This is a genomic window from Streptomyces sp. NPDC056503, assembly GCF_042794995.1.
Taxonomy (GTDB): Bacteria; Actinomycetota; Actinomycetes; order Streptomycetales; family Streptomycetaceae; genus Streptomyces.
This window is the reverse complement of record NZ_JBHTST010000064.1, coordinates 1-42549: the sequence shown is the minus strand read 5'-3', so window position 1 is coordinate 42549 and position 42549 is coordinate 1. Positions and strand designations below refer to the sequence as shown.

Genomic DNA, 42549 nt, shown 5'->3' with positions numbered 1-42549 from the left:
ACCCCCTCGCGGGGTGCGGCCACCGGCGCTTGCGCCGGGTGGAGCGGTCCCGGGACCGGCCCGGCGGGAGCGCTCCGGGGACCGGACCCCCGCCTCGAAGATCAGAGAACGTCCGGACGGGAGCGCGCCGTACGGCCCGCCGGTTCCCCCTCCACGGCCGCTCCCGGACCGGGAGCGGGGACCGGCGCCGCTCCCCGTCCTCGCAGCCGGGCGGCCGCCCCGTACAGCAGCAGCCCCGCGACGAGTCCCGCGCCCGCCCCGAAACAGGCGGTCGGGATGATGTCGAGCGGGTTCTCGATCCGGTCCCAGCCCCAGTACGCCGCCCAGCGCAGCACCCGGTGCGCGATCCCGGCCAGGACGCACGCCCCGATCAGCAGCAGCGCCGCCCGCCGCTCCCGCCGCCCCGGCACCGGGCCGGGCGGCTCCGTCCCGACCGGCACGGACCGCAGCGTCCGGGCCGTGAACCAGCCCAGCAGACCCAGCGCCAGCGCCGAACCGCCGTACTGCGCGTACTGGTAGACCGGGAAGCCGGCCACCACCTCCTCCAGGAACGGCACCGCCCGCGTCCCCCACCGGTCGAGGTGGGTGAAGCCGTCCCAGACGACGTGCGTGACCGCGCCGAGCGCCGCCGAGACGGCGAACCACGCCGCCAGCCCGGCCGGCCGCCGCTCCCGCCACGGCCGGCCGCGCACCACCCCGTACACCCGGCCGCGCCACCGCCCGGGCAGCAGCCCCACCAGCGGCTCACGGACCGTCAGCCACAGCCCCACCAGGGCGGCGGCGATCAGCACGTCGACGGTGACGATCCCGACGGGGGAGTGGGTCACGTCCCCGAAGGCCATCGCCTCCGGCACCGCGGTCGCCGCGAAGTAGGTGAGGTCGGGGGAGAAGCTGCCGGCGACGAGGGCCGAGGTGACGAGCGGGCCGCGCGCCTTTCCGTCCCGCCGCAGCCCCGGCAGGACGGCGGCGGCGTGACTCAGGGTGAAGGGCACGGAGGGAACCTCCCGGTCGTACGGATGATCGGCCGAGTGCGCGACCCGATGGCAAGAGGTACCGCACCACCGGGACGGTTCCCGGCAGGCCCGCGCCCCGGAGGCCCGGACTCCGGAGTGCGGACCTCCGTGTCCGGCGGCCGGGAGGCCAAGGGGTGACGAAAGCGTGAAACACGGTCAGGCCGTGGTGTCCTGTGGTACGGACATCGCATAGGGTCGCCTGAGGCCACACGCGGGGAGCGTGCGGCCGCAGTCGAATGGGGAGGGAGCACCGGTATGGCAGCGCAATTCGGCCGCCGACTGCGCAGGGGGGCCACGAGCGGTGCGATCGTGGCCGCCGCGGTCGCGGCGCTGGCCGCCTCGCAGGGCCCGGGGGCGCTCCCGCCGCCGACCGACAGCCTCGGCGGCGACACCGCCATCGGCGCCGGCGACGCCACCGCCCCTCACGGCGGGGACGCCGGCTCGGCGACCGGCGACTCGCCCTACTACACCGACCTGCCCCCGCTGAACCCGCCGAAGGTGCCCGGAGTGGCGCCCACCGGACCGCAGGTGCCGATCGTCACCGGCCCCGCCGAGGCCGGCATACCCGCGACCGTCCTCGCCGCCTACCGCCGTGCCGAGGCGTCGGTCCGCTCCTCCGACCCCTCCTGCAACCTGCCGTGGCAACTCCTCGCCGGCATAGGCAAGGTCGAGTCCGGCCAGGCCCGCGGCGGCCGGGTCGACGGCAACGGCACCACCCTCGCCCCGATCCTCGGCCCGGCCCTCGACGGCAACGGCTTCGCCCTCATCCAGGACACCGACGACGGTGCCTTCGACGGCGACACCACCCACGACCGCGCCGTCGGTCCCATGCAGTTCATCCCGTCCACCTGGGCCGTCTGGGGCCAGGACGCCAACGGCGACGGGAAGAAGGACCCCAACAACATCTACGACGCCGCCCAGGCCGCGGGCATGTACCTGTGCGCCGGCGGCCGGAACCTGGCGATCAAGGCCGACCTCGACCGGGCGATCCTCAGCTACAACCGCTCCACGGAGTACCTGACCACCGTCCTCACCTGGTTCGAGTACTACGGGCGCGGCGCCCACACCGTCCCGGACGGCACGGGCCGGCTCCCGGTCGACCGCAGCGACCGGCCCGGCCCCGGCCGGTCCCCGTTCCCGACGCGGCCCACCTCCCCGGCCTCCCCGTCGCCGAGCCCCAGCCCGTCGCAGGACCGGCCGTCGCCGAAGCCCACCGACCCGGCCCCGACCTCGCCCTCGAAGCCGGCGGACCCGACGCGGCCGCCGACCACGGACCCGAGCCGGCCGCCCGTCGCCAAGCCCGTCGAGGTCCCGCCGACCCTCAGGGTCTCGCGCCTCAAGGCCGGCACGGCGACGCTGACCGCGGTCACCGGGAGCACCTTCGCCCAGGCCGCGTCCGTCACCGCCCTGGACGCCTCCGGTCGCCCGGTCGCCGGCGTCAGCGTCCGCTTCGAGCTCCCCGGCACCACCGACGCCCGCTTCCCCGCCGGCGCCACCACGGTGACCGTCACCTCGGACGCGCGGGGCGTCGCCAAGGCCCCCGCCCTGCGCGCGGGCGAGAAGGCCGAGCCCTTCGTCCTCCGCGCCACCGTCCCCGGCCGCTCCTCCCTGCCGGCCGCCGAGCTGAAGGCGACCGTCGAGGTGCGCAAGGCCGACGCCCTCGCCCGGGTCGGCGCCACCGACCTGACCGCGGCGACCGGAGCCGACTACGCCGACGTCACGGTCGAGGCCCGCCTCGGCGGCGCCCTCGCCCCCGGCGTGACCGTCACCGCGGTCGTGACCGACTCGAAGGACTCCACCGAGCAGAGCGCCGACGGCCCGTCCTTCGGCAAGGACGCCGCCGGCAACCCGATCCGCACCAGGATCCTGAAGACCGACGGCCAGGGCCGTCTGTCGGTCGAGGACCTCGTGGCGGGCGAGAAGGCCGGCAGCTACGTCCTGCTGCTCACCGCTCCCGGCGGCGGCACCGTGACGGTCACGCTCACCGTCACCGCCCCGGCCACCACGCCGCCCGCCTCGCCGGACCCGAGCGAGGAGCCGACGGTGGACCCCGCGCCGACCGCTTCCACGTCCCCGTCGGCCTCCACGTCTCCGTCGGCCTCCCCGTCCGCCTCGGCCTCGTCCTCCGCCTGACCCGCGCCTCCTCTCTCCGCGCCGCCCCCGCCGTCCCCTCCCGGGACGCCGGGGGCGGCGCGCGTTTCGGTTCGGCCCGCCACGAGCTGTTCTCATCTCACGGTCGCGTTGCTACGGTGCCCCCGCCCTGACGACCCATCAGATCACTTGCCGGGAGGCCGACATGCGTGCCCTCGTCGCCGCGGCGATCGGACTCGTGCCCGTCCTGCTCTTCGTCCTGCTCGTCTCCCTGGTCGATCTGCCGCCCGACGGCCCCACCTCGCCCAGACCCCTGCTCACCGCCGACCCCGGCCCCAAGAAGTAGGGAGCCCCCTGTGCGCCGCCGAGCCAGCCTCGTCCTCCTCTCCTTCGCCGTCCTCTTCGCGGCCATGGCGCCCACCCTGCGCTGGTACGCCTTCCCCCGGCTGGCCAAGATCCCGCCGAACCAGTACCAGGAGGTGGTCCTGGAGGCCCGCCCCGCGACCCTCCTCGACTACGGCACCCTCAAGTCCCGCGAGGTCGAGAAGATCACGATCGTCCAGACCCTCAAGGGCAACGTGGAGGAGTCGAAGCGGATCGAGGCCGGCACCGACCGCGACGTCGTGGTCTGGGACTCCCTCTCCTACGTCATGGGGCCCGACGGAAAGATGGTGTCCAAGATCCCCGAGCGGTACGTCTTCGACGCCCACAGCCAGGACCCCGTGAACGTGCCCGGGGAGATGGTCGACGGCGACCCGGTCAAGCGCGAGGGCATCGAGTTCAAATGGCCCTTCCTCACCGAGAAGCGCGACTACCTCTACTTCGACGCCCAGACCCGCACCTCCGCCCCCATCCACTACGCGGGCACCCGCACCTTCCGCGGCCTGGAGGTCTACTACTACGAGCAGACCATCCCCTGGACCCGGGTCCCGATGCCCAAGGCCATGCCGGTCGAGGGCATCACCCCCGAGCTCATCGCCTCCACCGGCCTCACCCGCTGGTACACCACGAAGCGGATGTTCTGGGTCGAGCCCGTCACCGGAGCCCCCGTCAACGGCGAGGAGATCCACAAGGAGGAGCTCCGCGGCGCCAAGGCCCTCATGGGCACCGACACCCTCACCGTCTTCGAAGGCCACGTGAAGATGCGCGAGGACTACGTCGCCGACACCGTCGAGCTGGTCTCCGCCAACCGCACCACCGTCCTCCTCCTCGTCTCCCGGCTCCCCTGGACCTTCACCGTCCTCGCCCTCCTCCTGTTCGGCCTCGCGCTCTGGCTGGAGCACCGCTCCCGGCGTCCCGCCCACGGCGCCGCCCCGAAGGCGGCTCCGCGGGCCGCCTCCGAGCCGGTCACCCCTCCCGTCTGAGCCGCGCGCTCGTGTGCCGGGTCGGCGCCGCGGCGGAGGGATCCTCCGGCCACGGGTGCTTCGGGTACCGCCCCCGCAGCTCCGCCCGCACCGCCCGGTAGCCGTCCCGCCAGAAAGAGGCCAGGTCGGCGGTGACGGCCGCCGGCCGCCCGGCGGGGGAGAGCAGGTGCACCAGCACCGGCACCCCCGCCACCCGAGGCGTCTCGGCGAGACCGAACATCTCCTGGAGCTTCACCGCCAGGACCGGCCGCCCCTCGCCGTACGCCACCCGGATCCGCGAACCGCTCGGCACCTCGATCCGCTCCGGCGCCAGCTCGTCCAGCCGCCCCGCCTCGCCCGAGGCCCACGGCAGCAGCCGCCGCAGCGCCTCCCCGGCGTCGATCCGCCCCAGATCCGCCCGCCGCGCCGCCCGCGACAGCTCCGGCTCCAGCCACTCCTCGGCCCGCTCCACCAGCGCCTCCTCCGCCACGTCCGGCCACGCCCCGCCGACCGCCCCGCGCAGGAACGCCAACCGCTCCCGCAGCTCCACCGCCTCCCGCCCCCACCGCAGCAGCCCCGTCCCCTCCCGCCGCAGGCCGTCGAGGAGCGCCTCCCGCACCAGCGCCGGATCCGCCCCCGCCCCCAGCGGACGCACGGTCAGCTCCACCGCCCCCAGGCGCTCCACCGACCGCGCCACCACATCGCCGTCCTCCCAGCGCACCTCCTCGCCCGTCCGGAGCAGATGCCCCGCCGCCCGCCGGGCCACGGTCTCGTCCACCACCGCGGCCAGCCGCACCCGCGCCGTCGCGTCCCGGGCCGTCCGGTCCGCCACCGCGACCGCCAGCCACGGCGCCGACCGCAGCCCCGAACCCTCCGAGAGCCGCGCCCCGCTCCCGGACACCATCAGATGGCCGCCCTGCTCCCGCAGCCGCGCCACCCGCTCCGGAAACGCCAGAGCCGTCACCACCCCGGCCACCGCGTCCTCCCCGGCCCCGCCCCGGGCCCCGGCCCCGCCCTCCTCCTCGGAAGCCGCAGCCCGCTCCAGCCGCCGCACCTCCGCCCGCCACCGCGCCCCGTACGCGTCCCCGCCCCGTCGGGCCTCCCGCCAGGCCGCCGCCAGATCGTCCCCGTACTCCCGGGGAGGCTCCTCGCTCAGCAGCGCCACCACCTCGGCCGCCCGCCGCGCGCCCACCTCCGCCGCCCCGTCGAGCAGCGCCCGCCCGAGCCGCGGATGCACCCCGAGCCGGGCCATCCGCACCCCGCGCCCGGTCGCCTTCCCCGACTCGTCCACCGCCCCGATCGCCGCCAGCACCGACCGGGCCGCCGCCAGCGCCCCGGCCGGCGGCGCGTCGAGCAGCGCCAGCCCCTCCGCCGTCGGATCGCCCCAGCAGGCCGCCCGCAGCGCGAAGCCGGCCAGGTCGGCGATCCGGATCTCCGGCGCCGGGAACCGCGCCCGGCCGCTTTCCTCCGCCTCCGCCCAGCACCGGTACACCGTCCCCGGCGCCTCACGCCCCGAGCGCCCCGCCCGCTGCGTCGCCGCCGCGGCCGACACCGGCACCGTCGCCAGCGACCCCAGGCCGCGCGCGTGGTCCATCCGCGGCTCCCGGGCCAGTCCCGCGTCCACCACGACCCGCACCCCCGGCACCGTGAGGCTCGACTCCGCCACCGACGTCGACAGCACCACCCGCCGCCGTCCGCCGGGCCCCGCGCCCCGCAGCACCGCGTCCTGCACCGCGGCCGGCGCCCGCCCGTGCAGCTGGAGCACCTCGGCGTCCACCCCGCCGAGCAGCCCGGCCGTGCGCGCGATCTCCCCGGTGCCGGGCAGGAAACAGAGGACATCGCCCTCGTGGCGCGCCAGCGCCTCCCGGACCGTCGCCGCCACGTGCCGCAGCAGTGCCGGGTCCACCCAGGTGCCGTGCGCCGGCCGGATCCCCGCGGGCGGCGGCGCATGGAGCACCGAGAAGCCGTGCCCCTCGCCCTCGCTGCGGACCACCGGCGCGGGTCCGCCGCCCTCCTGGACGGTCAGCAGCCGGGCCCACGCCTCCGCGTCACTGGTCGCCGAGGCCGCGACGACCCCCAGCTCCGGCCGCAGCGCGGCCCGTACGTCCACCAGGAACGCGAGGGCCGTGTCGGCGTCCAGATGCCGCTCGTGGCACTCGTCGAGCAGCACCACGTCCACCCCCGCGAGCTCCGGGTCCCGCTGGAGCCGCTGGAGCAGCAGACCCGTCGTCACCACCTCGACCCGCGTCGAAGGCCCGGCCCGCCGCTCCCCGCGCACCGCGAAGCCGACCGTGCCGCCGACGTCCTCGCCCAGCGACCAGGCCATCCGCCCGGCCGCCGCCCGCACCGCCATCCGGCGCGGCTCGGCCACCAGCACCCGCCGCTCCGGCCCGTCCCCTATAAGCCCCGCGAGCGCCAGCGGCACCAGCGTGGTCTTGCCGGTGCCGGGCGGCGCGTGCAGCACCGCCGTGCCGCGCCCGTCGAGCGCGGCCAGCAGCCGGGGAACGGCATGCCGGACGGGAAGGAGATCGAGTACGTCGTTTCGGATCACGCACTCAGTCTCGTACGCGGAAGAAAAAAGGCGGGCCCGGTTGTCCACAGGCCCGCCTATAAGTACGACTGTCCGACTCTTCCGCTCGGATTCGCCGCTCGTCGGATCCGTAGGCCGGCCGGCGCGCGCCCGGATCCGACGCCCGGGTCCGACGCCCGGATCCGTCAGTCCTCGCGCTCGCACACGAAGATCGCCGTCCCCGGGATCAGATTGCCCCGCAGCGGGGACCAGCCGCCCCACTCCTGGCTGTTCCACTCCGGCCACTCCGGCTCGACCAGGTCCACCAGCCGGAAGCCGCCCGCCACCACGTCCCGCACCCGGTCGCCGAGCGTCCGGTGGTGCTCCACGTACACCGCCCGCCCCGCCTCGTCCTGCTCGACGTAGGGCGTGCGGTCGAAATAGGAGGCGGCGACCGACAGGCCCTCCGGCCCCGGCTCGTCCGGGAACGCCCAGCGGATCGGGTGGGTCACCGAGAACACCCAGCGCCCGCCCGGCCGCAGCACCCGGCGCACCTCGCGGAAGACCCGCACCGGATCGGCCACGAACGGCACCGCCCCGTACGCCGAGCACGCCAGGTCGAAGGAGCCGTCACGGAAGGGCAGCGCCCCCGCGTCCGCCTCCACCAGCGGGACCTCCCCGCCGATCCGCAGGGCGTGCTGGAGCTGCCGGTGCGACAGGTCGAGCGCCACCGGCCTGGCCCCCCGCGCCGCCAGCCAGCGCGAGCACTGCGCGGCGCCGGCGCCGATCTCCAGGACGTCGAGCCCCTTCAGTCCCTCCGCAGGCCCGAGCAGTCCGGCCTCGGCCTCGTCCAGCCCCTCCGGGCCCCACACGAACCGGTCGTCGCCGAGGAAGGCGCCGTGGTCGTTCTGGTACTCGTCGGCGTTCCGGTCCCACCAGCCCCGGCTGGCCCGGCTGCTCTCCGCGTCGCCCGTGTCACGCCGGGTCGCCACCGCCTCGTCGTCGTCCGTCTCGAAGCGGTCGTCCTGTCCGTACTCTTGGTTCATCTCGCCCGTCGATGTAGTTTGCGCTCAGTGCCGCGGAACGGCGGAGGCTTGCTGATGGCCTGTGGACGGACACGAATCGTGCCGGATTCGCGCACTTCTGTCCCGGCTGCGCGCTTCGCGCATTGACCCTGTCCGGCCGTCCCCGTATGCTAAAGGTTGCGCTGCGGGCCTGCGCGCCTCAGACGGAGCAGGCCGCGCTCGCACCTGTTGCAGTCCCCTCGGTTTTCGAGGCGCCCCCGGTCTCCGGATGGCGCTTCATCAGCTGTCTGGCTTCTTCAGTGCGATACGGGCTCTCGGCGTAGCAGTACCTACGACTTTCTGTCCGTAACCGGAGCCCTTTCCCACATGACGAGCAGCACCGAGACCACCGCCACCAGCACCACCCCGCAGGTTGCGGTCAACGACATCGGTAACGAGGAAGCCTTCCTCGCCGCGATCGACGAGACGATCAAGTACTTCAACGACGGCGACATCGTCGACGGCGTCATCGTGAAGGTCGACCGGGACGAGGTCCTGCTCGACATCGGTTACAAGACCGAAGGTGTCATCCCGAGCCGCGAGCTCTCGATCAAGCACGACGTCGACCCCAACGAGGTCGTCAAGGTCGGCGACGAGATCGAGGCCCTGGTTCTCCAGAAGGAGGACAAGGAAGGCCGCCTGATCCTCTCGAAGAAGCGCGCCCAGTACGAGCGCGCCTGGGGCACCATCGAGAAGATCAAGGAAGAGGACGGCATCGTCACCGGTACCGTCATCGAGGTCGTCAAGGGTGGTCTCATCCTCGACATCGGCCTCCGCGGCTTCCTCCCGGCCTCCCTGGTCGAGATGCGTCGCGTCCGCGACCTCCAGCCCTACGTGGGCAAGGAGCTCGAGGCGAAGATCATCGAGCTGGACAAGAACCGCAACAACGTGGTCCTGTCCCGCCGCGCCTGGCTCGAGCAGACCCAGTCCGAGGTCCGCCAGACCTTCCTCACGACCCTCCAGAAGGGTCAGGTCCGCTCCGGCGTCGTGTCCTCGATCGTCAACTTCGGTGCCTTCGTGGACCTGGGTGGCGTCGACGGTCTCGTTCACGTCTCCGAGCTGTCCTGGAAGCACATCGACCACCCGTCCGAGGTTGTCGAGGTCGGCCAGGAGGTCACCGTCGAGGTTCTCGACGTGGACATGGACCGCGAGCGTGTCTCCCTGTCGCTGAAGGCGACGCAGGAGGACCCGTGGCAGCAGTTCGCCCGGACGCACCAGATCGGCCAGGTCGTTCCCGGCAAGGTCACCAAGCTGGTTCCGTTCGGTGCGTTCGTCCGCGTGGACGAGGGCATCGAGGGTCTGGTCCACATCTCCGAGCTGGCCGAGCGCCACGTGGAGATCCCGGAGCAGGTCGTCCAGGTCAACGACGAGATCTTCGTCAAGGTCATCGACATCGACCTGGAGCGTCGCCGGATCTCGCTGTCCCTGAAGCAGGCCAACGAGTCCTTCGGTGCCGACCCGGCGTCGGTCGAGTTCGACCCGACCCTGTACGGCATGGCCGCGTCCTACGACGACCAGGGCAACTACATCTACCCCGAGGGCTTCGACCCCGAGACCAACGACTGGCTCGAGGGCTACGAGACCCAGCGCGAGGCCTGGGAGGCGCAGTACGCCGAGGCGCAGGCGCGCTTCGAGCAGCACCAGGCCCAGGTCATCAAGTCCCGCGAGGCCGACGAGGCCGCCGCTGCCGAGGGTGCTGCCGCCCCGGCCGCCGGCAACGCCGGTGCGGGCATCTCGGGCGGTTCCTACTCCTCGGAGTCGGACGACAGCGCCGGCGCCCTGGCGTCGGACGAGGCTCTCGCCGCCCTGCGCGAGAAGCTGGCCGGCGGCCAGAGCTGAACAGGCTCACCGCTGAGCAGCGCTAGCCGCTAGCACCACACCGGGGCCCGCTCCCTCCCGGGGGAGCGGGCCCCGGTCGTTTTTCCGCCACATGTGCCCGAACGGGCCCCGGCGGGAATGACCTTGCGCCCCGGGGTGTTCTTCCGGGAGACGCGAGGAGGAGCGGTAACCGTGCTTGATCCCCAGGATTTGTACGAATGGGACGCCAAGGGCCTGGCCGTGGTCGACGTGGCCCTTGCACAGGAGTCGACCGGGCTGGTCATGCTCTACCACTTCGACGGCTACATCGACGCGGGAGAGGCCGGCGAGCAGATCGTTGAGCGGGTGCTCGAAGCCCTGCCCAACCAGGTGGTCGCCCGCTTCGACCACGACCGGCTGGTGGACTACCGGGCCCGCCGCCCCCTGCTGACCTTCCGGCGCGACCGCTGGGCCGGGTACGAGACGCCGGCCATCGAGGTCCGCCTCGTCCAGGACGCCACCGGCGCCCCCTTCCTCGTCCTCTCCGGCCCCGAGCCGGACGTCGAGTGGGAGCGCTTCGCCGCCGCCGTCGCCCAGATCGTCGAACGGCTCGGCGTACGGCTCGCGGTCAACTTCCACGGCATCCCCATGGGCGTGCCCCACACCCGGCCCGTCGGCCTCACCCCGCACGGCAACCGCACCGACCTCATGCCCGGCCACCGCAGCCCCTTCGACGAGGCCCAGGTGCCCGGCAGCGCCGAGTCCCTGATCGAGTTCCGGCTCTCCGAGGCCGGTTTCGACACCCTCGGCGTGGCCGCCCACGTACCGCACTACGTGGCCCGCTCCCCCTACCCGGACGCGGCGCTCACCGTCCTGGAGGCCGTCACCGCCGCCACCGGCCTCGTCCTTCCCGGCGTCGCCCACGGGCTGCGCACCGAGGCCCGCCGCACCCAGACCGAGATCGACCGCCAGATCGGCGCCGGCGACGAGGAACTGGTCGCCCTGGTCCAGGGGCTGGAGCACCAGTACGACGCGATGGCCGGCGCGGAGACCCGCGGCAGCCTGGTCGCCGAGCCCGTCGACCTGCCCTCGGCCGACGAACTGGGCCGGGAGTTCGAGCGCTTCCTCGCCGAACGGGAGGGCGACTCCTAGCCCTCCCCGACCCGGTCCGGGAAGCACGGCCTAAGCTGCCGACCATGCTGAAGATTGGCCTGACCGGCGGCATCGGCGCCGGCAAGAGTGAGGTGTCGCGGCTGCTCGTCTCGTACGGGGCCGTGCTGATCGACGCGGACCGGATCGCCCGCGAGGTCGTCGAACCGGGCACCGAGGGGCTCGCGGCGGTCGTGGCCGCCTTCGGGGAGGACGTCCTCACCGGGGACGGCACCCTCGACCGGCCGAGACTCGGCTCCATCGTCTTCGCCGACCCCGAGCGGCTGGCCACGCTCAACGCCATCGTGCACCCGCTCGTCGGCGCCCGGTCGGCCGAGCTGGAGAGCGCGGCCGGCCCCGGGGACGTGGTGATCCACGACGTGCCCCTGCTCACCGAGAACGGCCTCGCGCCCCTCTACGACCTCGTGGTCGTCGTCGACGCCTCGCCCGAAACCCAGCTCGACCGGCTGGTACGGCTCCGGGGCATGGCCGAGGAGGAGGCGAAGGCCCGTATGGCAGCCCAGGCCACGCGGGCGGCACGACTGGAGATCGCGGACCTCGTGATCGACAACGACGGCCCGCTGGACGCGCTGGAACCGCAGGTGCGGAAGGTGTGGGAAGAGCTGGAGCGCCGAGCGGCCGAGACCGTCTAGAACACCGTGACCCCTCGTCCGGTGTCCGGCACCCGGATCGTGGGAAGGATGCAGTTCATGGCCGAGAGAAATCCGGAGACGCACGTCATCGACTTCCGTGCCGCCGAGCAGCTGCTGGCCGCACGGGACCCGCGTGGTGCCGTGAAACTGCTGGACTCGGTCATCGCCGAGCACCCGGAGAACACGGCGGCCCGGCTGCTGCGGGCGCGGGCCTTCTTCGCCGCCGCCCAGCTGCGACCCGCGCAGCTGGAGTTCGAGCTGGTGCTGGAGCGCGAGCCGGACAACGCCTTCGCCCACTTCGCGCTCGCCCGCACCCTCCAGCGCTCCGGGCAGGACGCCCAGGCCACCCGGCACTTCCGGCTGGCCGCCGCGCTCGACCCCAGGCCCGAGTACGTACGGGCCGCCGGATTCGACGCCGGGGACTGACCGGCCCCGTCCGCCGGGGCCTCAGCGGTCGTCGCGGTCCCGGCCGGCGTCGTCCCGGTTCCGGGGCCGGCCGTCGCCGTGATCCGGTTCGTACGGCGGGATGTCGCGGCCCGGCTGCCAGTGCGGGCCCTGCCGGAGATGGCGCAGGACCATCGACATGTCGGCCGCGACCACCAGGAGCAGCGCCCCGCAGGCCGCCGCCCAGCCGGGGCGGCCCACCAGCACGAAGACGACCGTGCCGAAGACCGCCCACACCATTCCCCAGGCACTCAGCCAGAACCGCAGCCGCAGCGCGCTGCGCGCGGTGACCGGCTCGCTTCCGGTACGCATGACGGCGCCCTCTTCCGTCGGATCCCTGTGGGCACTTCCAGCATGTACCCGCCCGGGGACGAAGGGAACGGCGCCGGCCCGCGGCTCAGTGCACCAGGGAGTAGCTGCGCCAGGGCAGGGTGCCCGGCACGATGGAGTCGGTGCTGTTGGTGGGCAGGTAGATCGGCTCCTCGCCCCGGCAGTGCGGGGTCCGGTAGAGGATCAGGTCGATCAGGGTGCCGTTCTCCACCCGGGTCGCGCCCAGCGGGAGCCGGTGGCAGCCCTTCACCGGCGGACTCATCACCCGCACGACCTTCTCCCCGCGCGTCTCGTACGTGACGGGGCCGACGGCGGTGCGGCCGAGGCCCGAGCAGCCCGCGACCGTGAGCGTGAGCAGCACGGCCCCGGTGGCGGTCGTGAGACGCCGGCGAACGGACATGGCGGATCCCCTTCGATCGGGCGGGCGAGGCGGTCGGCGGCAGCCCCGGGGGCGAAAAGCCCTGGTCGACGCCACCCTCCCGCTCCCGGGCGCCGCTGTCACCCGGTGTTGGGCCGGTCGGGGGACGCGCGCCCGCGACCGTTGTCAGACCCCGCCCGTAAGGTCGGGGGTACCGACGCGGAAGCTCCCCGTCGGCCCGGTGGACCCCGGGGGGAGAAGGGCGGCAGATGACGGAGCGCTGGACGGCCCGTGCCGCCGTCTTCCTGCCGGCCGCGCTGCCGCGCGACGGCCGGATCGCCCTCTGGGCTCCCGACGGCGCCGCCCTGCCCGCGCCCGACGGCCTCGCCGGCGCGGAGCCCACCCGGATCACCGTCGTCCGTCGGCACGGCGCCGGTACGCGCCGCCGGGAGGTCCCCGCCGTCACCCTGCCCGTGGCCACCGCGCTCCCGCTCCTCGTCGCCGCCCGGCACCGTCCCGCCGCCCATCCCGCCACCGCCTGCTGGGGCGCGGCGGCCCTGCACGCCCTGCACCTCGTCGCCCGTGGCCGGCTGCTGCCCGGACTGACCGCGGACGACCTGGACGCCTGGCGGGCGGGCCCGCTCGACGCCGAGGACATCGCCCATCTGCGGGCCGTCGCCGCCGCCATGCCGTACGAGGCGCACGCGGTGCCCGTCGCGGGATCCGGCCCGCTCGGACTGCCCGATCCGGAGGCCCTGGTGCGGGCCTTCCTCGACGCGGTCGCCGACACCCTGCCCCGCACGCCCGCCGCCGTGCACGCGGTCGGCGCGCCCTTCGCCGCCGCCGCGCCGCAGCACCTCCCCGGGGCCCGGGCCTGGGCCGCCGAGGCCGCCGCGGGCATGGACGCCGGGGTGCGGATCTCGCTCCGCCTCGACCTCTCCGCCGCCGAACTCTTCGACGGCGCCGACGAGGCCGAGGGCGGCCCCGACCGGCAGACGGCGGCCGCCGTCCTCCAGGTGCACAGCCTCGCCGACCCGACCCTCGTCATCGACGCCGCCGCCCTCTGGGCGGGGGAGGGCGAGCACTTCGGCCCCCGCGCCCGGATCGACGCCCTCCTCGCCCTGCGCCGCGCCGCCCGGATCTGGCCCCCGCTCGGCCGGCTCCTGGAGCGGGACGCGCCCGACGTCCTCGCCGTCGGCGAGGCCGAGCTGTACGAGCTGCTCGGTCCCGCCGCGGCCCGGCTCGCCGACGCCGGGGTCGCCCTGCACTGGCCGCGCGACCTGGCCCGCTCGCTCAGCGCCTCCGCCGTCGTCCGCCCCGCCCGCTCCGCGCCCGGCTCCGCCACCGACGGCACCAGCTTCTTCGACTCCACCGAACTGCTCCGCTTCGACTGGCAGCTCGCCCTCGACGGAGATCCGCTCACCCAGGGCGAGATGGACCACCTCGCCGAGGCCCACCGTCCCGTGGTACGGCTCCGAGACCGCTGGGTCGTCGTCGACCCCGACCTCGTCCGCAAGGCCCGCAAGCGCGAACTGGGCCTGCTCGAACCGGTCGACGCCCTCGCCGCCGCCCTCACCGGCAGCGCGGAGGTCGACGGCGAGACCGTCCCCGCCGTGCCCGTCGGCGCGCTCGCCGTCCTCCGCGACCGGCTCCTCGCCGGACCCGAGCCGGCCGAGCCACCGGCCGGACTCACCGCGACGCTGCGGGACTACCAGCTCCGCGGCCTCGCCTGGCTCGACCTGATGACCTCGCTCGGCCTCGGCGGCTGCCTCGCCGACGACATGGGACTCGGCAAGACCGTCACCGTCCTCGCCCTCCATCTGCGCCGGGCCCGCCGCGAACCCACCCTCGTGGTCTGCCCCGCCTCCCTCCTCGGCAACTGGCAGCGGGAAGCGGCGAAGTTCGCCCCCGGCGTGCCCGTCCGCCGCTTCCACGGCACCGCGCGCGAACTCGGCGAACTCGACGGCGGGATCGTCCTCACCACCTACGGCACCCTGCGCACCCGTGCCGGCCGGCTCGCCGAGCGGTCCTGGGGGATGATCGTCGCCGACGAGGCCCAGCACGTGAAGAACCCGTTCTCCGCGACCGCCAAGGCGCTCCGCACCATCCCCACGCCCGCCCGGGTCGCCCTCACCGGCACCCCCGTGGAGAACAACCTCTCCGAGCTGTGGGCCATCCTCGACTGGACCACCCCCGGACTCCTCGGTCCTCTCAAGGCCTTCCGCTCCCGCCACGCCCGCGCCGCCGAGAACCACGAGGAGCTGGAGAACGAGGAGGCGGTCGAGCGGCTCGCCCGCCTCGTCCGCCCCTTCCTGCTGCGCCGCCGCAAGTCCGACCCCGGCATCGTTCCCGAGCTGCCGCCCAAGACCGAGTCCGACCACCCGGTACCGCTCACCCGTGAACAGGCCTCGCTGTACGAGGCGGTGGTCCGCGAGACCCTGGGCCTGATCGAGGCCGCCGAGGGGATGGCCCGCCGCGGACTGGTGATGAAGCTGCTGACCTCGCTCAAGCAGATCTGCAACCACCCCGCCCAGTACCTCAAGGAGGACGCCCCGCGCGGCGGCGGCACCGCCCGCCTCGCCGGCCGCTCCGGCAAGCTCGCCCTCCTCGACGAACTCCTCGACACCATCCTCGCCGAGGACGGCTCCGTGCTGGTCTTCACCCAGTACGTCACGATGGCCCGGCTCCTCTCCGACCACCTCACCGCGCGCGGGATCGGAAGCCAGCTCCTCCACGGAGGCACGCCCGTGGCCGAGCGGGAGCGGATGGTCGACCGCTTCCAGGCCGGCGAGGTCCCCGTCTTCCTGCTCTCCCTCAAGGCCGCCGGAACCGGCCTCAACCTCACCCGCGCCGGCCATGTCGTCCACTACGACCGCTGGTGGAACCCGGCGGTCGAGGACCAGGCCACCGACCGCGCCTACCGGATCGGCCAGACCCAGCCCGTCCAGGTCCACCGGCTCGTCACCGAGGGCACCGTCGAGGACCGCATCGCCGAACTGCTCCGCGCCAAGAAGGCCCTGGCCGAGGCCGTCCTGGGCTCCGGCGAGGCCGCCTTCACCGAACTCACCGACCGCGAACTGGCCGATCTGGTCTCCCTGAGGAGGTCCGCGTGAACCGCCCCGGAGCCCGGTCCGCCCGCCCCGCGCGCGGGGCCGGCCCCCGCCACGACGACCGCCGCCGCACCTTCCCGGCCGTCCCGCCCCGCGAGACCGCCGACGGGCGCTTCGCCGCCACCTGGTGGGGCAACGCCTGGGTGGCGGCCCTGGAGCGCACCGCGCTCGACCAGGCCCGCCTCGGTCGCGGCAGGGCCTACGCGGAGCGCGGCCACGTCGACGGCATCACCGTCACCCCCGGCCGGGTCGTCGCCTACGTCCACGGCAGCCGGATCCGCCCCTACCGCACCGAGATCCGGATGCGGACCCTCGGCGACGACGGCTGGGAGCTCTTCCTCGACGAGGCCGCCGCCCGCCCCGAGCACATGGCCGCCCTCCTCGACAAGGAGGTCCCGCACGCCCTGGAGGCGGTCGAGGGGCTGCTGCCCGCCCCCGGCGACCTGCTGCCCGACTGCTCCTGCCCCGACGACGGCTTCCCCTGCAAGCACGCCGCCGCCCTCTGCTACCAGGCCGCCCGCCTCCTCGACGAGGACCCCTTCGTCCTCTTCCTGATGCGCGGACGCGGCGAGGGGGAGCTCCTCGCCGAGCTCTCCCGGCGCAACGCCGCCCGGTCCGCCGCGGAGACCGCCGCCACCACGCCCGCGCTCCCCGCCGTGCCCGCCCGGGAGGTGCTCGCCGCCGGGCCCGCGCTGCCGCTGCCCCTGCCGCTGCCGCTCCCCGACCGGCCCGGGCGGCCCGCCGTCTTCCCGCCGGACCCGCACGCCCCCGACCCCCTCGCGCTCGACCTGCTGGCCGGCGAGGCCGCCGCGCGCGCCCACGCCTTCCTCGCCACCGGCCACGACCCGGTCGCCGACCTCACCCCCTGGCAGGACGCCGTCCGGCTCGCCGCCGCCCACCCCGGCTCCGGACTCACCGCCTCGACCCGCGCGCTCTACCGTGACCTGGCCGACGCGCTGGACCGGACCCCCACCGACCTCGCCCGCGCCGTCGCCGCCTGGCGCCAGGGCGGCGCGCCGGGCCTCGCGGTCCTGGAGGAGCCGTGGGACCCGCCCGCCGGTCCCTTCGACCGGGCCAGACCCGCCCTCCTCGCCGCCGACTTCCCGTCCTTCCGCCCCTGGCGCAACCGCCTCTCCACCGGCTCGCTCCAACTCCGGCTCGGCAAGGACGGCCTGTGGTACCCGTACGAATCGGATCGCGGCCGCGAGGACTGGTGGCCGCGCGGCACCCCCGATCCCGACCCGGTCGGAGCCCTCACCGAACTCCTCGGCCGCTAGGGACCGTCCGGGGCCGTCACTCGAACGGAGCCTCCCTCGAAGGAGTGAAACCCTCCTACGGCCGGATCCGGCAGACGCGTTCGTCGCGTTTATTCCGGTACGGGCACGTGCCCGTGCAACTCCGGAAGGCAGGAAGCCATGAGGCAGATGGGCCGAAGTGGTCTGGCCACACTGTTGGTCACGGGTGGTGCGCTCGCGCTGTCGGCGGGCGCCGCCCACGCGAACTCGGGTGCCGAGGGCGCCGCGGTCGGCTCGCCGGGAGTCGGTTCCGGCAACACGCTCCAGGTGCCGGTCCACGTACCGGTCAACCTCTGCGGGAACACGGTCAACGTCGTCGGGCTGCTCAACCCGGCCGTGGGCAACTCGTGCGCCAACGTCTCGGCCCCGGCCGGGGAGAAGCGGGACGGCGGTCCCGGCCGCACCCACAAGGACGAGGCCGTGACCCCGCGCGGCGGCGAGCAGACCGACACCCGCGGCGGCGCCTCCGGCGGCGGGGCGGCCAACGGCGGCGGAGCCACCGCCGAGAGCCACGCCGAGGGCTCCCCGGGCGTGCTGTCCGGGAACGGCCTCCAGCTCCCGGTCGACCTCCCGCTCAACGTCGTCGGCAACTCGGTCAACGTCGTGGGCATCGGCAACCCGGCCGTCGGCAACACCGGGGTCAACGCCCCGAGCACCCCCGAGGAGCCGCAGGTCGAGATCCCGACCCCGCGCCCGCAGACCCCGGTGCGCAACCTGCCGCCGAAGCCGGTTGCCGAGCAGGAGAAGCCCGCCGCCCCGGCGCCCGTCCTGGTGCCGCAGGGCGAGGCCTCCCATGCCGTGCTCGCCTCCACCGGCGGCGACTCCGTCGGCTACGCCGCCGCCGGCAGCGCCGCGCTCCTCCTCGGCGGCGCGCTGATGTACCGCCGCGCCCGCCGCGCCGGCGACCAGGTCTGACCCGGACCTCCCACGCCGGAGCCGGTCCCGCTGACGCCCGAGCCGTCAGCGGTCAGCCCGGCCCGGCGTCCCCTCCGCGCCCGTCGTGCCCGTCACGCCGGGCGCGTGCGTGTGTCCGGAGGCCGGCCCGCGCCAGGAGCGGAGCACCGTCTCGATGGCGGGGGAGACCCGGGTGCGGGCCTGGTGGCGGGGGACACCGCGCATCAGCAGCGCGTCGTACGGCGTGTCCACGTGCCGCACCGAGGCGCGGACCGCGGCCGTCACGGCGCCCCGGTCGAGGGCGCGTCCGGCGGCCGTCCTGCCCACCCGGCCGCTGCCCTTCGCGGAGGCGTGGACGGCGATCTCGACCGCCCGCTCCGGTGGCATCGCGGGGAAGAGCCGCAGGATCTCCATCCGCAGGGCCTCGGTGATCCCGGTGTCCCGCACGGCGCGCCGCTCCGCGTCCCGGACCCGGCGCCGCGCCCTGGCCTCCGCGTCGGCGAGGCAGGCCGCCTCCGCCTCGGCGAGGGCCGCCTCCTCGACGAGCAGCCCCTGGCGTTCGTACCGGGTGCGACGCCGGTTGTGGCGTACCACCACCGCCCAGAGGGTGCTCCGCTCCCGGGCGCGCCGGGTGAGCGCGGTGTCGCCCCGGCGCAGGAAGACGAGGTGGCCGAGGTCGGCGCAGTCCAGGCAGACCGGCCGGCCGTACTCGACGATCATCCGCTCCAGCGGGCCCTGCCGGCACTCCGAACAGCGACGGCGGCGGAGCGGCTCGACGACGACGGGGGCGACGAGGTCCATGGCCGCCGTCCTCAGCGGAGTCCGGGCGCCGCGGCGGCGACGAACCGGGAGAGGGCGCCCTTGGCCTGGTCGGACCGGCGGGCCCGGTCGGCGGTGCCCACCGCCTCGTGCATGCGGTGGGTGTCGTCGAAGGCGGCCTCGGCGAGCCGCCGCAGCTCCGCGTCGTCGCAGACCAACTGGACGCGGAAGAGGGCCTGCCGGGCGGCGGTCCGCTGCCGATAGGAGGCGTGGCGGGACTCCTCCGCCTCCTCGGAGCCGGGCTCCTCGGCCGTCCGGAACCAGCGGTCGTTCTGGCTGTGCCGGTACTCGACGACGGCTCCCGCGAAGGCGCTGTAGGTGGCGATCCGCTCCTGGCGGAGCTGTTCGTTCCGTGCGAGCGCGGCCGTGCGCAGGGTCATCCGTCCCTGGAACCAGTGCGTGGCGAACACGCCGAGAAGCGTGCCGGCCACCGCTATCAGCGCCACGTCCATGCCCTGGTCCTCCCCCGTGTCACCGTTCCCGGTCGCCCGAAGATCCTTCGGACAGTCAGATCATGGCATTGCGGCGGGGGTTGCGTCACCGCCGCACCGGGCGGCGAGAGCCGCCGCCAGCCGCTCCCGGGCCGCCGTCTGCGCGGCGATCCGGGCGTCGAGGACGGCGAGCCGCTCGCGGGCGATCTCCATCCCGCGGGCGGAGGGGCGCACCGACGGCAGGTCCCCGTCGAGGCAGGAACGGAAGGCCGCCACGTCGTCGAGGGTGAGCCCGGCGTCGAGGAGGTACCGGATGTTGGCGACGCGGACCACCGCGCCCTCCCCGTACACCCGGTAGCCGTTGGCCGCGCGGGCCGAGGAGACGAGCCCCGCCTGTTCGTAGTGGCGCAGGGACCGCGCCGACACGCCCGTCCTGCGGGCCAGTTCACCGATGCGCACCCGCGCAGTCGTATCACGCGACCAGCGCGCCCCCGTCGACCGGGAGCACGGTCCCGGTGAGGAAGGCGGCCTCGGGCGCGGCGAGCGCGGTGATCGCCCAGGCGACCTCCTCGGGCCGGCCGATCCGCCCGAGCGGGGTGTGGGCGAGCTGCCGGTCCCGTACCGCCCGGCGTCGCTCCGGTGTGAGGCCCATGTGGTCGGCGATCGGGGTCTCGATCGCGCCGGGGGCGACCGCCACCACCCGGACGCCGGCGGGCGCGAGCTCGACGGCCCAGCAGCGGGTGAGGGTCTCCAGGGCGCTCTTGGTCGCCGGATAGACCGAGTTGCCCGGCCAGCCGCGCTGGCCGACGGTCGTCGTCACGTTCACGACCACGCCCCCGGTGGCGCGCAGCGCGGGGACGGCGGCCTGGGTGAGCAGCACGGGTGCGAGGAGGTTGGTCTCCAGGAGGGGGGTGAGCGTGGCCCGGTCGAGGGTGCCCAGGGGGCCGCCGACGGCGATGCCCGCGTTGTTGACCAGGACGTCGAGGCGGCCGTGGTCGGCGAGCACCCGGCGTACGAGCTCCTCGGGCGCGCCTTCGGCGGTGATGTCAGCGGGGCGCGGGTGGATCGCCGTGGGGGCCTCGGCCGCGGTCTCGCGCAGGGGCTCGGCCCGTCGGCCCACGGCGATGACGGTCGCACCCTGCCGGGCGAAGGCGCGGGCGGTGGCCCGGCCGATGCCGGTGCCCGCGCCGGTGACGAGGACGACCCTGGGGGAGACGGTGGTGTCGGTGGTGTTCATGAGCCCGATGGTGGAACCGTGACGCCAGTGACAAGGTCAAGCCCGTGGGGTGTGCGGGGCAGAATGGGTGGGATGCGATACGAGGCGATCACCTGGGGCCGGATGGCCGGGCGGCTGGCGAGGCACGTGGACCGGCTCGTGCCCGGTGACGGCGGCGACCGGCTGAAGGTGGCCGTCGACGGGGCCCCGGCCGCCGGGGGCGAGGAGCTGGCCGGGCTGCTCGCGGAGCAGCTCCGGGACCGCGGGCGTCCGGTGCACGTCGTCGGGACCCAGGGGTTCCTGCGGCCCGCGTCGCTGCGGTTCGAGCACGGCAGGCAGGACCCCGACGCGTACTACGAGGGCTGGACCGACACCGGGGCCCTGTGGCGCGAGGTGTTCACGCCGCTGGAGCCCGGCGCCGACGGGCGGGTCCTGCCCGATCTGTGGGACCCGGTGAAGGACCGGGCGACCCGCAGCCCGTACGTGACGCTGCCGCCCGGCGGTGTCCTGGTGCTGCACGGGCCCTTCCTCCTCGGGCACTGGTTCCCCTTCGACCTGACCGTCCATCTGCGGCTGTCGCCCGGCGCCCTCGCGCGGCGTACCGGGGAGCCCTGGGCGCTGCCGGCCTTCGCCCGGTACGAGACGGAGGTCGACCCGGCCGGGACCGCCGAGGTCGTCGTACGGGCCGACGATCCGCGGCACCCGGCCTGGACCGGCCTCGGGGCGCTCGACTCAGACTGACGGCGGCCGGCCCGACGGCGGGTGGTCGGCCGGCGGCCGGTCGGACGGTGGGCGGCCACCCACCACGGTCACCGCCTCGGCGCCCGCCGCGCACCCCGCTCCCGCCGCTTCGGCCGGGTCCGCGCCCGAGAGCCGCGCCGCGAGGAAGGCGCCGGTGAACGCGTCGCCCGCGCCCGTCGAGTCCAGTCGGCGGTCCGCCGGCACGGCGGGGGCCGCGACCCGGGCGGTGACCGCGCCGGCCTCGGCGACCAGCGCGCCGGCCGCGCCCAGGGTCACGACCGCCAGCGGTACGCGTCGGCTCAGCTCCCGGGCCGCGGCCTCCGCGTCCGGGGCTCCGGTGAGCAGCCGGGCCTCGTCGGTGTTGGGCAGGAGCAGGGACGCGCCCTCCACGGCCGCGAGGAACCGCTCGGGGCCCAGCTCCGCGAGGAAGCCGGCCGACGCCGGGTCCACGCTCACCGGTATCCCCGCCGCCCGGGCGTCCCGCAGGGCGAGCAGGGCCGCCGCCCGGCTCGACGGGGCGAAGAAGAGGTAGCCGGAGAGGTGGAGCGCGGCCACGCCGTCGAGGAGTCCGGGGGACCAGTCGTCGGGGCAGAGGCGGAGTACGGCGCCGCTGTCCGTCAGGAAGGTCCGCTCGGCCGCCGCGTCGACCAGGGCGATCACGGTGGCCGTGGGGACCTCGGGGTCCGGCACCAGCAGCGGGCGCACGCCCGCCCCGGCCAGTTCCCGCTCGTGCCAGCCGGCCGAGTCCGCGCCGACCCGGGCGAGCAGTCGTACGTCCCGTCGGCCCGAACGGACGGCCCAGCAGGCCGCGTTGGCCCCCGCGCCGCCGGGCAGGGTGCGGATCGAGGCCGCCGTGTCCGTCGCGGGGGCGAGCGGGCCGCGGTGCCGGGCCACCACGTCCGTGACGACGTCCCCGACGATCAGCAGCGCACCGCCCGGACCCGGCTCCCCGGCCGCCGTCACCGCTCGCCCGCGGCGTACGCCACGGCGATCTCCGCCGCGAGCCGGACGTTGCCCCGCACCGCCGCCAGGTTGGCCTCCAGGGACGCGCCGTCCGTGTGCGTGGTCAGGTACTCCAGGAGGAAGGGCGTCACCGCCTGCCCGGTGATGCCCTTCTCCTTGAGCTCGGCGAGGCCCCGTGCCAGCACCCGGTCGTGCAGTGCCGGGTCCAGCTGCTCCGCCTCCGGCACCGGGTTGGCGACGACCAGCGCCGACCAGGGGCGGCCGAGCGCCTCCCGGGCCCGTATGACCGCGGCGACCTCGGCCGGGCTGCGCAGCGTCCAGTCGACCGGCTCCCCGGAGGAGGAGAGGTAGAAGCCGGGGAAGGTCTCCGTGCCGTACCCGGCGATCGTGACGCCCAGCGTCTCCAGGCGCTGGAGCGTCGCCGGGACGTCGAGGACGGACTTCACGCCCGCGCACACCACCGTGACGCCCACCTCGGCCAGCAGGCGCAGGTCGGCGGACTCGTCCTGGGTCTCGCGCCACTCGCGGTGCACCCCGCCGAGGCCGCCGGTGGCGAAGACCCGTATGCCCGCCGCGTCGGCCAGCCGGGCCGTCGCCGAGACCGTGGTCGCCCCGGTGGCCCCGGTGGCGAGCGCCGGGGCCAGGTCCCGGTGGCCGAGCTTGCGGACCGAGGGGTCCTCCGCGATCCGGGTCAGCCCCGCCCGGTCGAGGCCGATCCGCGCCACCCCGTCGAGCACCGCGACGGTGGCCGGCACGGCGCCCCCGGCCCGTACCGACTCCTCCAGCTCCACGGCCACGGCCAGGTTCCGCGGGCGCGGCAGGCCGTGGGCGATGATCGTCGATTCGAGCGCGACGACGGGCCGGCGCTCGTGGAGCGCCTCGCGTACCTCTTCGGACACCAGTGTGGTCGTGGTCATGGTCCATTTCTGGCGCGAGCGCCCGCCCCGCAAACACCTCTGGCGATCTCCCGCCACCCCCCTTTCGCACGGGGGTGCGAGCGGGGTACGGATTCGGTTCCCGGGCGCCGGGCGCCGCGGGGCCGAGCGGGGCACGACCCGCCGCAGCGCCGGGAAAGACCCCGGTGCGGAATCCGTCGCCCGCTGCCCGGGTCGGTAACGTGCCTGGTCAGGGCGGTGAACGGAGGGATTCGTTCCGCCGTCCCGGTGGCATGTGCCCTCGGGGGATCCGGCTACAGTCACCGCCCATGACGACTCACGACCTCCCCTCCTTCGCCGTCCACATCCCCGACGCCGAGCTGGAAGCCGACCCGCTCGACCCCGGCCAGATCGTGTCCGGCACCCCCGAGGTGTCCGGCAAGGTGCTGTGGGAGTCCGCCGACGGCAAGCAGCTGCGGGGCATCTGGCAGATCACCCCCGGTGTCGTGACCGACACGGAGGCGAACGAGCTCTTCGTCGTCGTCAGCGGCCGGGCCACCGTCGCCGTCGAGGGCGGCGACACGATGGAGATCGGGCCCGGCGACGCCTGTGTGCTGCGCGAGGGCGACCGGACGACGTGGACCGTCCACGAGACGCTGCGCAAGGCGTACCACATCACCCTGCCCTGAACCGGGAGCGGTCAGGCCCTGCGGAGCACGCCCCGCAGGGCCAGGGCCGCCATCGGCAGCAGGAGGCAGGCGGCGAGGGCGTTGAGCGGCCCGTAGCCCGTCCGGGAGACGATGACGCCGGCCACCAGGCCGCCGATGCCCGCCGCCGCGTTCATCACCGTGTCCGAGAGGCCCTGGACGGCCGCCCGCGCCGCCTGCGGCACCGAGTCCGTCAGCAGCGCCGAACCCGACACCAGGCCGGCCGACCAGCCGAGCCCCAGCACGAAGAGGCCGGCCGCGGTCCTGGGGTGGCTCGCGCCGGCGGTGCCCGCGAGCAGCGCCGCGAGTCCCAGGAGCCCGACCGCGAGGCCGATCACCGCGAGCCGGCCGAGCCGGTCGGAGAGCCAGCCCATGACGGGCGAGAACGCGTACATGCCCGCGATGTGCACGCTGATGACGAGCCCGATCAGCTCGATGCCGGCCCCGTGGTGGGTGAGCGCCACCGGGGTCATCGACATGATCGACACCATCACCGTGTGCGAGGCGGCCACCGTGACCAGCGCGATCCGGGCCCGTGGCGACTCCCGGACCGCCCGCAGCCCGTCGCGCAGCGCCCGGCCCTTCGACCGGTCGGCCGCCCCGGACCCGTCCCTGCTCTCGGACCCGTCCCTGCCCGCGGACCCGACTCCGGCCGCCGCCGTGACCTCGTCCCCCGTCTCGTCCCCGGCGGCCAGCGCCCGTGCCGTCAGCAGCGGATCGGGTCGCAGCAGCAGCGTCACCACCAGCGCCGAGACCAGGAAGACCACCGCGGCCCACAGGAACGGCCCGGCCGCCACGGGTATGCCGAGGCCCGAGACGCTCCGCCCGGCCGGCGCCGCGATGTTCGGGCCGAGGACGGCGCCGATCGAGGTCGCCCACACCACCGTCGAGATGGCCCGGGCCCGCCGGTCCGGCTCCGCCAGGTCGGCGGCGGCGAACCGGGCCGCGAGATTGGCCGAGGACCCCGCCCCGAAGCCCACCAGACCCGTCAGCAGCACCGGGAAGCTGTCGAGCACCGCGCCGAGCACCACGACCCCCGCACCGAGGGCGCCCAGCAGATAGGCGAGCACCAGCCCGGCCCGCCGCCCCCGTCGCGTCATCAGCGCCGCCAGCGGCATCGCGAGCAGCGCGGGCCCGGCGACCGTCGCCGTCGAGGCGAGCCCGGCCAGCGCGTCGGTACCGCTCACCTCGGTGGCGAGGACGGCGGCGAGCGCGACGCCGGTGGCGATCCCGAGGCCGCCGAGGATCTGGGTGGCGACGAGCACGGCCTGGACCCGCCGGCGCAGCGCCGGCAGGCCGGCGGGGGAGAGCGGGCCGGGTATCTCCCCGGATGCGGTGGTGTCAGGGGCGTCGGGCGTTTCGGTCACTACCGGAGTGTGCCAGTCCGCCCGTCCGACAGGAATGCCCGGGTGCGTGAATCCCCAGGTGGGCGCCGATGTCACGGCCGCGCCGGGGGCTCGGTCCGGTGCTCAGAACAGTGGTTCCGGAAGCACGCCCTCCAGCGCGAGCAGTCTTCGCTTCGTCTCCAGGCCGCCGCCGAACCCGCCGAGCCCGCCGTCGCTCTCCACCACCCGGTGGCACGGCACCACCACCGGCAGCGGGTTGGCTCCCATCGCCGCCCCCACCGCCTGTGCCGCCCCCGGCTGGCCGACGCGCCGCGCCAGCTCGCCGTAACCGACCACCGTGCCGTACGGCACGCCGGTGGCCAGCTCGCGCAGCACCTGGCGGTTGAAGCCGGTCGTCAGCGACCAGTCCAGCGGCAGGTCGAAGGCGTGCGGCGCGCCCGCGAAGTACCGCTCCAGCTGCCGCACCGGCTCCGCGAGCAGGCCCGTCTCGCACGCGACGGCACGGCCGCCCAGCTGCTCGGCGAGCCGCTCCGGCATCCGCTCGCCGCGGTGCCCGCCCGCGTGGAACTCGACCCGCACGAGCCCCCGCCCGGTGGCCGCCAGGAAGAGCGGGCCGATGTCGCTCTCCACCACCGTCCACTCGGCCCGCACGCCGCGGGGTCCCTCCTCGATGTCCATGCCCTCACCGTACGGCCCGGCACCGACAGCCCGACCCGGATAAGCCCCACCGCCCTTTCCGGCCACTGTCTGGCCGACGCCTGTCGGCCAAAACGGTCGTTCGGCGGCGATCCGGCGGTGTGACCCCCTCCTGAGGTCACGGACCGGTCTCGCTCCGGTCTCGCGACCGGAAAATCCCCGGTCAGGTGCCCGCGGGGCCCCCGGCGGGCCATAATCTCGCCCCGGTAGTACTACCCAGCGGTACCGACTGTTTTCGGACGTCCATGCGCCAGGGGTGGGAGGGCATGCGCTCATGCAGGGCACGGTCGACGGATTCAGCTACGGGCTCGTCACACCGGTGGCGGCCTTTCTCATGGCCTGCCTCGGCGGCGCCCTGGGGCTGAGATGCACGACCCGCTCGCTGCGCCACCGGGACTCCTTCAAGGCCGGCTGGCTCGCCCTTGGCTCCACCTCCATCGGCACCGGCATCTGGACCATGCACTTCATCGCGATGATGGGCTTCACGGTCGAGCGGGCGCCGATCGACTACGACCGGCCGATCACCTTCGCCAGCCTCGCCGTGGCCGTCGTCATGGTCGGCATCGGCATCTTCATCGTCGGCTACCGGGGCGCCACCGCGCTCACCCTCGTCACCGGCGGCACCATCACGGGGCTCGGCGTCGCCACCATGCACTACCTCGGCATGGCCGGGATGCGGCTGCCGGGCCGGATCGACTACGACACCCCGACCGTCGCCCTCTCCGTGGTCATCGCCGTCGTCGCCGCCACCACCGCCCTCTGGGCGGCGGTCTCCGTCCACGGCTTCCTCGCCAGCCTCGGGGCCAGCCTCGTCATGGGCGTCGCCGTCAGCGGCATGCACTACACCGCCATGGCGGCCGTCAGCGTCCACCTGCACGCCACCCCGGCCTCGGGCACCGGGGCCACCACGGGCTCGCTGCTGCTGCCCATGCTGATCGGCCCCGCCGTCTTCCTCATCCTGGCCGCCGTCGTCGTCATGTTCGACCCGCTGCTCGTCATGGGCGACCCGGACTGGCAGCGGCCCTCGGCCCGCTCCCCGTACCGCCCCGGCGTCCCCGCCCCCCGGCACGTCCCCAGCCACGGCGAGCCCGCGAACTGGACCGCCCGTCCCGCCGGACGCGGCTCCCGCCGCTCCGCGCCGCGCGGCGGACACCGCTCGCAGGACTGGTGACACCCCCGCCGCGCGGGGCCCGCGCGGCGATCGCCCCCCGACTGTCGGTGGCGGGTCGTACGGTGGGGGCATGCGGCCCGTTTCCAAGATCGAACGTTCGGTGGCGCCCTTCGAGGTCGTCTCCTCCTACCAGCCGAGCGGCGACCAGCCGGCGGCCATCGCCGAGCTGGACCGGCGCGTCCGCGCCGGCGAGAAGGACGTCGTCCTGCTCGGCGCCACCGGCACCGGCAAGTCGGCCACCACGGCCTGGATGATCGAGAAGCTCCAGCGCCCCACCCTGGTGATGGCGCCGAACAAGACCCTGGCCGCCCAGCTGGCGAACGAGTTCCGCGAGCTGCTGCCCAACAACGCGGTCGAGTACTTCGTCTCGTACTACGACTACTACCAGCCCGAGGCGTACGTCCCGCAGTCGGACACCTACATCGAGAAGGACTCCTCGATCAACGAGGAGGTCGAGCGGCTGCGCCACTCCGCCACCAACTCCCTGCTCACCCGCAGGGACGTGGTCGTGGTCGCCTCCGTCTCCTGCATCTACGGCCTCGGCACCCCACAGGAGTACGTGGACCGCATGGTCCCCCTCCGGGTCGGCGACGAGATCGACCGGGACCAGCTGCTCCGCCGCTTCGTCGACATCCAGTACACGCGCAACGACCTCGCCTTCACCCGGGGCACCTTCCGGGTCCGCGGCGACACCATCGAGATCTTCCCCGTGTACGAGGAGCTCGCCGTCCGCATCGAGATGTTCGGCGACGAGATCGAGGCGCTCTCCACCCTCCACCCGCTCACCGGCGAGATCATCAGCGACGACCGGCAGCTGTACGTCTTCCCCGCCAGCCACTACGTCGCCGGACCCGAGCGCATGGGACGGGCCGTCAACGACATCGAGCGCGAGCTCGACCAGCGCCTGAAGGAGCTGGACAAGCAGGGCAAGATGCTGGAGGCCCAGCGGCTCCGGATGCGCACCACCTACGACATCGAGATGATGCGCCAGATCGGCTCCTGCTCCGGCATCGAGAACTACTCGATGCACTTCGACGGCCGCGAGCCCGGCTCCCCGCCCAACACCCTCCTCGACTACTTCCCCGAGGACTTCCTCCTCGTCATCGACGAGTCGCACGTCACCGTGCCGCAGATCGGCGCCATGTACGAGGGCGACGCCTCCCGCAAGCGGACCCTCGTCGACCACGGCTTCCGGCTCCCCTCCGCCCTCGACAACCGCCCGCTGAAGTGGGAGGAGTTCCAGGAGCGGATCGGCCAGACCGTCTACCTCTCCGCCACCCCCGGCACCTACGAGCTGTCCCGCTCCGACGGCTTCGTCGAGCAGATCATCCGCCCCACCGGCCTCGTCGACCCCGAGGTCGTCGTCAAGCCCACCGAGGGCCAGATCGACGACCTGGTCCACGAGATCCGGCTGCGCGCCGAGCGGGACGAGCGCGTCCTCGTCACCACCCTCACCAAGAAGATGGCCGAGGACCTCACCGACTACTTCCTGGAGCTCGGCATCCAGGTCCGCTACCTCCACAGCGACGTGGACACCCTGCGCCGCATCGAGCTGCTGCGCGAGCTGCGCTCCGGCGAGTACGACGTCCTCGTGGGCATCAACCTGCTCCGCGAGGGCCTCGACCTCCCGGAGGTCTCCCTCGTCGCCATCCTCGACGCCGACAAGCAGGGCTTCCTGCGCTCCGGGACCTCCCTGATCCAGACCATCGGCCGCGCCGCGCGCAACGTCTCCGGCCAGGTCCACATGTACGCCGACACCATCACCCCGGCGATGGCCCAGGCCATCGACGAGACCAACCGCCGCCGCGAGAAGCAGGTCGCCTACAACAAGGAGCACGGGATCGACCCCCAGCCGCTCCGCAAGAAGATCAACGACATCGTCGCCACCATCGCGCGCGAGGAGGTCGACACCGAGCAGCTGCTCGGCACCGGCTACCGCCAGGGCAAGGACGGCAAGGGCGCCAAGTCCCCGGTGCCCTCGCTCGCCGCGCACGGCCCGAAGGCGAAGGCCGGCAAGGCGGGCGCCAAGGGGGGCTCGACGCTGGAGCTCGGCGACCGTCCCGCCGCCGAACTGGCCTCGGTCATCGAGGAGATGACCGAGCGGATGCGCGCGGCCGCCGCCGAGCTGCAGTTCGAGGTGGCCGCCCGGCTGCGCGACGAGGTCTCCGAGCTGAAGAAGGAGCTGCGCCAGATGAAGGAGGCGGGCCTGGCGTGACCCGTGGTGGCCCGGTGTGTTGCAAGACCGACACAAAACCGGGCCTCCCCCGGCACGTTGTCAGTGGCCCTGCGTAGGGTGCTGCCACAACGACGAGAGGGGCAGCGCGTGACGGTCAACATGACCAAGGGGCAGGCCATCAGCCTGGAGAAGCAGGGCGGGGGCAGCCTCACCCAGGTGCGGATGGGGCTCGGCTGGCAGGCGGCGCCGCGCCGGGGGCTCTTCGGCTCGCGCACCCGCGAGATCGACCTGGACGCCTCCGCGGTGCTCTTCGCCGAGAAGCAGCCCGTGGACGTGGTCTTCTTCCGTCACCTGGTCAGCGACGACGGCTCCGTCCGTCACACCGGGGACAACCTCGTGGGCGGCGTGGGCCAGGGCGGCGACGACGAGGCCATCCTCGTCGACCTCCAGCGGGTGCCCGTCCACATCGACCAGATCGTCTTCACGGTGAACTCCTTCACCGGGCAGACGTTCCAGGAGGTGCAGAACGCCTTCTGCCGGATCGTCGACGAGACGAACGGCCAGGAGCTCGCGCGCTACACCCTCGACGGCGGCGGCCAGTACACCGCGCAGATCATGGCGAAGGTGCACCGGGCCGGCGCCGGCTGGCAGATGACCGCCCTGGGCAACCCGGCCAACGGCCGCACCTTCCAGGACCTGATGCCGGCGATCCTGCCGCACCTGTAGGCGGACCCGCGGGGCGCTTCCACCGCCCCGCCGCCGCACCGCAGCTCCCGACGGGCACCGGCCCGCCGGGAGCTGTCCCGCGTGACCGCATGCCGCGTGACGACACGACCGTATGACCGCATGGCGACACGACCGCGTGACCACACGACGGCACGACGCCATGACCGACCCGAAGCGCCGAGGGGAAACAGAGTCCAGATGACGGCCGAGCTGGTCCGGGGGCAGAACCACCCCCTGCCCGACACCCGACTCGAACTCCGGGTCTCCGCCGGACACCCGGTCGTCGCCGGGGCCACCCTCGGCGACGAGCAGGGCCGCGTGGCCGGCGCCGAGTGGATCGCCCACCCCGGCGCGCCCGTACGTCCCGGGGTCGAGGTGCCCGGCGAGGTCGCGGCCGAGCACCGGATCGCCGTGGACCTCGCGGCGCTCCCGGACGCCGTGCACCGGCTCTCCCTGCTCCTGGCACTGCCGCAGGGCGGAGGCGGCCCGGCCCGCTTCGGCACCGCCGCCGCCCCCTTCGTGACCGTCGCCGACCCGGCGGGCGGGGCGGTCGCCACGTACACCATCACCGGCCTCGACCAGGAGTCCGCCGTCGTCGCCCTGGAGCTCTACCGCCGCCAGGGTGTCTGGAAGGTCCGTGCCGTCGGGCAGGGGTACGAGGGCGGGCTCGCCGACCTCCTCGCCGACCAGGGCGCTCCGGCCGCCGCCGACCTCGCCGCCGCCGTCCTGCACGCGGCCGCCCCGGCCCCCGCCTCCACCGGCGCCCCGGTGCCGCCGCCCCTGGTCCCCGAGACCGCCCCGGCCGACCCCTCCTCCTCCACCACCACCATCAGCTACGCCCACCCGGGCCGCCGCCCCGCCGCCCCGCCCGCCGCGCCGGCGACCGGCCGGGACGCCGGCGCGGGAGACGTACCGCGCCGGCCGGCCGAGCCGCCGGCCCCGGCCGCGGAGTCCCGGCCGGCCCCGGTCGCCGGGGACGCCACCGGCTGGACCATGGACGAGCGGCTCTACAACCAGGTGTGGGGCATGTTCGAGGACCTGGCCCGTACCGTCGCGGCCTACCGCAGCGCCCGCGACTTCGCCGACAACCGCCTCGACCGGGCCATCGACCAGGTCCTCGCCGACCCGAGCAGCCGTGTCGGCGGGGCCGGCGACGCCGCCCGGGCCGCCGCCCGGGCCACGCACGAGGAGCTCATGGACCGGGCCCAGGAGGTCCTCGACCGGGACCTCGCCCAGCTCACCGCCGAGTCCGAGGTGGTCGAGCCGGCCCTGCCCGTCGCCTACGCCCGCTGGGACAACCCCGCCTGGCACGCCTACCGGTCTCCGGAAGAACCCCCGATGGCGGTCCGCCTCGGCGACCTCCACCTCCCCGAGCGGAGCGCCCTCCGGGTCCCCTTCCTGGTCCGGCTCCCGCTGGAGCGCGGACTGTGGGTGGACTCGGGGCCCGGGCGCACCTCGGCCGCCGGTCTGCTCGACGAGGCCGAACTGCGCCGCCTCGCCCTGGACAGCGCCGTCGCCCACACCGCCCGGCTGCTCGCCGCCCACCCCGCGGGCGCCCTCACCGTCCATGTGATCGACCCGGCCGGCGGTGGGGCCGCCGCCTTCGCGCCGCTCGTCGAGACCGGGGTCCTCGCCGCGCCGCCCGCCCGGGGCGCGGCCGGGGTCACCGACGTCCTCGCGCAGCTGACCGAGCGGGTCGACCTGCTGCAGATGGCGGTGCGCGGCGACGCCTCCGAGGACCTGCCGCCCGGCTTCGACCCGGCCCGTCAGCTGCTCGTCGTCCACGACTTCCCGCACGGCTTCGACGACCGGGCCGTCACCAGGCTCCGCTACCTCGCCGACGAGGGCCCCTCGGTCGGCGTCCACCTGCTGATGGTCGCGGACCGGGCGGACGCCGCCGCGTACGGGCCGGTGCTCGACCCGCTGTGGCGCTCGCTGCTGCGGCTCACCCCGGTGCCCGACGACCACCTCGCCGACCCGTGGGTCGGCCACGCCTGGACGTACGAGCCGCCGACGATCCCGCCGGGCAGCGCGGTGCTCTGGCAGGTCCTCGGACAGGTCGGGGAGGCGCGCCGACGGAACTTCGGCTGATCTCGGCACAGCCGAGCCAACCGGTTCCGACCTGGCCTTTTGAGCCCTCTTTACCCTTTCCTTTACCTTCTCTTGGTTCTTCGGGTACTCTCTTCCTCAGCGGAGGGGAGTACTCCCCATGCGCGGCGTACCCGTCAATACGGACGGATCAAGGACATCCGGTCCCGGGGCGTCGGCCCGGCAGGCGTGTGTCACGGCCCCGGGTGGAAGAGACCTCCGGCAGCGACGACGCTGATCAGCCGTACGACGCCGGAGGCGCAGTGGACGTATCGATGACCATGTGGGTGCTGACCATTCTCGGTCTGGGCGCTCTCATCGCAGTCGACTTCTTCATCGGGCGCAAGCCCCATGACGTGTCGATCAAGGAAGCCGGAATCTGGACCGTCGTCTGGATCGTGCTCGCCGTGCTCTTCGGCATCGGCGTCTCGATCTGGGGCAGCGGGCAGGCGGGCGGAGAGTTCTTCGCCGGCTTCATCACGGAGAAGTCGCTCAGCGTCGACAACCTCTTCGTCTTCATCCTGATCATGGCGAAGTTCTCCGTGCCGACCCACCTCCAGCAGCGGGTGCTGCTGGTGGGCGTGCTCATCGCCCTGGTCCTGCGGGCCATCTTCATCGCGGCGGGTGCCGCGATCATCGCCAGCTTCTCCTGGGTCTTCTACCTCTTCGGTGCCTTCCTCATCTACACCGCCTGGAAGCTCATCAAGGAGGCCATGGCGGACGACGACGAGGACGACTGGGACGAGAACCGCGTCCTGAAGTCCATCGAGAAGAAGTTCGGCGTCGCGGACCGCTACCACGGCACCAAGCTCTTCATCGTGCAGTCCGGCAAGAAGGTCATGACGCCGCTCCTGGTCGTCATGCTCGCCATCGGCATGACCGACGTGCTGTTCGCGATGGACTCGATCCCCGCGATCTTCGGCCTCACCCAGGACCCGTACATCGTCTTCACCGCCAACGCCTTCGCCCTCATGGGTCTGCGCCAGCTGTACTTCCTGATCGGCGGCCTGCTGAAGAAGCTGGTCCACCTCAGCTACGGCCTGTCGGTGATCCTCGGCTTCATCGGCGTCAAGCTGGTGCTGCACGCCCTCCATGAGTCCGGCGTCCACGTCCCCGAGATCTCCATCCCGGTCTCGCTCGCGGTCATCTGCGGCGTCCTGGTGATCACCACGATCACCAGCCTGATCGCCTCCAGGAAGCAGTCCGAGAAGGCGGCCGCCGAGGCGGCCGAGAAGGCGGGCGTCGACGCCTGATCCCGCACGGACACGAGGGCCCGGCCGGCGATCACGCGGGCCGGGCCCTCCTGCCGTGTGCCGGGAGGCGCACGGGACCCGAGGTCACGCCGGGCCGAGGTCCATCACGGCCTCCGGAACCTTCCGGAGGCTGCGGAGGATCTTGGTGACCCGCTTGGCCAGCTCCTCGGCCTCCTCTTCCGCCAGCGCGTGTTCCAGGCCCGCGGCGGTCGCCGCCTCCGACACGTCCCCGACCTTGTTCATCAGCTCGTCGACGAGCTCGGCCGCCATCCCGATCTCGCGGTCCAGCTCCTCCGTGAGTCGCTTGAGGGCCTGCATGGGGGTTTCCGCCGGGGCTTCGGCGGCAGCCGAGGGATCGTGGACGCCGGTTCCCCCGGCGCCCTCCGTGCCGCCGTCCGCTTCGTCGTGTTCGCCGTCCTTCCCGCGCCGGTTGTACGGACGTGTGCCGGACTCCTTCGTGAAGGTCCGGTTGAACCACGCCCGGGTGGCCCTGCCGCCCGTCGGCGTGCCCGTCTCGTCCACCGGCCGCGGAGGCCGGTCGGACTCGTTCATCGCGTCGAAGAGCTCGCGCAGCAGACCCACCGCCATGACGGGACGCTTGCGCATGGCCTCGACGACGTTGGCGATGGTCCGGCGTACGCGCTGCGCCTCCCGGCCCTCGTCGTCCATCTTCTGGCCCGTGATGGAACCGCGGTCCGCGTCGATGATGTCGACGGCCGCCAGCCAGTGCGGCGCACGGTAGACGAGCAGCTCCTCGAAGGCCTCCCGGTCGCTGTCGGCCGACGCCAGCAGCTCCGGAAGGCGGCGGTCGAGCAGGACGATGCCCTTGCGTCCCGGGGCCGTCTGCACGACCTCCGCGACACGGGGGTTCCACGGCGCCGGATACGACTCCGAGGTCAGCGCCGACCAGGCGCGGACGCGCCGGTTGATGTCCTTGCCGTTGAGCTGGGAGGGGGCCGGCTCGCCCAGTGCCGCCCGGATCGCCCTGCGCTTCCCCGGTTCCTCCTGTGTGGGGAAGAGGTTGGTGAGCAGCAGCATGGACCGTATGTCGCGGAGCTCGGCGACGGAGGCGTCGGCCGGGACGTCGGGGAGGTCGGTGACCGGGGCGTGCCCCGCGAGGACGTCGGCGGTGCGGTCGTCGAGGATCCGCGCGGCCGTGTACGCGCCGATGACGCCCCGCCCCAGCGCACGTCCGCGGTCGTTGGGGCCGAACTCGAGCGGAGGATGGACGTGGTCGCGGCGATTGCTGCCCTGGACGATGCGGAACAGGCGTTCCGGAGCGGAGGAGCCCACCACCAGCTGCGCCTCGACCGCGGCGATCGCCCTGGCGCGATGGGCGCGGCTGTCGCTCCGCCCCTCCTTCTCCGCCTCCGCGAACTCCGCGTTGAGCAGATCGCCGAGCCGGGACAGCCAGTAGCTCGGGCTGACCGACACGTCGGTGCCGTCCTGGCCGATCGTCTTGAACGGCACGCCCGTGAGCACCTCGGACGACGTCACGCCGAAGAGTTCCTGGCGGTACTTGGTCCGGTTGTTGCCCCGCACGGCCATCCAGCCCCAGTAGGAGGAGGGGTAGCGAGGAGAGCCGTCGGGCTGCTGGGGCGGTTCCTCCGCGAGGTTGACGTGCTGGGCCACGTACATGCACGGCTCCACCTGGCCGTTGAGCGCCAGGTCCTCGAGGAGGTCGTACGGCCGCATGCCGTCGTGGTTCCTGAGGGCGTTGGAGGCCTGGTCGATGCCGTGGATCAGCGCGTTCCGGTCGGCGACCGTGCTCTCCAGCGCCGTGAAGGTGCGCTCCGTCCCGTCCTCCGTCAGCCGGGTCCACGACGTGATGCGGGGCAGGGACGGCCGGTTCGCCGTGGCGCTGGGGTCGGAGACGGATCGCCATTCCGAACTGATCCGCTCGTTCCGTTCCCAGACTATGCCGCCGACGCCGTTCATGGTGACGGTGAGGAGCAGCATCCGGCCCGCGTCCGTGTGCACCCACCGGTAGCGGTCCGGCCGCAGCCGGCGTACACCGTCGGGTTCGGCTTCGGGGCCGGTCAGGTCGTCCTTGGGCCGGATGACGAAGGGGGCGATGTTCTCCAGCGCGGCGCGGGGGGCGGTCACGCCGGGCGTGGCGAGAACCGCGTCCGTCCACCTCTGCTGCCACTCGCGAGTCGGCGGGTGGTGGAAGGGGGTCGGGGACGAGGTCGACATGGTGGGCTTCTCCACTCTGCGGAGGCGGGGCGAGACGGCGGCTGCCCGGTGCCCCGCGCGAACGGGCGGGGCACCGGGCAGGCGGAACTACCTGAGGACGAGCGGAAGAAGGGCGGCGGCCGCGGTGACGAGGAGCGCGGTGAGCGCGATCGCCACGGTCGCCGCGGGCAGCGGCCAGCTGCGGCTCTCGAGAGCGCGCAGCCGGGCCTCGTGGTCCTGCTGGACCCGGTTCGAGGCCTCGTGGAAGGTGTCCAGCTTGGTGGACATCGCCGTGAGGGCGTCACGGACCAGCCGCATGTCGGCGGAGAGGTCCGCCGCCGGGATGACCTGCGTGGGCCACGGCGCGGCGCCGAAGCCCACGGTCGGGAAGCCCGGGTGAACCGCCTGGTAGCCGACGGGGGTTAAGCCCTGCAGGTGGGGGGTGGCGGGTATGGGGTGGTCGTCGGAGGGGGAGGTCATGAAGTCCTCGGTGCGATCGATTCGCCTGTCGGGCCGGATGCGCCGGCCGGTCCACCGACGCCGGGTGGTCGTCGGGGAGTGGGCTGTTGACCGCGTTCACGTACCGTCCGTCGCCACCCGAGGCCCGCTGCCGTCTGATTGACGGTATAGCCGGTCAGGGGCCGCCTCTCTTCGCCGGTACCCGCCATCTCGACGCGGCGCCGGCTCCGCGGCGTCGCGTATGTGAGACCTGGCCTCGGAGGTGAAGTCCTCTACAGGCTGCGGGAGTTCGGCTCGGCACGAGGCGCGCTCCGTGACCATGAATACACCATCAGGGGGACGGGCGTGGTCCGTCGGACGGATCGGGGCCTGATCCGTCCGGACTCAGACGGGTTCCGGCTCCGGCTCCGGTTCCCGCTCCCGCGTCTTCTCCGGCAGCGTTTCCGGGAGCAGGGCGAAGCAGCCGAGGCTGACGAGGGCCACCGCCGTCAGGTAGGCGGCGACGCCCCACGGCGGGCCCGAGCGGCCTTCCGACAGGGTCGTGGCGACGATCGGGGTCAGGGCGCCGCCGAGGACGCCGGCCAGGTTGTAGCCGACCGCCGCGCCGGTGCAGCGGACCCGGGGCTCGTACAGCTCCGGGAGGTACGCGGCGACCACCGCGAACATGGTGATGAAGGCCATCAGCGCCCCCAGGAACCCCAGGAACATCAGGAGCGGTCGGCCGGTGTGCAGCAGGGCCACCATCGGGAACATCCACAGGGCCGCCCCCGCGCACCCCGCCAGGCAGAGCGGTCTGCGCCCCCAGCGGTCGCCCAGCAGGGCCAGGAAGGGCGTCGCGGCGCCCTTCACCGCGACCGCCGCCATCACGCAGACCAGTATCACCGTGCTGCTCACCCCGAGCCGCTCGGTGCCGTAGGCCAGTGCCCAGGTGGAGACCGTGTAGAAGATCGCGTAGCCCACGGCCAGGGCGCCGGCGGTCAGCAGGACGAGCCGCCAGTGGCCGCGCGCCACCTCGGCGAGCGGCGCGTTCGCCCGCTGCCCGGACGCGGACAGCTCCTCGAACTGCGGGGTCTCCGCGAGCGAGGAGCGCAGCAGCAGCCCGACGGCGGCGAGCAGCCCCGCCGCCCAGAACGGCACCCGCCACCCCCAGGACCGGAAGTCGGCGTCGCTCAGACCGGCGGTGAGCGCCAGCATCACCCCGTTGGCGAGGAGGAAGCCGACGGCCGGGCCCACCTGCGGGAAGCTCGCCCACAGGGCCCTGCGGTGCGGCGGGGCGTGCTCGGCGGTGAGCAGGACGGCTCCGCCCCACTCGCCGCCGAGGCCGAGTCCCTGGAGGAAGCGGAGCAGGAGCAGCAGGAGGGGAGCGGCGACGCCGATCGTGTCGTACGTGGGGACGCAGCCGACCGCGACGGTGGCACAGCCGGTGAGCAGCAGCGAGGCGAAGAGCACCGGGCGGCGTCCGTGCCGGTCCCCGACGTGTCCGAAGAGGACGGAGCCCAGGGGGCGGGAGAGGAAGCCGACGGCGAAGGTGCCGAAGGCGGCGAGGGTCCCGGCGAGCGGGGAGAAGGTCGGGAAGAAGAGCGGGCCGAGGACGAGGGCGGCGGCCGTCCCGTAGACGAAGAAGTCGAAGAACTCGATGGCGGTGCCGACGAGCGAGGCGGCGGCGAGCCGGGGCATCGAGGGCGCCGGACGGGCCGCCGGTGGCGACGGAGTGTGACGGGGGTGCATGTGGCGCCAACTACCCGGTCGCCGCCCGGGTTACGGGGGCGTACGGGAGCGTCCCCGGCGTTGACGGGGGCGCTTCGGCCCGGGGCGGTGGGACGGCGGCGGGGATGGCCGGGGGCTTCCTGGCCGGAGCGCGTGGCCAGGGGCCCTCCCGGCGCCGGGTTCGAGCCGCCGGACGTGCCCCGGGGGCGCCGGCCCGGTCGACGGGACGGTGCCGGCGCCGGGGGCCTCGGGGGCTACCAGCCGCGCTCGCGCCACTCCGGGAGGTGCGGGCGCTCGTCACCGAGCGTGGTGTCCTTGCCGTGGCCGGGGTAGACCCAGGTCTCGTCCGGCAGGGCGGCGAAGAGCTTGGTCTCCACGTCGCGCAGGAGGCTCGCGAAGGCCTCCGGGTCCTTCCGGGTGTTGCCGACGCCGCCGGGGAAGAGGCAGTCGCCGGTGAAGAGGTGCGGGTGGCCGTGCGGGTCGTCGTAGACGAGCGCGATCGAGCCGGGGGTGTGGCCGACGAGCCGGCGGGCGGTGAGCTCGACCTCGCCCACGCGGATCGTGTCGCCGTCCTCGACCGGGACGTCGGTGGCGACCGGGATGCCCTCCGCGTCGTACGCGCCCGCGTAGGTGGTGGCGCCGGTGGCGGCGACGACCCGGGCCAGGGCCTGCCAGTGGTCGCCGTGCCGGTGGGTGGTGACGACGGAGGCGATGCCGTCGTCACCGATCAGCGTGAGCAGGGTCTCCGCGTCGTTGGCCGCGTCCACGAGCAGCTGCTCGCCGGTGGCCCGACAGCGCAGCAGGTACGCGTTGTTGTCCATCGGGCCGACGGCGACCTTGGAGATCATCAGGTCCTTCAGCTCGTGGACGTCGGCAGGACCGCCCACCCTCACCGCTCCGCTGTACGTCATGGCCTCAGACTAGCCCCGCGCACCGACAGCGGTCCCGGTGAGCCCGGGCCTACAGCGCCGGGAGCGTGGGGAGCGCGCCGCCCTTGGTGGTGAGGGCCGAGCCGTCGCGGCGGCCGGCCAGCCAGCCGAGCAGGTCGGCCGCCGACCCCATGACGGCGACGCCCTCCTCGCCGGAGGCGTCCCCGGTCGTCCAGGTGCGGCCGTCGCTCGCCCACAGGACGGTCGGCGGCAGGTTCCCCAGGGTGCCGAAGCGCTCGGTGAGGAAGTCGATCTCGCGCTGGACGAACTCCTCGGGGAGGTCCTCCAGCTCGTAGCCGCAGTCGAGGTCCACGTGGTGGACGGCCACCTCCACCCAGCGGCGGAAGGGGAGCCGGGAGGCGGTGTCGGAGATGCCGTTGCGCAGGGCGACGGTGCGGCTCCAGTCGGCCGGGACGGCGGCGACCTCCTGGAAGCGGGCGTAGGTCGCGCGCACGTCGGCGAGCTGGACGTCGAGCGGGCGGGGGGCGTCGCGCTCGATGTCCGCGTCGCGGGTCTCGGCGCTCGCGTACATCGGACGGCCTTCGAGGACGTTCACCAGAGCCTCGGCGTTCCGGGCCAGGTGGGCGAGGACATGGCCGCGTGTCCAGCCCGGAAGCCGTGACGGCTGGGCGACGAAGGCGTTGTCCCAGGAGGCGGCGTCGGTCAGCAGCCGCTCGGTCGCTTCGTGCAGGGAGGCGAGGTCGCGCTCGTGATCGATCATGACGCCGACCCTAGCGCCGTCCACTCGTTCGGGTGAAGCAGACGAGCGAACGCCGGAAATCGAATGTACGTGCTATAGGCTCGGGATCGGCAACCGACCACCGAGGAAGCATCCGGCATCCTTGGTTGTTGAGTGCTTGTCGGGTGTCCAGGCACATCCGCTCTCCATCCGCTCTCCATCCGCTCTCTCAAGAAAGGTGCGGACCGGCGTGGCCGACCGTCTCATCGTCCGTGGCGCGCGCGAGCACAACCTCAAGAACGTCTCGCTCGACCTCCCCCGTGACTCCCTCATCGTCTTCACCGGGCTCTCGGGGTCGGGCAAGTCCTCCCTCGCGTTCGACACGATCTTCGCCGAGGGGCAGCGCCGGTACGTCGAGTCGCTCTCCTCGTACGCACGGCAGTTCCTCGGCCAGATGGACAAGCCGGACGTGGACTTCATCGAGGGTCTCTCGCCCGCCGTCTCCATCGACCAGAAGTCGACCTCGCGCAACCCGCGCTCGACGGTCGGCACCATCACCGAGGTCTACGACTACCTCCGCCTCCTCTTCGCCCGCATCGGCAAGCCGCACTGTCCCGAGTGCCGCCGGCCGATCTCCCGCCAGTCGCCGCAGGCCATCGTCGACAGGGTCCTGGAGCTCCCCGAGGGCAGCCGCTTCCAGGTGCTCTCCCCGCTCGTGCGCGAGCGCAAGGGCGAGTTCGTCGACCTCTTCGCCGACCTCCAGACCAAGGGCTACAGCCGCGCCCGGGTCGACGGGCAGACGATCCAGCTCAGCGAGCCGCCGACGCTGAAGAAGCAGGAGAAGCACACCATCGAGGTGGTCGTCGACCGCCTCACCGTGAAGGACTCCGCGAAGCGGCGCCTCACCGACTCCGTCGAGACCGCCCTCGGGCTCTCCGGCGGCATGGTCGTGCTCGACTTCGTCGACCTCGCCGAGGACGACCCCGAGCGCGAGAAGATGTACTCGGAGCACCTCTACTGCCCCTACGACGACCTCTCCTTCGAGGAGCTGGAGCCCCGCTCCTTCTCCTTCAACTCACCCTTCGGCGCCTGCCCCGACTGCACCGGCATCGGCACCCGCATGGAGGTCGACCCCGAGCTGGTCGTCCCCGACGAGGAGAAGTCCCTCGACGAGGGCGCGATCCACCCCTGGTCCCACGGCCACACCAAGGAGTACTTCGGCCGGATGATCGACGGGCTCTCCCAGGCCCTCGGCTTCCGCACCGACATCCCCTACGCGGGCCTCCCGCAGCGGGCCAAGAAGGCCCTCATGCACGGCCACAAGACCCAGATCGAGGTCCGCTACCGGAACAGGTACGGGCGCGAGCGCGCCTGGACCAGTCCCGCCTTCGAAGGCGCCGTCTCCTTCGTGAAGCGGCGGCACGGCGAGGCCGAGAGCGACTCCAGCCGGGAGCGCTTCGAGGGGTACATGCGCGAGGTGCCCTGCCCCACCTGCCACGGCACCCGGCTCAAGCCGATCGTGCTCGCGGTCACCGTGATGGACCGGTCCATCGCCGAGGTCTCCGCCATGTCCATCAGCGACTGCGCCGAGTTCCTCGCCCGCCTGACGCTCAACGCCCGCGACAAGCAGATCGCCGAGCGGGTCCTCAAGGAGGTCAACGAGCGGCTGCGCTTCCTCGTCGACGTCGGCCTCGACTACCTCTCGCTCAACCGCGCGGCCGGCACCCTGTCCGGCGGCGAGGCCCAGCGCATCCGGCTCGCCACCCAGATCGGCTCCGGCCTGGTCGGCGTGCTCTACGTCCTCGACGAGCCGTCCATCGGTCTCCACCAGCGCGACAACCACCGCCTGATCGAGACCCTCGTCCGCCTCCGCGACATGGGCAACACCCTCATCGTCGTCGAGCACGACGAGGACACCATCAAGGTCGCCGACTGGGTCGTCGACATCGGCCCCGGCGCCGGCGAGCACGGCGGCAAGGTCGTCCACTCCGGCACCTTGAAGGAGCTCCTCGCCAACGAGGAGTCGATGACCGGGCAGTACCTCTCCGGCCGCCGGGCGATCACCACCCCGGACGTCCGCCGCCCCCTCGACCCCGGACGGCTGCTCACCGTCCACGGCGCCCGCGAGAACAACCTGCGGGACATCGACGTCTCCTTCCCGCTGGGCGTCCTCACCGCCGTCACCGGCGTCTCCGGCTCCGGCAAGTCGACGCTGGTCAACGACATCCTCTACACCCACCTGGCGCGCGAGCTGAACGGCGCCAAGACGGTGCCCGGCCGGCACACGCGGGTGGAGGGCGACGACCTCGTCGACAAGGTCGTGCACGTCGACCAGTCGCCGATCGGCCGCACCCCGCGCTCCAACCCGGCGACGTACACCGGCGTCTTCGACCACGTCCGCAAGCTCTTCGCGGAGACGATGGAGGCGAAGGTGCGGGGCTACCTGCCCGGCCGCTTCTCCTTCAACGTCAAGGGCGGCCGCTGCGAGAACTGCTCCGGCGACGGCACGATCAAGATCGAGATGAACTTCCTCCCGGACGTGTACGTCCCGTGCGAGGTCTGCCACGGGGCCCGGTACAACCGGGAGACCCTGGAGGTCCACTACAAGGGCAAGTCCATCGCCGAGGTCCTGGACATGCCGATCGAGGAGGCCCTCGACTTCTTCGAGGCCGTCCCCACGATCGCCCGCCACCTGCGGACGCTCAACGAGGTCGGACTCGGATACGTCCGCCTCGGGCAGTCCGCGCCGACGCTCTCCGGCGGCGAGGCGCAGCGCGTCAAGCTCGCCTCCGAGCTCCAGAAGCGGTCGACCGGCCGCACGGTCTACGTGCTCGACGAGCCGACCACCGGGCTCCACTTCGAGGACATCTCGAAGCTGATCAAGGTGCTGTCCGGTCTCGTCGACAAGGGCAACTCGGTGATCGTCATCGAGCACAACCTCGACGTGATCAAGACCGCCGACTGGATCATCGACATGGGCCCGGAGGGCGGCAGCGGCGGCGGCATGGTCGTCGCCGAGGGCACCCCCGAGGAGGTCGCCTCGGAGCCGGCCAGCCACACCGGCAAGTTCCTCCGCGAGATCCTCGGCGCCGACCGGATCAGCGACGCGGGCGTGCCCGCGCCGCGCGGGGCGGCGAAGAAGACGGCCGCGAAGAAGACGGCGGCGAAGAAGGCCCCGGCCAGGAAGACGGCCGCCAAGGCCGCCGAGGCGGCGCCCGCGAAGGCCGTGAAGGCGGCCAAGACCGCCGAGTCCGCGAAGAAGACGGCACCGGCCAGGAAGACGGCGACCCGCACCCGCAAGGCGTGACGTCGTCGCCGGGTCGTCCGGGATGAGTGTTTTAG

General features: G+C 73.8%; 36 protein-coding genes. 18 read left to right on the top strand and 18 right to left on the bottom strand.

Annotation, left to right across the window (positions count from 1 at the left end; all coding sequences use genetic code 11):
* Positions 1-101: 101 nt before the first annotated feature.
* The gene (locus ACFQ8C_RS20350; RefSeq protein WP_383459287.1) at positions 102-992 is read right to left on the bottom strand and encodes a DUF4184 family protein; all 891 of its coding nucleotides are present in this window, start codon (positions 990-992) and stop codon (positions 102-104) included.
* 276 nt (positions 993-1268) lie between these two features.
* Between ACFQ8C_RS20350 and ACFQ8C_RS20345 the strand changes: the two genes are divergently transcribed.
* From ACFQ8C_RS20345 to ACFQ8C_RS20335, 3 genes are all read left to right on the top strand, one after another.
* Positions 1269-3146, top strand: a complete 1878-nt coding sequence (locus ACFQ8C_RS20345; RefSeq protein ID WP_383459284.1) for a lytic transglycosylase — start codon at positions 1269-1271, stop codon at positions 3144-3146.
* Positions 3147-3309: 163 nt separating this feature from the next.
* The gene (locus ACFQ8C_RS20340; RefSeq protein WP_107063131.1) at positions 3310-3450 is read left to right on the top strand and encodes an SPW_0924 family protein; all 141 of its coding nucleotides are present in this window, start codon (positions 3310-3312) and stop codon (positions 3448-3450) included.
* Between the two features lie 10 nt (positions 3451-3460).
* Positions 3461-4468: a DUF3068 domain-containing protein gene (locus ACFQ8C_RS20335; RefSeq protein ID WP_383459282.1), complete on the top strand. Its 1008-nt coding sequence runs from the start codon at positions 3461-3463 to the stop codon at positions 4466-4468.
* On the opposite strand, the gene hrpB is transcribed toward ACFQ8C_RS20335, so the two are convergent.
* Positions 4452-6998 (bottom strand): ATP-dependent helicase HrpB, encoded by a 2547-nt coding sequence (hrpB, locus tag ACFQ8C_RS20330; RefSeq protein ID WP_383459280.1) that lies wholly within the window; start codon positions 6996-6998, stop codon positions 4452-4454. The genes ACFQ8C_RS20335 and hrpB overlap by 17 nt on opposite strands.
* A gap of 164 nt (positions 6999-7162) precedes the next feature.
* On the bottom strand, positions 7163-8002 hold the full coding sequence (locus ACFQ8C_RS20325; protein WP_383459278.1) for a class I SAM-dependent methyltransferase: 840 nt from the start codon (positions 8000-8002) through the stop codon (positions 7163-7165).
* A 345-nt stretch (positions 8003-8347) separates the two neighbouring features.
* Here ACFQ8C_RS20325 and rpsA point away from each other — a divergent pair, with 345 nt between their 5' ends.
* The 4 genes from rpsA (at position 8348) to ACFQ8C_RS20305 (ending at position 12045) form a co-directional block, all read left to right on the top strand.
* Positions 8348-9859, top strand: a complete 1512-nt coding sequence (gene rpsA / locus ACFQ8C_RS20320; RefSeq protein ID WP_200428028.1) for a 30S ribosomal protein S1 — start codon at positions 8348-8350, stop codon at positions 9857-9859.
* Positions 9860-10030: 171 nt separating this feature from the next.
* Positions 10031-10969 carry a PAC2 family protein gene (locus ACFQ8C_RS20315; protein ID WP_383459275.1) on the top strand — a complete coding sequence of 313 codons (939 nt, stop codon included), beginning with the start codon at positions 10031-10033 and terminating at the stop codon, positions 10967-10969.
* Between the two features lie 44 nt (positions 10970-11013).
* On the top strand, positions 11014-11619 hold the full coding sequence (gene coaE, locus ACFQ8C_RS20310) for a dephospho-CoA kinase (RefSeq protein ID WP_383459272.1): 606 nt from the start codon (positions 11014-11016) through the stop codon (positions 11617-11619).
* Positions 11620-11676: 57 nt separating this feature from the next.
* Positions 11677-12045: a tetratricopeptide repeat protein gene (locus ACFQ8C_RS20305; protein ID WP_383459269.1), complete on the top strand. Its 369-nt coding sequence runs from the start codon at positions 11677-11679 to the stop codon at positions 12043-12045.
* Positions 12046-12066: 21 nt separating this feature from the next.
* Here ACFQ8C_RS20305 and ACFQ8C_RS20300 read toward each other — a convergent pair whose 3' ends face one another.
* Positions 12067-12375 (bottom strand): DUF6343 family protein, encoded by a 309-nt coding sequence (locus tag ACFQ8C_RS20300; protein ID WP_383459268.1) that lies wholly within the window; start codon positions 12373-12375, stop codon positions 12067-12069.
* An 85-nt stretch (positions 12376-12460) separates the two neighbouring features.
* Positions 12461-12793 carry a hypothetical protein gene (locus ACFQ8C_RS20295; RefSeq protein ID WP_383459267.1) on the bottom strand — a complete coding sequence of 111 codons (333 nt, stop codon included), beginning with the start codon at positions 12791-12793 and terminating at the stop codon, positions 12461-12463.
* 227 nt (positions 12794-13020) lie between these two features.
* Between ACFQ8C_RS20295 and ACFQ8C_RS20290 the strand changes: the two genes are divergently transcribed.
* The 3 genes from ACFQ8C_RS20290 (at position 13021) to ACFQ8C_RS20280 (ending at position 18071) form a co-directional block, all read left to right on the top strand.
* Entirely contained in the window at positions 13021-15864 is a 2844-nt protein-coding gene (locus ACFQ8C_RS20290) for an SNF2-related protein (RefSeq protein WP_383459265.1), read from the top strand.
* Complete coding sequence (locus tag ACFQ8C_RS20285; protein WP_383459263.1) at positions 15861-17138, top strand: SWIM zinc finger family protein; 1278 nt, start codon at positions 15861-15863, stop codon at positions 17136-17138. Before ACFQ8C_RS20290 ends, ACFQ8C_RS20285 begins: the two co-directional genes overlap by 4 nt.
* A 138-nt stretch (positions 17139-17276) precedes the next feature.
* Positions 17277-18071 carry a chaplin gene (locus tag ACFQ8C_RS20280; protein WP_383459261.1) on the top strand — a complete coding sequence of 265 codons (795 nt, stop codon included), beginning with the start codon at positions 17277-17279 and terminating at the stop codon, positions 18069-18071.
* Between the two features lie 45 nt (positions 18072-18116).
* Here the strand turns inward: ACFQ8C_RS20280 and ACFQ8C_RS20275 are convergent, their stop codons facing one another.
* Genes ACFQ8C_RS20275 through ACFQ8C_RS20260 form a run of 4 tightly spaced genes read right to left on the bottom strand, consistent with a single transcriptional unit; the run spans position 18117 to position 20537 of the window.
* The gene (locus ACFQ8C_RS20275) at positions 18117-18851 is read right to left on the bottom strand and encodes a DUF2293 domain-containing protein (protein ID WP_383459258.1); all 735 of its coding nucleotides are present in this window, start codon (positions 18849-18851) and stop codon (positions 18117-18119) included.
* 11 nt (positions 18852-18862) lie between these two features.
* A complete protein-coding gene (locus ACFQ8C_RS20270; protein WP_383459256.1) occupies positions 18863-19321 on the bottom strand; it encodes a hypothetical protein in 459 nt (152 codons plus the stop codon).
* A 60-nt stretch (positions 19322-19381) separates the two neighbouring features.
* Entirely contained in the window at positions 19382-19759 is a 378-nt protein-coding gene (locus ACFQ8C_RS20265; RefSeq protein WP_383459253.1) for a MerR family transcriptional regulator, read from the bottom strand.
* Between the two features lie 13 nt (positions 19760-19772).
* Complete coding sequence (locus ACFQ8C_RS20260) at positions 19773-20537, bottom strand: SDR family NAD(P)-dependent oxidoreductase (protein WP_383459250.1); 765 nt, start codon at positions 20535-20537, stop codon at positions 19773-19775.
* A 72-nt stretch (positions 20538-20609) separates the two neighbouring features.
* On the opposite strand from ACFQ8C_RS20260, the gene ACFQ8C_RS20255 reads away from it, so the two are divergent.
* Positions 20610-21257, top strand: a complete 648-nt coding sequence (locus tag ACFQ8C_RS20255; protein ID WP_383459249.1) for a uridine kinase — start codon at positions 20610-20612, stop codon at positions 21255-21257.
* Here ACFQ8C_RS20255 and ACFQ8C_RS20250 read toward each other — a convergent pair.
* Complete coding sequence (locus tag ACFQ8C_RS20250; RefSeq protein WP_383459246.1) at positions 21249-22220, bottom strand: carbohydrate kinase family protein; 972 nt, start codon at positions 22218-22220, stop codon at positions 21249-21251. The genes ACFQ8C_RS20255 and ACFQ8C_RS20250 overlap by 9 nt on opposite strands.
* Positions 22217-23137 (bottom strand): pseudouridine-5'-phosphate glycosidase, encoded by a 921-nt coding sequence (locus ACFQ8C_RS20245; RefSeq protein WP_383459244.1) that lies wholly within the window; start codon positions 23135-23137, stop codon positions 22217-22219. The genes ACFQ8C_RS20250 and ACFQ8C_RS20245 overlap by 4 nt, the downstream gene beginning before the upstream one ends.
* A gap of 287 nt (positions 23138-23424) precedes the next feature.
* On the opposite strand from ACFQ8C_RS20245, the gene ACFQ8C_RS20240 reads away from it, so the two are divergent.
* A complete protein-coding gene (locus tag ACFQ8C_RS20240; RefSeq protein WP_383459243.1) occupies positions 23425-23784 on the top strand; it encodes a cupin domain-containing protein in 360 nt (119 codons plus the stop codon).
* Between the two features lie 11 nt (positions 23785-23795).
* On the opposite strand, the gene ACFQ8C_RS20235 is transcribed toward ACFQ8C_RS20240, so the two are convergent.
* Both ACFQ8C_RS20235 and ACFQ8C_RS20230 read right to left on the bottom strand, forming a co-directional pair.
* A complete protein-coding gene (locus ACFQ8C_RS20235; protein WP_383459240.1) occupies positions 23796-25169 on the bottom strand; it encodes an MFS transporter in 1374 nt (457 codons plus the stop codon).
* Positions 25170-25271: 102 nt separating this feature from the next.
* On the bottom strand, positions 25272-25826 hold the full coding sequence (locus ACFQ8C_RS20230) for a methylated-DNA--[protein]-cysteine S-methyltransferase (protein ID WP_383459237.1): 555 nt from the start codon (positions 25824-25826) through the stop codon (positions 25272-25274).
* A 292-nt stretch (positions 25827-26118) separates the two neighbouring features.
* On the opposite strand from ACFQ8C_RS20230, the gene ACFQ8C_RS20225 reads away from it, so the two are divergent.
* From ACFQ8C_RS20225 to ACFQ8C_RS20205, 5 genes are all read left to right on the top strand, one after another.
* Positions 26119-27015: an MHYT domain-containing protein gene (locus ACFQ8C_RS20225; protein ID WP_383459235.1), complete on the top strand. Its 897-nt coding sequence runs from the start codon at positions 26119-26121 to the stop codon at positions 27013-27015.
* A gap of 70 nt (positions 27016-27085) precedes the next feature.
* Positions 27086-29230 carry an excinuclease ABC subunit UvrB gene (gene uvrB / locus ACFQ8C_RS20220; protein ID WP_383459232.1) on the top strand — a complete coding sequence of 715 codons (2145 nt, stop codon included), beginning with the start codon at positions 27086-27088 and terminating at the stop codon, positions 29228-29230.
* A gap of 108 nt (positions 29231-29338) precedes the next feature.
* Positions 29339-29917, top strand: a complete 579-nt coding sequence (locus ACFQ8C_RS20215; RefSeq protein WP_383459230.1) for a TerD family protein — start codon at positions 29339-29341, stop codon at positions 29915-29917.
* Positions 29918-30115: 198 nt separating this feature from the next.
* The gene (locus ACFQ8C_RS20210) at positions 30116-32008 is read left to right on the top strand and encodes a TerD family protein (protein WP_383459227.1); all 1893 of its coding nucleotides are present in this window, start codon (positions 30116-30118) and stop codon (positions 32006-32008) included.
* A gap of 272 nt (positions 32009-32280) precedes the next feature.
* The gene (locus tag ACFQ8C_RS20205; protein ID WP_383459224.1) at positions 32281-33258 is read left to right on the top strand and encodes a TerC/Alx family metal homeostasis membrane protein; all 978 of its coding nucleotides are present in this window, start codon (positions 32281-32283) and stop codon (positions 33256-33258) included.
* 84 nt (positions 33259-33342) lie between these two features.
* Here the strand turns inward: ACFQ8C_RS20205 and ACFQ8C_RS20200 are convergent, their stop codons facing one another.
* The 5 genes from ACFQ8C_RS20200 to ACFQ8C_RS20180 form a co-directional block, all read right to left on the bottom strand.
* Positions 33343-35454 carry a hypothetical protein gene (locus ACFQ8C_RS20200; RefSeq protein WP_383459221.1) on the bottom strand — a complete coding sequence of 704 codons (2112 nt, stop codon included), beginning with the start codon at positions 35452-35454 and terminating at the stop codon, positions 33343-33345.
* 87 nt (positions 35455-35541) lie between these two features.
* Positions 35542-35913, bottom strand: a complete 372-nt coding sequence (locus ACFQ8C_RS20195; RefSeq protein ID WP_383459218.1) for a hypothetical protein — start codon at positions 35911-35913, stop codon at positions 35542-35544.
* Positions 35914-36276: 363 nt separating this feature from the next.
* Positions 36277-37569, bottom strand: coding sequence for an MFS transporter (locus ACFQ8C_RS20190; protein ID WP_383459215.1), 1293 nt, complete (start codon positions 37567-37569; stop codon positions 36277-36279).
* Positions 37570-37853: 284 nt separating this feature from the next.
* Complete coding sequence (locus tag ACFQ8C_RS20185) at positions 37854-38510, bottom strand: MBL fold metallo-hydrolase (protein WP_383459212.1); 657 nt, start codon at positions 38508-38510, stop codon at positions 37854-37856.
* Positions 38511-38559: 49 nt separating this feature from the next.
* On the bottom strand, positions 38560-39249 hold the full coding sequence (locus ACFQ8C_RS20180; protein ID WP_383459209.1) for a maleylpyruvate isomerase family mycothiol-dependent enzyme: 690 nt from the start codon (positions 39247-39249) through the stop codon (positions 38560-38562).
* Positions 39250-39457: 208 nt separating this feature from the next.
* Between ACFQ8C_RS20180 and uvrA the strand changes: the two genes are divergently transcribed.
* Positions 39458-42514: an excinuclease ABC subunit UvrA gene (uvrA, locus tag ACFQ8C_RS20175; protein ID WP_383459206.1), complete on the top strand. Its 3057-nt coding sequence runs from the start codon at positions 39458-39460 to the stop codon at positions 42512-42514.
* Positions 42515-42549 lie beyond the last annotated feature (35 nt).

What these genes read in the sequence shown, in the direction of transcription:
- ACFQ8C_RS20345 (WP_383459284.1), top strand. Translation starts at nt 1,269, where the DNA reads ATGGCAGCGCAATTCGGCCGCCGACTGCGCAGGGGGGCCACGAGCGGT.
- ACFQ8C_RS20340 (WP_107063131.1), top strand. Translation starts at nt 3,310, where the DNA reads ATGCGTGCCCTCGTCGCCGCGGCGATCGGACTCGTGCCCGTCCTGCTC.
- ACFQ8C_RS20325 (WP_383459278.1), bottom strand. Translation starts at nt 8,002, where the DNA reads ATGAACCAAGAGTACGGACAGGACGACCGCTTCGAGACGGACGACGAC.
- rpsA (WP_200428028.1), top strand. Translation starts at nt 8,348, where the DNA reads ATGACGAGCAGCACCGAGACCACCGCCACCAGCACCACCCCGCAGGTT.
- coaE (WP_383459272.1), top strand. Translation starts at nt 11,014, where the DNA reads ATGCTGAAGATTGGCCTGACCGGCGGCATCGGCGCCGGCAAGAGTGAG.
- ACFQ8C_RS20305 (WP_383459269.1), top strand. Translation starts at nt 11,677, where the DNA reads ATGGCCGAGAGAAATCCGGAGACGCACGTCATCGACTTCCGTGCCGCC.
- ACFQ8C_RS20300 (WP_383459268.1), bottom strand. Translation starts at nt 12,375, where the DNA reads ATGCGTACCGGAAGCGAGCCGGTCACCGCGCGCAGCGCGCTGCGGCTG.
- ACFQ8C_RS20295 (WP_383459267.1), bottom strand. Translation starts at nt 12,793, where the DNA reads ATGTCCGTTCGCCGGCGTCTCACGACCGCCACCGGGGCCGTGCTGCTC.
- ACFQ8C_RS20290 (WP_383459265.1), top strand. Translation starts at nt 13,021, where the DNA reads ATGACGGAGCGCTGGACGGCCCGTGCCGCCGTCTTCCTGCCGGCCGCG.
- ACFQ8C_RS20280 (WP_383459261.1), top strand. Translation starts at nt 17,277, where the DNA reads ATGAGGCAGATGGGCCGAAGTGGTCTGGCCACACTGTTGGTCACGGGT.
- ACFQ8C_RS20275 (WP_383459258.1), bottom strand. Translation starts at nt 18,851, where the DNA reads ATGGACCTCGTCGCCCCCGTCGTCGTCGAGCCGCTCCGCCGCCGTCGC.
- ACFQ8C_RS20270 (WP_383459256.1), bottom strand. Translation starts at nt 19,321, where the DNA reads ATGGACGTGGCGCTGATAGCGGTGGCCGGCACGCTTCTCGGCGTGTTC.
- ACFQ8C_RS20260 (WP_383459250.1), bottom strand. Translation starts at nt 20,537, where the DNA reads ATGAACACCACCGACACCACCGTCTCCCCCAGGGTCGTCCTCGTCACC.
- ACFQ8C_RS20255 (WP_383459249.1), top strand. Translation starts at nt 20,610, where the DNA reads ATGCGATACGAGGCGATCACCTGGGGCCGGATGGCCGGGCGGCTGGCG.
- ACFQ8C_RS20245 (WP_383459244.1), bottom strand. Translation starts at nt 23,137, where the DNA reads ATGACCACGACCACACTGGTGTCCGAAGAGGTACGCGAGGCGCTCCAC.
- ACFQ8C_RS20240 (WP_383459243.1), top strand. Translation starts at nt 23,425, where the DNA reads ATGACGACTCACGACCTCCCCTCCTTCGCCGTCCACATCCCCGACGCC.
- ACFQ8C_RS20230 (WP_383459237.1), bottom strand. Translation starts at nt 25,826, where the DNA reads ATGGACATCGAGGAGGGACCCCGCGGCGTGCGGGCCGAGTGGACGGTG.
- ACFQ8C_RS20225 (WP_383459235.1), top strand. Translation starts at nt 26,119, where the DNA reads ATGCAGGGCACGGTCGACGGATTCAGCTACGGGCTCGTCACACCGGTG.
- uvrB (WP_383459232.1), top strand. Translation starts at nt 27,086, where the DNA reads ATGCGGCCCGTTTCCAAGATCGAACGTTCGGTGGCGCCCTTCGAGGTC.
- ACFQ8C_RS20210 (WP_383459227.1), top strand. Translation starts at nt 30,116, where the DNA reads ATGACGGCCGAGCTGGTCCGGGGGCAGAACCACCCCCTGCCCGACACC.
- ACFQ8C_RS20205 (WP_383459224.1), top strand. Translation starts at nt 32,281, where the DNA reads ATGACCATGTGGGTGCTGACCATTCTCGGTCTGGGCGCTCTCATCGCA.
- ACFQ8C_RS20200 (WP_383459221.1), bottom strand. Translation starts at nt 35,454, where the DNA reads ATGTCGACCTCGTCCCCGACCCCCTTCCACCACCCGCCGACTCGCGAG.
- ACFQ8C_RS20195 (WP_383459218.1), bottom strand. Translation starts at nt 35,913, where the DNA reads ATGACCTCCCCCTCCGACGACCACCCCATACCCGCCACCCCCCACCTG.
- ACFQ8C_RS20190 (WP_383459215.1), bottom strand. Translation starts at nt 37,569, where the DNA reads ATGCCCCGGCTCGCCGCCGCCTCGCTCGTCGGCACCGCCATCGAGTTC.
- ACFQ8C_RS20185 (WP_383459212.1), bottom strand. Translation starts at nt 38,510, where the DNA reads ATGACGTACAGCGGAGCGGTGAGGGTGGGCGGTCCTGCCGACGTCCAC.
- ACFQ8C_RS20180 (WP_383459209.1), bottom strand. Translation starts at nt 39,249, where the DNA reads ATGATCGATCACGAGCGCGACCTCGCCTCCCTGCACGAAGCGACCGAG.